At 44.3% G+C, this 46945-nt stretch carries 50 protein-coding genes and 1 tRNA gene; 40 read left to right on the forward strand and 11 right to left on the reverse strand.

Annotated elements, in window-relative coordinates:
- Positions 1-451 precede the first annotated feature (451 nt).
- The 31 genes from ACJ751_RS08600 to ACJ751_RS08750 all read left to right on the forward strand — a co-directional run bounded on the left by ACJ751_RS08600 (position 452) and on the right by ACJ751_RS08750 (position 24735).
- Entirely contained in the window at positions 452-1246 is a 795-nt protein-coding gene (locus ACJ751_RS08600; protein WP_407745083.1) for a M57 family metalloprotease, read from the forward strand.
- A gap of 192 nt (positions 1247-1438) precedes the next feature.
- Positions 1439-3589, forward strand: a complete 2151-nt coding sequence (fusA, locus tag ACJ751_RS08605; RefSeq protein WP_407745084.1) for an elongation factor G — start codon at positions 1439-1441, stop codon at positions 3587-3589.
- A 516-nt stretch (positions 3590-4105) separates the two neighbouring features.
- On the forward strand, positions 4106-5368 hold the full coding sequence (locus ACJ751_RS08610; RefSeq protein ID WP_407745085.1) for a T9SS type A sorting domain-containing protein: 1263 nt from the start codon (positions 4106-4108) through the stop codon (positions 5366-5368).
- A 200-nt stretch (positions 5369-5568) separates the two neighbouring features.
- Positions 5569-5865 carry a hypothetical protein gene (locus tag ACJ751_RS08615; RefSeq protein ID WP_407745086.1) on the forward strand — a complete coding sequence of 99 codons (297 nt, stop codon included), beginning with the start codon at positions 5569-5571 and terminating at the stop codon, positions 5863-5865.
- A 135-nt stretch (positions 5866-6000) separates the two neighbouring features.
- Positions 6001-8199: a S9 family peptidase gene (locus tag ACJ751_RS08620; protein ID WP_407745087.1), complete on the forward strand. Its 2199-nt coding sequence runs from the start codon at positions 6001-6003 to the stop codon at positions 8197-8199.
- An 83-nt stretch (positions 8200-8282) separates the two neighbouring features.
- Positions 8283-9011 (forward strand): hypothetical protein, encoded by a 729-nt coding sequence (locus ACJ751_RS08625; RefSeq protein WP_407745088.1) that lies wholly within the window; start codon positions 8283-8285, stop codon positions 9009-9011.
- Between the two features lie 10 nt (positions 9012-9021).
- Entirely contained in the window at positions 9022-9576 is a 555-nt protein-coding gene (locus tag ACJ751_RS08630) for a hypothetical protein (protein ID WP_407745089.1), read from the forward strand.
- Positions 9577-10262: 686 nt separating this feature from the next.
- Complete coding sequence (gene rpsJ, locus ACJ751_RS08635; RefSeq protein ID WP_014220852.1) at positions 10263-10568, forward strand: 30S ribosomal protein S10; 306 nt, start codon at positions 10263-10265, stop codon at positions 10566-10568.
- 464 nt (positions 10569-11032) lie between these two features.
- Complete coding sequence (rplC, locus tag ACJ751_RS08640) at positions 11033-11650, forward strand: 50S ribosomal protein L3 (protein ID WP_407745090.1); 618 nt, start codon at positions 11033-11035, stop codon at positions 11648-11650.
- Positions 11651-11711: 61 nt separating this feature from the next.
- Positions 11712-12344 carry a 50S ribosomal protein L4 gene (gene rplD / locus ACJ751_RS08645; protein WP_407745091.1) on the forward strand — a complete coding sequence of 211 codons (633 nt, stop codon included), beginning with the start codon at positions 11712-11714 and terminating at the stop codon, positions 12342-12344.
- 26 nt (positions 12345-12370) lie between these two features.
- Entirely contained in the window at positions 12371-12670 is a 300-nt protein-coding gene (gene rplW / locus ACJ751_RS08650) for a 50S ribosomal protein L23 (protein ID WP_014220849.1), read from the forward strand.
- 91 nt (positions 12671-12761) lie between these two features.
- Complete coding sequence (gene rplB, locus ACJ751_RS08655; protein WP_407745092.1) at positions 12762-13601, forward strand: 50S ribosomal protein L2; 840 nt, start codon at positions 12762-12764, stop codon at positions 13599-13601.
- Positions 13602-13646: 45 nt separating this feature from the next.
- Positions 13647-13919: a 30S ribosomal protein S19 gene (gene rpsS, locus ACJ751_RS08660; protein ID WP_081198358.1), complete on the forward strand. Its 273-nt coding sequence runs from the start codon at positions 13647-13649 to the stop codon at positions 13917-13919.
- A gap of 57 nt (positions 13920-13976) precedes the next feature.
- Positions 13977-14318 carry a 50S ribosomal protein L22 gene (gene rplV / locus ACJ751_RS08665; protein ID WP_014220846.1) on the forward strand — a complete coding sequence of 114 codons (342 nt, stop codon included), beginning with the start codon at positions 13977-13979 and terminating at the stop codon, positions 14316-14318.
- Between the two features lie 27 nt (positions 14319-14345).
- A complete protein-coding gene (gene rpsC / locus ACJ751_RS08670; protein ID WP_407745093.1) occupies positions 14346-15173 on the forward strand; it encodes a 30S ribosomal protein S3 in 828 nt (275 codons plus the stop codon).
- A 54-nt stretch (positions 15174-15227) separates the two neighbouring features.
- A complete protein-coding gene (gene rplP, locus ACJ751_RS08675; RefSeq protein ID WP_407745094.1) occupies positions 15228-15647 on the forward strand; it encodes a 50S ribosomal protein L16 in 420 nt (139 codons plus the stop codon).
- Positions 15648-15705: 58 nt separating this feature from the next.
- Positions 15706-15915 carry a 50S ribosomal protein L29 gene (gene rpmC, locus ACJ751_RS08680; protein ID WP_407745095.1) on the forward strand — a complete coding sequence of 70 codons (210 nt, stop codon included), beginning with the start codon at positions 15706-15708 and terminating at the stop codon, positions 15913-15915.
- A gap of 84 nt (positions 15916-15999) precedes the next feature.
- Positions 16000-16257 (forward strand): 30S ribosomal protein S17, encoded by a 258-nt coding sequence (gene rpsQ / locus ACJ751_RS08685; protein WP_014220842.1) that lies wholly within the window; start codon positions 16000-16002, stop codon positions 16255-16257.
- A gap of 119 nt (positions 16258-16376) precedes the next feature.
- Entirely contained in the window at positions 16377-16745 is a 369-nt protein-coding gene (gene rplN, locus ACJ751_RS08690; RefSeq protein WP_014220841.1) for a 50S ribosomal protein L14, read from the forward strand.
- Between the two features lie 108 nt (positions 16746-16853).
- Positions 16854-17192, forward strand: coding sequence for a 50S ribosomal protein L24 (gene rplX / locus ACJ751_RS08695; protein ID WP_014220840.1), 339 nt, complete (start codon positions 16854-16856; stop codon positions 17190-17192).
- Positions 17193-17280: 88 nt separating this feature from the next.
- Positions 17281-17823, forward strand: coding sequence for a 50S ribosomal protein L5 (gene rplE, locus ACJ751_RS08700; RefSeq protein WP_407745123.1), 543 nt, complete (start codon positions 17281-17283; stop codon positions 17821-17823).
- Between the two features lie 65 nt (positions 17824-17888).
- On the forward strand, positions 17889-18158 hold the full coding sequence (gene rpsN / locus ACJ751_RS08705; RefSeq protein ID WP_407745096.1) for a 30S ribosomal protein S14: 270 nt from the start codon (positions 17889-17891) through the stop codon (positions 18156-18158).
- Between the two features lie 107 nt (positions 18159-18265).
- The gene (gene rpsH / locus ACJ751_RS08710; protein ID WP_407745097.1) at positions 18266-18664 is read left to right on the forward strand and encodes a 30S ribosomal protein S8; all 399 of its coding nucleotides are present in this window, start codon (positions 18266-18268) and stop codon (positions 18662-18664) included.
- Positions 18665-18782: 118 nt separating this feature from the next.
- Entirely contained in the window at positions 18783-19337 is a 555-nt protein-coding gene (gene rplF / locus ACJ751_RS08715) for a 50S ribosomal protein L6 (protein ID WP_407745098.1), read from the forward strand.
- A gap of 95 nt (positions 19338-19432) precedes the next feature.
- Positions 19433-19795 (forward strand): 50S ribosomal protein L18, encoded by a 363-nt coding sequence (gene rplR / locus ACJ751_RS08720; RefSeq protein ID WP_407745124.1) that lies wholly within the window; start codon positions 19433-19435, stop codon positions 19793-19795.
- A 43-nt stretch (positions 19796-19838) separates the two neighbouring features.
- Positions 19839-20357: a 30S ribosomal protein S5 gene (gene rpsE, locus ACJ751_RS08725; RefSeq protein WP_407745099.1), complete on the forward strand. Its 519-nt coding sequence runs from the start codon at positions 19839-19841 to the stop codon at positions 20355-20357.
- 44 nt (positions 20358-20401) lie between these two features.
- On the forward strand, positions 20402-20584 hold the full coding sequence (rpmD, locus tag ACJ751_RS08730; protein WP_081198369.1) for a 50S ribosomal protein L30: 183 nt from the start codon (positions 20402-20404) through the stop codon (positions 20582-20584).
- A gap of 160 nt (positions 20585-20744) precedes the next feature.
- Entirely contained in the window at positions 20745-21194 is a 450-nt protein-coding gene (gene rplO, locus ACJ751_RS08735) for a 50S ribosomal protein L15 (protein ID WP_407745100.1), read from the forward strand.
- A 78-nt stretch (positions 21195-21272) separates the two neighbouring features.
- Positions 21273-22604, forward strand: coding sequence for a preprotein translocase subunit SecY (secY, locus tag ACJ751_RS08740; protein ID WP_407745101.1), 1332 nt, complete (start codon positions 21273-21275; stop codon positions 22602-22604).
- 78 nt (positions 22605-22682) lie between these two features.
- Positions 22683-23483, forward strand: coding sequence for a type I methionyl aminopeptidase (map, locus tag ACJ751_RS08745; protein WP_407745102.1), 801 nt, complete (start codon positions 22683-22685; stop codon positions 23481-23483).
- Positions 23484-23490: 7 nt separating this feature from the next.
- The gene (locus ACJ751_RS08750) at positions 23491-24735 is read left to right on the forward strand and encodes an NAD(P)/FAD-dependent oxidoreductase (RefSeq protein WP_407745103.1); all 1245 of its coding nucleotides are present in this window, start codon (positions 23491-23493) and stop codon (positions 24733-24735) included.
- A 46-nt stretch (positions 24736-24781) separates the two neighbouring features.
- On the opposite strand, the gene ACJ751_RS08755 is transcribed toward ACJ751_RS08750, so the two are convergent.
- On the reverse strand, positions 24782-25264 hold the full coding sequence (locus tag ACJ751_RS08755; RefSeq protein ID WP_407745104.1) for a DinB family protein: 483 nt from the start codon (positions 25262-25264) through the stop codon (positions 24782-24784).
- Positions 25265-25628: 364 nt separating this feature from the next.
- On the opposite strand from ACJ751_RS08755, the gene rpsA reads away from it, so the two are divergent.
- The gene (gene rpsA / locus ACJ751_RS08760) at positions 25629-27548 is read left to right on the forward strand and encodes a 30S ribosomal protein S1 (RefSeq protein WP_407745105.1); all 1920 of its coding nucleotides are present in this window, start codon (positions 25629-25631) and stop codon (positions 27546-27548) included.
- A gap of 955 nt (positions 27549-28503) precedes the next feature.
- On the opposite strand, the gene hxpB is transcribed toward rpsA, so the two are convergent.
- Positions 28504-29160, reverse strand: a complete 657-nt coding sequence (gene hxpB, locus ACJ751_RS08765; protein ID WP_407745106.1) for a hexitol phosphatase HxpB — start codon at positions 29158-29160, stop codon at positions 28504-28506.
- A gap of 40 nt (positions 29161-29200) precedes the next feature.
- Entirely contained in the window at positions 29201-29917 is a 717-nt protein-coding gene (locus ACJ751_RS08770) for an SIMPL domain-containing protein (RefSeq protein WP_407745107.1), read from the reverse strand.
- A 133-nt stretch (positions 29918-30050) separates the two neighbouring features.
- On the opposite strand from ACJ751_RS08770, the gene ACJ751_RS08775 reads away from it, so the two are divergent.
- Positions 30051-30833, forward strand: a complete 783-nt coding sequence (locus ACJ751_RS08775) for a lysophospholipid acyltransferase family protein (protein WP_407745108.1) — start codon at positions 30051-30053, stop codon at positions 30831-30833.
- Positions 30834-30848: 15 nt separating this feature from the next.
- On the opposite strand, the gene ACJ751_RS08780 is transcribed toward ACJ751_RS08775, so the two are convergent.
- Positions 30849-31367, reverse strand: a complete 519-nt coding sequence (locus ACJ751_RS08780; protein ID WP_407745109.1) for an acyl-CoA thioesterase — start codon at positions 31365-31367, stop codon at positions 30849-30851.
- Positions 31368-31436: 69 nt separating this feature from the next.
- Positions 31437-32537 carry a mandelate racemase/muconate lactonizing enzyme family protein gene (locus ACJ751_RS08785; protein WP_407745110.1) on the reverse strand — a complete coding sequence of 367 codons (1101 nt, stop codon included), beginning with the start codon at positions 32535-32537 and terminating at the stop codon, positions 31437-31439.
- A 260-nt stretch (positions 32538-32797) separates the two neighbouring features.
- Between ACJ751_RS08785 and ACJ751_RS08790 the strand changes: the two genes are divergently transcribed.
- Positions 32798-34021, forward strand: coding sequence for a proline dehydrogenase family protein (locus ACJ751_RS08790; RefSeq protein WP_407745111.1), 1224 nt, complete (start codon positions 32798-32800; stop codon positions 34019-34021).
- Between the two features lie 106 nt (positions 34022-34127).
- On the opposite strand, the gene ACJ751_RS08795 is transcribed toward ACJ751_RS08790, so the two are convergent.
- Positions 34128-34985, reverse strand: a complete 858-nt coding sequence (locus ACJ751_RS08795) for a dienelactone hydrolase family protein (protein ID WP_407745112.1) — start codon at positions 34983-34985, stop codon at positions 34128-34130.
- Positions 34986-35067: 82 nt separating this feature from the next.
- Between ACJ751_RS08795 and ACJ751_RS08800 the strand changes: the two genes are divergently transcribed.
- A tRNA-Val gene (locus tag ACJ751_RS08800) sits at positions 35068-35142 on the forward strand.
- A gap of 106 nt (positions 35143-35248) precedes the next feature.
- Entirely contained in the window at positions 35249-35818 is a 570-nt protein-coding gene (locus ACJ751_RS08805; RefSeq protein ID WP_407745113.1) for a DUF4337 domain-containing protein, read from the forward strand.
- Between the two features lie 88 nt (positions 35819-35906).
- Here ACJ751_RS08805 and ACJ751_RS08810 read toward each other — a convergent pair whose 3' ends face one another.
- The 3 genes from ACJ751_RS08810 to ACJ751_RS08820 all read right to left on the reverse strand — a co-directional run bounded on the left by ACJ751_RS08810 (position 35907) and on the right by ACJ751_RS08820 (position 41490).
- The gene (locus ACJ751_RS08810; RefSeq protein ID WP_407745114.1) at positions 35907-37076 is read right to left on the reverse strand and encodes a hypothetical protein; all 1170 of its coding nucleotides are present in this window, start codon (positions 37074-37076) and stop codon (positions 35907-35909) included.
- Between the two features lies 1 nt (position 37077).
- Positions 37078-38049, reverse strand: coding sequence for a DUF2157 domain-containing protein (locus tag ACJ751_RS08815; RefSeq protein ID WP_407745115.1), 972 nt, complete (start codon positions 38047-38049; stop codon positions 37078-37080).
- Positions 38050-38148: 99 nt separating this feature from the next.
- Complete coding sequence (locus ACJ751_RS08820; RefSeq protein WP_407745116.1) at positions 38149-41490, reverse strand: reprolysin-like metallopeptidase; 3342 nt, start codon at positions 41488-41490, stop codon at positions 38149-38151.
- 305 nt (positions 41491-41795) lie between these two features.
- On the opposite strand from ACJ751_RS08820, the gene ACJ751_RS08825 reads away from it, so the two are divergent.
- The 4 genes from ACJ751_RS08825 to ACJ751_RS08840 all read left to right on the forward strand — a co-directional run bounded on the left by ACJ751_RS08825 (position 41796) and on the right by ACJ751_RS08840 (position 44629).
- The gene (locus ACJ751_RS08825; protein ID WP_407745117.1) at positions 41796-42896 is read left to right on the forward strand and encodes a nickel-binding protein; all 1101 of its coding nucleotides are present in this window, start codon (positions 41796-41798) and stop codon (positions 42894-42896) included.
- Between the two features lie 154 nt (positions 42897-43050).
- A complete protein-coding gene (locus ACJ751_RS08830) occupies positions 43051-43431 on the forward strand; it encodes a DUF4242 domain-containing protein (protein ID WP_407745118.1) in 381 nt (126 codons plus the stop codon).
- A gap of 105 nt (positions 43432-43536) precedes the next feature.
- Complete coding sequence (locus ACJ751_RS08835) at positions 43537-44118, forward strand: Crp/Fnr family transcriptional regulator (protein ID WP_407745119.1); 582 nt, start codon at positions 43537-43539, stop codon at positions 44116-44118.
- Positions 44119-44185: 67 nt separating this feature from the next.
- A complete protein-coding gene (locus tag ACJ751_RS08840) occupies positions 44186-44629 on the forward strand; it encodes a DoxX family protein (protein ID WP_407745120.1) in 444 nt (147 codons plus the stop codon).
- 343 nt (positions 44630-44972) lie between these two features.
- On the opposite strand, the gene ACJ751_RS08845 is transcribed toward ACJ751_RS08840, so the two are convergent.
- Both ACJ751_RS08845 and ACJ751_RS08850 read right to left on the reverse strand, forming a co-directional pair.
- Positions 44973-46064, reverse strand: a complete 1092-nt coding sequence (locus ACJ751_RS08845) for a hypothetical protein (protein WP_407745121.1) — start codon at positions 46062-46064, stop codon at positions 44973-44975.
- A gap of 16 nt (positions 46065-46080) precedes the next feature.
- A partial coding sequence (locus tag ACJ751_RS08850) for an SPFH domain-containing protein (RefSeq protein ID WP_407745122.1) occupies positions 46081-46945 on the reverse strand: 865 nt, incomplete at its 5' end.

Here is a 46945-nt window from a genome sequence, read left to right on the forward strand (position 1 = left end):
GAAGGCAGAAGGCAGAAGGCAGAAGGCAGAAGGCAGAAGGCAGAAGGCAGAAGGCAGAAGGCAGAAGGCAGAGAATTTTCCGCGGTGCAAGATCACTTATTAATTGCAAATAATCGCGAGCTATTCACCTGTAACCTGAAACTTGAAGCCTGTAACCGGAAACCGGTGACTGGCCAGTTACCAGCTAAAATGCTAATTCGTTGTACTAACCCTCTTGTATAAATGATTTTAGTAATCCCTGAAAAAACTTTTCCACAATAACGGTGACCTATACCGTGAATTGGGTAAAAAAGCGGTGTTATAATGGTGCTTCTGCAACGCCGTTGCCATTTTGCGCGGGTGTGTCTCTGGATAATTTCGGTAAATTGATAGGGTATCACGTGCAGTAACCTTACCACTAACCGACAGTGGTGATTTACTTTCAAATACCAACTATTAAATCTACAGACACATGAGAAAGACTATTTTCACTTTAACTGCAGTCGTGGCAGTCTGCATGCTCACGTTATTTGCCTGCCGCAAAAATGCAAAAACCGATTCTACTACCGTTGTTTCAGACGAAGCGCTTACTAAAATTTACAACCTGGGTTTCAGCAATAAGGATGTAATTCCTGATGGCAAGGGAAATTACATTGTTGAGGGCGACATCCTGCTTAGTGAGGACGATCTGAATGCAAAAGCCGATGTTTCCCTTTTACGGGTGGCCGGCGAAGAGCAATACAGAACCACCAACCTGGTAAGAAATCTGCCCAGAACGATCACTGTAAGCCTGGCTTCTAACCTAAGTACCTGGTCTACAGCCCTGAATACGGCCATTAGCCGCTACAATGCGCTGGGATTGCAGATTACTTTCACCCGGGTTAGTTCCGGTGGAAATATTTCCATTGTGAACGGTTCGGGCAGTTTCCTGGCCTCCTCAGGATTCCCCACTTCTTCAGGAAATCCATATAACCAGGTGATCCTCAATTCAAGTCAGGTGGCAGGTCAACCCAATAACACGGTTGCTTCCATTCTGGCGCATGAGATCGGTCACTGTATCGGTTTCCGCCATACCGACTATTTTAACAGGTCGTACAGTTGCGGCGGATCCGCTGTAAATGAAGGATCTGCAGGGGTTGGCGCCATCAATATTCCTGGTACGCCTACCGGTGCGGATCCCAACAGCTGGATGTTGTCCTGTATTGGTTCAGGCCAGGATCGACCCTTTAATGCAAATGACAGAACCGCATTGAATTATCTGTATTAATTTACTATTACCAGTTTGGTTACTGCATGGGGAAAAGTCCTGCCGATCAAGGCAGGACTTTCCTTTTAGGGCGCCCGGCCGCTTTATTTTTACCCTATGTTACACCGAATTCGGGATAATTTTTCATACCTTTGCCCGCTCATTTTCAGGGCATTTTACCCTGAAACATTAAAAAGAAAATTTAACAAAGTCATGGCAGACTTACGATTACAAAGAAATTTTGGAATTGCGGCACACATCGATGCCGGTAAAACAACTACTACGGAGCGTATCTTGCGCTATACCGGTATGATCCATAAAATTGGAGAGGTGCATGATGGGGCGGCTACAACCGACTGGATGGAACAGGAGAAAGAAAGAGGTATCACCATTACTTCTGCTGCTGTTAGCTGCCAGTGGAACTTCCCTACTGTAAAGGGTAAGGCTGACGCCAATACAAAAAGTTATTATTTTAATATCATCGATACTCCGGGCCACGTTGACTTTACCATTGAGGTAGAGCGTTCAATGCGTGTGCTGGATGGGTTGATCGCCCTGTTTTCTGCCGTTGACGGGGTAGAACCTCAGTCTGAAACCGTTTGGCGCCAGGCTAACCGTTACAAAGTTCCCCGTATCGGTTTTGTTAACAAAATGGACCGTTCAGGTGCTGACTTCCTGATGGTGGTTAAACAGATAAAAGAAATGCTGGGTGCAAAAGCTGTTCCCCTGCAATTACCCATCGGCGCTGAAGATGATTTCAAAGGCGTGGTTGACCTCATCAAAATGAAAGGGATCATCTGGCACATGGAAACAGAAGGTATGACCTTTGACGAAATTCCTGTACCTGCTGATATGGTAGCAGAAGCAGAAGAGTGGAGACAAAACCTCATCGAAGCTGTTGCCGAGTACGACGACAAGCTGATGGAGAAATTCTTCGACGATCCAAACACGATCAGTGAAGATGAAGTACACGAAGCAATCCGCAAAGCAACGATCGATCTGAGCATCGTTCCTATGATGTGCGGTTCTTCATTCAAAAATAAAGGAGTACAAACTGCCCTCGATGCTGTTTGCCGCTACCTGCCTTCACCAGCTGATATCGATGATATCGTAGGTACCAATCCTGATACATTAGAACCAGAAATTCGTAAGGCTGATCCAAAAGCGCCTTTCGCAGCCCTGGCCTTCAAGATCATGACCGATCCATTCGTAGGTCGTTTGGCCTTCTTCCGTTGTTACAGCGGCCACCTCGATGCCGGTTCGTATGTGAGGAACATGCGTAGTGGCAAGAACGAGCGTATCAGCCGTATCATGAAGATGTTCGCCAACAAACAAAACCCCATCGATTTCATCGAAGCCGGTGATATCGCTGCTGCGGTAGGTTTCAAGGAAATCAAGACTGGTGATACCCTCTGCCATGAAGATCACCCGATTGTTCTGGAAAACATGTTCATTCCGGAGCCGGTTATCGCTATCGCCGTTGAACCTAAAACACAGGCCGACGTTGATAAAATGGGTATGGCTATCGCCAAACTGGTGGAAGAAGATCCTACATTACGTGTAAATACCGACGAAGATACCGGTCAAACCATCCTGCGTGGTATGGGTGAGTTGCACCTGGAGATCATCATCGATCGTATGAGACGCGAATTTAAAGTTGAAGTAAACCAGGGTGCGCCCCAGGTTGCTTATAAAGAAGCCTTCAAGAAGAAAGTTGAGCATCGCGAAACCCTGAAAAAACAAACCGGTGGTCGCGGTAAATTCGCTGATATCGTGTTTGAAATGGGACCTGCCGATGAAGAGTGGCTGAAAGAAAATCCTGACAAAGGTTTCCAGTTCGTAAATGATATCTTCGGTGGATCTATTCCCCGTGAGTTCATTCAACCCATTCAAAAAGGTTTTGAGTCTGCCATGGGTACCGGCGTTCTCGCCAGCTATCCTGTAGAGAACGTGAAGATCCGCATCTTCGATGGTAGCTACCACCAGGTTGACTCTGACGGTATGTCGTTCGAGTTGTGTGCAAGAGCTGGTTTCCGTGAGGCTGGCCGTAAAGCACAACCCGTATTACTGGAGCCAATCATGAAAGTGGAAGTAATCACTCCAGATCAATACATGGGTGATGTTACCGGTGACCTGAACCGTCGTCGTGGTATGCTGGAAGGTATGGACACCCGCGGTAATGCACAGGTTATTAAAGCCAAAGTGCCATTGAGCGAAATGTTCGGATACGTAACACAGTTGCGTAGCTTGTCATCAGGCCGCGCTACCAGCACCATGGAGTTCAGTCACTATTCTCCTGCACCTAACAACATCGCTGAAGAAGTGATAGCCAAGTCAAAAGGCAAGGCGAAAGTAGGTGAGTAATTGAGTTCTCATATCTCTTAAATATAGGCCCTGACGGTAAACGTTGGGGCTTTTTTTATGTGCCGGCCTGCACGGTTACACGCCTAAAATGCACGGTTATTGGCCTAAACGACACAGTAATTGGATCTTAATGTTCCGGTAAGAAGATTTTATTAGATTTGCGCTCCTCCTTTTTAACGTCATCCAATATCCTGAGAAAAGTGCTTGTGCTTACTGATATATTCCACAAAGAACTTAACATTTAAATACAAACAGGCCCAACCTTAACATCTTATCTATGCGAAAAATTGGTTATTTATTGGTGTTTCTATTGGTTAGTTCAATTTATTATTGCCATGCCCAGGGAAGAGCGCCGGGGATGAAATGGGAAAAAATAATTGGGAGCAATGGTACTGATATTGTGACGGAATCCCGAAAAATTTCTTTGGTTGACACCTGGATGCAAGCATTAGCCTGCTGCCGCTTACCCCAGCCCGTCCTGGTTTTCCTACTCAGTACAAGCTCGTTTATAAGAATGTGGGAACAACGCCCATTGCGAACGGCACTATAACGCTGGTAAAAGATCAACACCTGACATTGACCAGCGCTATACCAGTCGCCAGTACTACAAATGGCAATACCATTACATGGAATTTCAGTAATCTCGATCCAAATAAGGAAGCATTCATAACGCTCAATTTTGTAGTAGATGCGCCGCCAGCGGTAAATTGGGGCGATACGGTAAAATCAAAAGCCTGGTTAACATTGGGCGCCAGAGATATAACACCCCATGATGATACCACTATTTTGAAACAGATTGCAGCAGGCTCTTTTGACCCCAACGACAAAACCGAAGCAAATGCAGGCGTTATTACACCTGAGCAGGTAAGCAATGGTGAATACCTGAATTATACCATCCGGTTCCAGAACATGGGTAGTGATACTGCATTCAATATAACAGTAAGAGATACCCTGGAAAGCCGGCTCGACTGGAGTACATTACAAATGGTTTCAGCGAGCCATGCTTACCAGTTATCTATTGAAAATGGCAACAAACTGACCTGGCAGTTCGACAATATCAAACTGCCTTATTCCGGCATCGATGAGCCGAACAGCCATGGTTACATAGCGTATCGTATTAAACCCAAACCAACCGTAATAGCAGGTGAGACTATAATAAATACAGCCGGCATTTATTTCGATTATAACCTGCCTGTTGCCACCAATGCTGCCAGAACGGTGGTGATGGTCTTAAGCCCGTTACCGGTAACACTCATTTCGTTCAAGGCTGCATTAAATGGCGAGGTTGTTAATGTAACCTGGAAAACAAGCCTGGAAGAAAATATAAAACAGTTTGAAGTAGAGCGCAGCGCAAATGGTATTGATTTTACCACCATCGGCATGGTAAAACCCGGGCAAACCACTTACCTGTTTACTGATAAGCAGCCGTTGACCGGCTACAATTATTACCGGTTGAAGTCAATAGATATAGATGGCGGTTACAAATATTCATTCGTTGTAATGGTGAATGTGAAAAACGATGCCAATATTATTTCCTCGCTGTATCCAAATCCGGGTAATGGCAATATTCAATTGAAATTACAAGGCGTTATTGAAGGCAACGTACAGGTGCAGGTGATTGATCAGCAGGGCAGACCTATTGTTACCAAACAATATGGCGTGCAACATGCTGCTGAGTTTAAAACCCCTATTGTGCTGAGCGGGTTAGGAAAAGGGACTTATATATTGCGAATAACAGTTAATGATAAAACCTGTTTACAGAAGTTATTGATACAGTAATTAATAAATGATTACTGATAAAAAATCCTCCCGGCCGGGAGGATTTTTTATGTTTATATACCCCCCTTTAACATTATGTCTATCAGTTTGTGGTTTAAGTGTTAATGAAATGACAACAAACAACCAGGCTTTAAACTTACTTTCTTACTGTGCCTCTAATAAACAGGAAACACATTGTAGAACAACTAAAAATTCATTGTATGAAAAAATATGTTAACCGCATCATTTTAGCAGCAGTACTGGTAGTTGGATTTTCTGTTGCAGCGTCTGCACAAGTAGTAGTAAGAGCCCGGTTGAATGCACCGGTTGTAGTACGACCGATGGCCCCTTCGCCCCATCATGTATGGGTAGACGGTAACTGGCGCCCTCGTCATGGCCACTATGAATATTCACAGGGCTATTGGGCTGAACCCCGTCGTGGCCGTCACTATATACCCGGCTATTGGGCGCCCCGCCGTCATGGATATGTGTGGATCGAAGGTCATTGGGGACGCTAAAGTTCCTGAAATAAGATATTACGGATCAGGAGTACATATACCAAAACCCCGTTCATTAAATTGGACGGGGTTTTTATTGGCGGTAATGTTAGTTTGCAATCAATGTCTTAATTTCCTGCCTCAAATTGTATCAGCATGCACTCTTCGAATACGCTCAGGAGATCTTTATTAGTTATACTTACCGCATTTGTACCCATTCTACTGTTTGCCCAGGGAGGCATTAAATGGAACAGGACCGGTAATGGGTATTACCAGTTTGAAAAAGGCGAACTGGGGCTATATACCCTGCCGCAGCAAACCAAAACGGTGATTATTTCAAAAACGCAATTGACCCCCACCGGAACAACGGCGCCACTGAATATTCAGAGTTTCAGTTTTACTGCCGATGATAAAAAGGTGTTGCTGTTTACCAATACCAAAAAGGTTTGGCGTTTAAGGACCCGGGGCGATTACTATGTATTTGATACTAATACCGGGGCGCTGACTAAGCTGGGTAAGAACCGTCCCGCCTCGTCCCTGATGTTTGCCAAATTTTCGCCCGATGGCGCCAGGGTGGCCTATGTAAGCGAGTATAATTTGTATGTGGAAGACCTGGCCAGCGGCAATATACAGCAGCTTACGATGGATGGTAACCGTAAATTCATAAACGGGACCTTCGACTGGGTATATGAAGAAGAGTTCTCCTGCCGGGATGGTTTTCGTTGGAGTCCCGATAGCAAACACATTGCTTACTGGCAAATAGATGCCCGCAAGACAAAGGATTACCTGATGATCGATAATACCGATTCTGTTTATCCCTTTGCCGTGCCGGTTGAATATCCCATTGCCGGCGAACCCCCTTCGCCCTTTAAGATCGGCGTAGTGGACATCACTTCCGCCAAAACCCAATGGATGGATATTCCCACCGATCCTGTATTACAAAGCTATGTACCCTGCATGGAATGGGCTGCTAATAACAATGAGTTGATCGTTCAGCATTTGAACCGCTATCAAAACCAAAGCGATCTGCTACTGTGCAATGCCCAAACCGGCGCGTCGCAGGTTATTTATACAGAGAAAGATTCAGCCTGGATCGACATTCTATCTCAATGGGATAATGAATATATCTGGGGTGGCTGGGACTGGCTCAGCGGCGGCAAGGAATTTCTCTGGGCTTCTGAAAAAGACGGCTGGCGCCACTTATACCGCGTTACCCGCGATGGAAAGAAAGAAGTAAAGATCACCAACGGTAATTACGATGTGATCGATATCTCCGCCATCGATGAAAAGAACGGGTATGTGTATTTTCTGGCCTCGCCCAGCAATGCCACCCAGAAGTATTTGTACCGTACCAAACTGAATGGCAAAGGTCCGGCAGAAAGAGTATCACCAGCCAACCAGGAAGGTACGCATGATTATGACCTGTCGCCTACGGCTACCTATGCGCGACATGTTTTTTCAAACATGAATACACCCTATACCGATGAGCTGATTAGCCTGCCCGATCATAAAGGGTTGAATGGGGAGCATAAAGTGAATGATGCCATTGCCGGGGCCGATAAAAACACCGGCATTGAATTCTTCAAGGTAAAAACAGAAGAAGGCGTTGAAATGGACGGGTGGATGGTGAAACCCCAAAATTTCGATCCCAACAAAAAATACCCGGTTGTATTTTATGTATACACCGAACCCGCAGGTCAAAATGTAAGAGATCAGTATGGGGCTGCAAACCCCTGGTTATACCGGGGCGATATGGCGGCTGACGGTTATATCTACATCTCCATCGACAATCGCGGCACACCCGTTCCAAAAGGACGTAACTGGCGCAAGGTGATCTATCGCAATATCGGCAGGGTAAACATCCGCGATCAGGCAATGGCCGCCAAAGAGGTTTGCAAATGGCCTTTTATCGATACTTCCCGTACAGCGGTATGGGGATGGAGTGGGGGCGGTTCCGCTACCCTTAACCTGATGTTCCAGTTCCCTGAGATCTACAAAACCGGGATCGCTATAGCGGCGGTGGGCAGCATCTTTACTTACGATAATATTTACCAGGAACGTTACATGGGTTTGCCGCAGGAGAGCGCGGCTGATTATGTAGCCGGCTCACCCATCACCCATGCAAAGAATTTAAAGGGTAACCTGTTATATATCCATGGTTCCGGGGATGATAATGTGCATTATCAAAATGCGGAGTTGTTATTGAATGAGCTGATCAAATACAATAAGCAATTCCAGTTTATGAGTTACCCTAACCGTACGCACAGCATTTCAGAAGGCCCCGGTACATTTGAGCATTTGAGCACTTTATATACTACTTACCTGCGGGCGCACTGCCAGCCAGGTGGCAGATAATACATTCTTTAGGAATTGCTAATTCAGCATTCCTTAACAGAACCAGTTTTTGATTTCGGCTAACTTGTCTCGAAAAGAAAGTTATGCCGAAATCTTTACCCCTTGCCGTTATTCCCTTACTCTTTTGTGTTTCCTGCGCCAGTACCACCTTTCAGTATTCCACCCTTAGTAGTTCTGATGTTAAAAAAAATGACAGGAATGAGTTTATGGTGGAGAACGATAGCCTGAGGCTGGTGTATAATTTTTCCGGTAAAAGCGGGCCGATCCATATTTCCATTGAAAACAAGATGGGCGTTCCCGTTTATATCGACTGGAAACGGTCAGCCATGATCGTAAATAACAAAGCCATTCCTTATGTAGTGGAAGAAATGAAGATCGAGGGTAACTTCCAGGGCAGTTCCTACAATTACCGAAACAGCGGGTATGGAGTAAATAGCGGGCAGTTGCAGGCCACGGCCGTTTTGCCACCGACCTTAGATTTTATTCCTCCCAGGGCTATCATCAACAAAAATCAGATGTATGTTACGAATGGGTTTAATGGCCGCATCCCGGATACTGCCTTTCATAAATTAAAATACCCGGTAGCGGAAGGAGTGACTGTCAAAGTTAAAAAAGCCACGTTTACAGAGGCAACCTCACCGTTCCGGTTCAGAAGCTATATTACTTATATGATTGGGGAGCCCGGTACCAAGCCGTTTGCTTTTGAGCACAGTTTCTTTGTTTCGGAAATAATGAATACCGGCAGCGGACCCAAAGAAATGTCAATAAACACCAGCAACCGGGGCGATCAGTATTATACCATAAGATATTAAAAAAGAAGTTATGCTGAAATTTTTACCCCTGATCTTATTACTCTTTCCTTTTTTCATTGCCTGTAACAAATATCAGTACTCTACTATCAGCAGTTCCCAACTGGAAAAAAATGAAATAAACGAGCTTGTTTTTGAAAACGACAGCCTGAAACTAGTGTATAATTTCATGGGTTCCGATCTGGGACCGAACATCTTTATTGAAAACAAGTTGCAGGAACCTGTTTATATCGACTGGCGGGAGTCGGCCCTGATCGTTAATGGCCATACATATAGTTATGCGCCTATTGAAGTGAACCTACATGGTAATGTTGCAGGCAGCGCTTTTGCCGGTAAGCCATCGACCATTGATTATATTTCGCCCCGCGGTACATTAAACAAAACCCCGATGGTGCTTTCGCAGTATTATTCCAATACTATTCCTCGGGCCAGGCTTCTCAAGACCCGGTACACAGCTGGCGGGATTAGTTATCCGGTAAAAACGGCCATTTTTACAGAGGCCACCTCTCCGCTTCGGTTAAGGAGCTTTATTCCTATATGGTGGGCTCCTCAAACGGTGATCCGCTGAGTTTTGAAAATAGTTTTTATGTTTCCAGTATGATGAATGCCAGGGCCAGCCCGCCAACTATAATGCAGAATGGGAACCATGGTAACCAGTTTTATACCTCCAGGCACACCGGTGGTGGAGCGGCCGCATTGGTGCTTTTAACCGGGGCAATTGTTGAGGGTGCCATTCAAGCGGTTGGGGTACTTATTGAGGGACAATAGGCGCAGGAAACTTTCGTACACATTGAGTATCATTATGTTATAATATAAAAATAACCTCTTAAGGCTATAATCAATTGAATGTCTGTAATTTAATGCGTTAACCATGTGTCAACCATGTGTGAAACATGTGTCATCCATTGGTAAAGGGTACCATTTGACACATGGATCACACATGGATGAGGCCAGGTTCACACATGGTTTAGTGTAGGCTTACTGCCTTATGTTGACCAGACCTCAAAAAATACAGAAGGGTAGTGAACCGGAGGGTGAGGGGAAGCGTTAATAGGTACTTCCACCCGGTAACGTTGAACCTGTAACTTGCAACCTGGCAACCGGAAACTGACCAAATTGGTCCCCTGAAACCGGTGAAAAAGCAGTTATTTCCAACTTTTTCGGCCTTTTGGTAAAAATAGTTGAGAAATCTTTTGCTCAATACCTAACAACCCCTACCTTTGCATCCCCATTGGAAAAATTGGGTTTTGCAATATGTCTCAGCGAATCAGAATAAAATTACAGTCTTACGATCACAATCTGGTAGATAAATCTGCCGAGAAAATCGTAAAAACCGTGCGCAGCACAGGTGCTGTGGTAACAGGTCCTATTCCTTTACCTACACGTAAAAAGATATTCACCGTATTGCGTTCACCCCACGTGAATAAGAAGAGCCGTGAGCAGTTCCAGTTGTGCACCCACAAACGGTTATTAGATATCTATACTTCCAGCAGCCGTACAGTAGATGCACTGAGTAAGCTTGACTTACCTAGTGGTGTTGAAGTAGAGATCAAAGCCTGATAGCATTGTATGAACCCTGTCAGGGTTCTAAAAATCCTGACAGGGTTTTTTCATAAAGTTCTTTCTATCCCATCTGTAAACTTTATTCTTAACAGGATAGATAAAACAGCGCTGGGTTAACGAATTAGGGGTAAAAAAGCAAATGCTGCTTTACAACTAAACAGATTAGATTAATAACGTTTTAAAATATGAACTAGCCCTTCGAGGTTAGTTTACTACCGGTACTTCTATCATCCCGGCGTTTCGTTGGGACATCAGAAAAGATGACGAAGTTTAAGTAGTGGCACAAGGCCACTTTCGCTAAAGCTTCGGTGGCTAAAAGAAAAGGTCGGTAGCAAACGGAGATTGAAGTTGCTTATGATTGTGCCTGTCTGCCGCCTGGCGGATAAGTGTATCAGAACACCCTGTTCTACAATCATTAACGCAATTGTCTCTTTAACCACGAGGGCACAAACCGAACAACGATGAAAGGAATCATTGGTAAAAAGATCGGGATGACCAGCATCTTCAGTCAGGATGGCAAGCAAACTGCCTGCACTATTATTGAAGCTGGTCCCTGTATTGTGACCCAGGTAAAAACTACCGAAACAGACGGATACAGCGCTATCCAGTTAGCTTACGGTGACAAGAATGAAAAGCACACTATCGCTGCTGAAAAGAATCACTTCGCTAAGGCCAATACAGCCGCAAAGAAATTTGTAAAAGAATTCCGCAATTATTTTACTGAAAAGAGTTTAGGTGATGCTATCACTGTTGACATTTTCGCTGAAGGCGAAAAAGTTGACGTTGTAGGTACTACTAAGGGTAAAGGTTTTCAGGGTGTTGTTAAACGTCACGGATTTAGTGGTGTGGGCGAACAAAGCCACGGCCAACACGACCGTCAACGTGCTCCTGGTTCAATCGGTAACTCATCAGATGCCTCCCGCGTATTCAAAGGTATGCGCATGGCCGGCCGTATGGGTCAGGATCGTGTGAAAGTAAAGAGCCTGAAGATCCTGAAAGTATTCCCTGACAAGAACTACATCCTGGTTAACGGATCAGTTCCTGGCCACAATGGTGCGATAGTATACATTCAAAAATAATTTTGTTATTGCAGATTTAATCCGGACAAAGGTCGGGAGGTAATCTTAAATATAAAGTACGATGCAAGTAGATGTTTTAAGTATAAAGGGTGCGAAAACCGGTCGTTCTGTTGATTTAGCCGATGATATCTTCGGAACAGAGCCGAACAACCACGTGGTTTACCTGGCTGTAAAGCAATATTTAGCTGCACAACGTCAAGGTACGCACAAAGTAAAAACCCGTTTGGAAGTTAAAGGTTCCAGCAAAAAATTGCACCGTCAGAAGGGTACTGGTGGTAGCCGTAAAGGTAACCTGCGTAGCCCGTTGCACAAAGGTGGTGGTACCATCTTCGGGCCTAAACCCCGCGATTACGATTTCAAGCTGAACCGTAAAGTAAAAGACCTCGCCAAGATCAGCGCGCTGTCTGATAAAGCAAAAGAAAACGCGATCGTGATAGTTGAAGATATCAACCTGGCTGCTCCTAAAACAAAGCAGTTTGTTGAGATCATGAGCGCTCTGAAGATCGACAATAAAAAAGCATTGGTGATTTTACCTGAGTATAACGAGAACCTGCAGAAGAGTGTTCGTAACATTCCAAATGCATTGGGTATTCAGTTCGCTGATATCAACACATACGATATCGTGAATGCCGATGTATTGTTATTTACCGAAACCACTGCAAAGTTGTTCAGTGAAGAAGGTGTTGAAGCGTAATTCATCAAATTTTCAAAAACGTTATTATGAAACTCACAGAAGTATTAATAAAACCAATCGTTACCGAAAAAAGCAACAAGCTGTCTGATGCTAAAAGAACTTTTGCTTTTCGTGTAAACCGCAAAGCCAACAAGCTTGAAATTAAGAAAGCAGTTGAAAGCTTTTACGGTGTAAACGTAACTGAGGTAAATACGGTGGTTGTGCCTGGTAAATCAAAGAACCGGTTCACTAAATCGGGCTTTATCTCCGGGGTAAAACCAGCATACAAAAAAGCGTATGTGAAAGTAGCAGAGGGAGAGAGCATCGATCTGTACGCTAACATTTAATCCTGACCGTTAGCGTTAGGATAAAGAATGGCGAGTCAATCGCCGCAAAGAATTGACAAAAGATTTTATAACGATATTATAAGAAGAAAACATGGCACTGAAAAAATACAAACCGATTACAGCAGGTACACGTTGGAGAATTGGAAACGCGTACGCTGAAATCACTACTAACGAACCGGAAAAGAGTTTGCTGGAGAGCACAAAATCAACCGGTGGCCGTAACGTACAGGGTAGAAGATCTATGCGTTATATGGGTGGCGGAAACAAAAAGATGTTCCGTATCATCGACTTCAAACGTAACAAAAAAGATATTCCTGGTACTGTTGCTTCTATTGAATACGATCCAAACCGTACTGCATTCATCGCTTTGATCAATTACAAAGACGGTGAAAAAAGATATATCCTGGCTCCCCAGGGCTTGCAGGTTGGCGCTACTATCCTGAGTGGCGACGCTGTAGCTCCTGAAGTTGGTAATGCACTTCTAATGAAGAACATGCCACTGGGTACCAACGTTCACAACATTGAAATGCAGCCTGGTCAGGGTGGTAAGCTGGTACGCAGTGCCGGTACATCAGCCCAACTGGCCAACAAGGAAGAAAGATACGCTGTGCTGAAAATGCCTTCTGGTGAACTGAGAAAGATCCTCATCAACTGCTACGCTACTGTAGGTGTAGTAAGTAACGGTGACCACAACCTTGAAATGATGGGTAAAGCTGGTCGTAACCGTTGGAGAGGTATCCGCCCCCGCACCCGTGGTGTAGCGATGAACCCTGTAGATCACCCAATGGGTGGTGGTGAAGGTAAATCTTCAGGTGGTCACCCACGTTCAAGAACCGGTAAATACGCCAAAGGTCTGAAAACACGTCAAAGAGGTAAAGGAAGCGATAAGTTGATCATTCAACGTAAGAACGGTAAAAAATTAGCCAAGTAATTGTTGAATATCAAATTTTCAAACTAACAGAATCAAATCTTAGATATGGCTCGTTCAATTAAAAAAGGTCCTTACGTAGCCTCCAATTTGGAGAATAAAGTTCTTGGTATCAATGATGGCAAAGCGAAGAAAGGTGTGATCAAAACCTGGAGCCGTCGTTCTACCATTACTCCGGATTTTGTAGGCCACACTTTTGCTGTGCACAATGGCAACAAATTCATTCCAGTATATGTAACCGAGTTCATGGTTGGTCATAAGCTGGGCGAGTTTGCTCCCACACGCCAGTTCAAAGGACACTCTAGTAAAAAAGTTGGTTAATAATTTCAAATATTCCGGGTTGAAGGACCCGGGGTTCAGAAATCAGAAATAATAAAAATGGAAGCTGTAGCAAAACTTAGAAACTATCCCACATCACCCCGCAGAATGCGTTTGCTGGCTGATGAAATACGTGGTGTTGACGTGGAAAAAGCATTAGCGTTGCTGGAATTTCATCCTCAACACTCTGCCACTCCGCTGCTTAAATTATTAAAGAGCGCCATTAATAACTGGGAGCAAAAGAACGAAGGACAAAGCGCTGCTGATGCCGGGTTAAAAGTGAAAACGATCTTTGTTGACGGCGCCCGTACTTTGAAGAGAATGTTACCCGCTCCGCAAGGCCGTGCTTATCGCCTTCGCAAGCGCAGTAACCACGTAACTATAATCGTTGATGTTAAATAATTAGCTCAAATTTTCAAATTATAATAAATGGGTCAGAAAACGAATCCTATTGGTGCCAGGTTAGGGATTATCCGCGGTTGGGAATCTAACTGGTATGGTAACAAAAAAGATTTTTCTACCAAGTTGATCGAGGATAACAAGATCAGAACTTATCTGAATGCCCGTATCAACAAAGGTGGTATCTCTAAAATAGTTATTGAGCGTACGCTGAATAAACTGATTGTTACCATTCACACTTCCAAGCCTGGTATTATCATAGGTAAAGGTGGGAATGAGGTTGATCGCATTAAAGAAGAGTTGAAGAAACTGACTGGTAAAGAAGATGTGCAGATCAACATTCTTGAAATTCGTCGCCCCGAGCTGGACGCTATGATCGTAGGTGATACCATCGCCCGTCAGATCGAGAACCGTATCAACTACAAACGCGCCATTAAAATGGCTATCGCTTCTGCACTGCGCATGGGTGCTGAAGGTATCAAAATAAAGATCAGCGGACGTTTGGGTGGTGCTGAAATCGCCCGTACCGAAGAGATCAAACAAGGTCGCACACCATTGCATACCCTGCGTATGGATATCGATTACGCGAACGTATTTGCGTTGACCGTTTACGGTAAGATCGGTATCAAAGTATGGATCTGTAAAGGTGAAGTACTGGGTAAAAGAGATCTGAACCCGAACCTCGTTGGTGGTAAGAGCGATGTGAACGACAGAAGAGACAGAAGAGAAGGTGAAGGTGGCGACAACCGCGGTCATCGTGGTGGTGGTAATGACAGAAGAGGTGGTGGTGACAGAAGACATCACGGTGGTGGTGGTGGAGATCGCAGAGGTGGCGACAGAAACAGACAACAGGACTAATTTGAAAGCCTGTTTTCAAATTAACCAATTTACAAATTTTCAAATTTTAGATAAATGTTACAGCCAAAAAGGACGAAACACCGGAAAGCGCAGAAGGGCCGCATCCGCGAAGTAGCAAAACGCGGTACTACTATCGCTTTTGGTTCTTTCGCTCTGAAATCCCAGGAAGCTATCTGGTTAACAAATCGTCAGATCGAAGCTGCCCGCCAGGCGTTGACCCGCGCTATGAAACGTGAAGGTAATGTTTGGATCCGCATATTTCCTGACAAACCAATTACCCGCAAGCCGCTTGAAGTGCGTATGGGTAAAGGTAAAGGTAACCCTGAATTCTGGGCTGCAGTAGTTGAACCAGGTCGTATCATCTTCGAATGCGATGGTGTACCTGAACAGGTAGCAAAAGAAGCGCTGGAACTGGCGGCACAAAAACTGCCCGTTAAAACCAAGTTCATCGTAAGACGTGATTATAGTGCATAATATGCTAATTAGCTCATTGCTAATCTGCTAATTATCAAATTATCAAACTGAATTTACTATGTCAAAGAAAATAGATTTCAATAAGAGCGTGAAGGAAATGAGTGAGGCTGATCTGAAAGCCCGCATTCAGGAAGATGAACTGCGCCTGAAAAAGCTGGAGTTCGCTCATGCAATTTCTCCCCTGGAGAACCCAATGAGCATCCGCGACCTGCGCAAAGATGTGGCTCGTTTAAAAACAGAATTAAGAAACAAAGAACTGGCTAAGTAATATGCTAGTTAGCCAATGTGCTAATAAGGCTAATTGGTTTTAATTATCACATTAGCTAATTATCAACTTATCAAATTTATTATAATGGTTGACAGAAATTTGCGTAAAACAAGAACCGGGGTTGTTACCAGCAACAAAATGGAAAAGACCATTACTGTTTCTGTAGAAAGAAGAGTAAAACACCCTATCTATGGTAAGTTCGTAAAAAAGACTACCAAATTCCATGCTCATGATGAAAAGAATGAGTGCACCATAGGCGATACTGTACGCATTATGGAAACACGCCCCCTGAGCAAAACAAAGCGGTGGAGACTGGTAGAAGTAGTAGAAAAGGCGAAGTAATAAGCTGTTGGCTGTAAGCGGTTAGCTGTAAGCCAACGACGATTTCAAATAAATTTTTAATCATCGCTGGTGGTCCCGATGATCTCGGGACTAAAGGCTGAGAGCTAAAAGCTAAAACAATGATTCAGCAAGAGTCTAGATTAAATGTAGCTGATAACAGTGGCGCCAAGGAAGTACTGTGTATCCGTGTACTTGGAAACAGCGGCCAGGATTACGCCAAAATAGGCGATAAAATTGTAGTAACCGTAAAGGATGCTATTCCTGCCGGTGGTATTAAAAAAGGTACTGTTACCAAAGCGGTAATTGTTCGTACCAAGAACAAATTACGCCGTAAAGACGGATCTTATATCCGTTTTGATGACAATGCCGTAGTGTTGTTGAATCAGTCTGATGAGCCTCGTGGTACCCGTATTTTCGGACCCGTTGCCAGAGAATTGCGTGATAAAGGATACATGAAGATTATCTCTTTGGCACCCGAAGTACTTTAAGAGCAAATCGCCAAAGGCTGCGTTGAATGCCTTTGGACAATAATATAACTTGTAAACAGCGTTGCGTTTCCCTTAATTGGTTTTCGTTCCGCGTTAAGCTTAAATAAAATGAGCAACAGATTCAAACCTAAGTTTAATATTAAAAAAGGCGACACCGTAGTAGTTATTGCCGGTGATGATAAAGACGCTAAAAAGCCCCGCAAAGTTTTGGAAGTATTTCCAGAAAAAAGCCGCGTGCTGGTTGAAGGCGTTAATATCGTTACCCGCCATACCAAACCTTCGGCTCGTAACACCCGTGGCGGTATCGTAAAGAAAGAAGCTGCTATTCACATTTCAAATGTGATGTTGTGGGATGCCAAAGCCGGTTCTGGTGTAAAAGTAAAACGCAGCCGTGAGAACGGTAAACTGGTGCGTATTTCCAAAGAAACTGGTGAAGCAATAAAATAATTATCAATTGTGTTATGCTGAGTGCCCCGCGCATGAAACATAATACGCTAAGCTAAATAAGACGTCTACAACAAAATATAGTCCCAGGCTGGCAGATAAGTACAAAAAAGAAGTTGTACCTGCTTTAATGAAACGTTTTAATTATGGAACGGTGATGCAGTGCCCCAAATTGCAGAAGATCTGTATCAACCGTGGTGTGAACGGAGCCGTTTCTGACAAAAAGCTCGTGGATGTGGCTATTGATGAGCTGACAAATATCTCTGGTCAGAAAGCAATTCCCACCATGTCTAAAAAAGACATTTCAAATTTTAAACTGCGTAAGAACATGCCTATTGGCGCCCGCGTAACTTTGCGTGGTACCAAAATGTATGAGTTCCTCGACAGGCTGATCGCTACTTCATTACCCCGCGTACGTGACTTCAAAGGGATCAATGAAAAAGCTTTCGATGGCCGTGGTAACTATACTTTAGGTGTTACCGAGCAGATCATCTTCCCTGAGATCGACATCGACAAGGTGAACAAGATCACCGGTATGGATATTACGTTTGTAACGTCTGCCCAAACCAATGAAGAAGCATATGAGCTGTTGAAAGAGTTGGGTATGCCGTTCAAAGGAGCTAAAAAAGATTAAGAAATATCCCGATAATGATCGGGATTCATCTATACATTTAGAAATCTCAAAACGTAAAATAAATTATGGCTAAAGAGTCAGTTAAAGCCAGACAAAGAAAAAGAGAACGTATGGTAGCGCAACATGCTGAAAAGCGTGAGGCTCTGAAAGCTGCCGGTGATTGGAAAGCGCTGGATGAAATGCCGAAGAATTCTTCGAAAGTTCGTCTGAAGAACCGTTGCCAGATAACCGGTCGTCCCAAAGGATACATCCGTTACTTTGGCTTAAGCCGTGTTATGTTCCGTGAAATGGCGCTGAATGGCAAAATCCCAGGTGTAAGAAAAGCATCCTGGTAAGGCAAGTCCCGATACTATCGGGAAAGCCTCACAAGACATGAGAGTAAGCCTGTACTCAGGAACTACTCTTGAATAAAATTGTAAAACTGAATTAACTTAAAATACACATGGTTACTGATCCCATAGCAGATTACCTGACAAGAGTTCGTAATGCTCAGATGGCTGGCCACCGGATCGTTGAGATCCCGGCTTCTAATCTGAAAAAACGTATTACCGAAATATTGTACGATCAGGGATACATTCTGAAATACAAATTTGAGGATGATAACAAACAAGGTCTTATCAAAATAGCCTTGAAGTACGATCCTCAAAGTAAAGAGCCTGCTATCAAATCTCTGGAAAGAGTTAGCCGTCCTGGTTTACGTCAGTATGCCAGCCCTGCTGAATTCAAAAGAGTGAAAAACGGTTTGGGCGTTGCAATCGTAAGTACATCTCAGGGTGTAATGACCGACAAACAAGCCAAAACCCAGAATGTAGGCGGCGAAGTTCTTTGCTACATTTACTAGGCTGATCCGCCAGCTGGCGGATGGCGGGTTCTCCGATACATTAAGCCCTTAACCTATAGGGGCTGACCGGTTGGAAGAACTGTAAACTAAAAACTTGAAACTTTAAATTAATTAAGTTATGTCTCGTATAGGTAAAAAGCCTGTAACAGTATTAAGCGGAGTGAACATCACTGTAAGTGCTGACAATGTGATCACTGTTAAAGGTCCTAAAGGTGAATTGAAACAAGCGATCGATCGCGATATTAAAGTAACAGTAGAGGGCAGTGAAGTATTATTCAACCGTCCTACCGACCAGATCCGTCACCGTGCCATGCACGGTTTGTACCGCGCGCTGGTTGCCAACATGGTAAAAGGTGTTACTGAAGGTTACACGAAGAAACTGGAGTTGGTGGGTGTAGGTTATAAAGCTAGCAATCAGGGTAACCTGCTCGACTTGTCGCTGGGTTACTCTCACAATATTTTGTTCGAAATTCCCAAAGAATTGAAAGTAGCTACTCAACAGGAAAAAGGGGAGAACCCAAAAATTACCCTGGAAGGTATCGACAAACAATTAATTGGACAGGTTGCCGCTAAATTACGCAGCTTACGTAAGCCTGAGCCTTACAAAGGAAAAGGTGTTAAATACGTTGGCGAAGTTATTCGTCGTAAAGCTGGTAAAGCAGCCGGTAAATAATCAATGGGTTAATGTGCTAATGAGGCAACTCATTAGCACATTGACCAATTTTCAAATTTTCAAATTAGCTCTCCGGCAGTATCGGAGAACACAAAATAAAAGCAATGAATACCAAATTAGTACAAAGGCAGAAGATCCGCTACCGCATCCGTAAAAAGGTTGCCGGTACTGCCGAGAAACCAAGACTGGCTATTTTTCGCAGCAACAGCGACATCTATGCTCAGTTGATCGATGACACAAAAGGGTTTACTCTGGCTGCTGCCTCTTCACGTGATAAGGATATCAGTGCGCAGAAAGGAACCAAAGTTGAAAAAAGCAAACTGGTTGGCCAGGCTGTTGCCCGTAAAGCAAAAGAACTGGGTGTTGCCAAGATCGTTTTCGATCGCGGTGGTAACCTGTACCATGGCCGGGTAAAAGCAGTTGCTGATGGTGCACGTGAAGGCGGATTAGAATTTTAAGACAGTTCACATTTTACAATTCCGATAATTTCAAATAGAAATAATGGCAAAAGTTAATTTAAACAGGGTTAAAGCCGGTGATATTGAACTGAAAGAGAAGGTGGTGGCTATTAACCGCGTGGTAAAAACAACCAAAGGTGGTCGCGCTTTCAGTTTCTCTGCCCTGGTAGTGGTAGGTAACGGAAATGGTGTTGTAGGTCATGGACTTGGAAAAGCAAAAGAAGTACAGGAAGCAATTACCAAAGGTATCGAAGACGCCAAAAAGAACCTGATTAAAGTGCCTATCATGCACGGAACCATTCCCCATGACCAATGGGCGAAAGAAGGTGCTGCCAAAGTATTGATTAAACCAGCTGCTCATGGTACTGGTGTGATCGCCGGAGGTAGCATGCGTGCAGTGCTGGAAAGCGCCGGTATCACCGACGTTCTGGCAAAATCACTGGGTTCTGCTAATCCTCACAACGTGGTAAAAGCTACATTCAAATCATTAGCTTTATTGCGTGAGCCGATTACTGTTGCCCGTCAGCGTAAACTGAACCTGAAGAAAGTATTTAACGGATAATGTCGTGCGCGTAAGCGATCGGCAAATCATAACTGAGTTGAATCATGAAAAAAATAAAGATCACTTTAGTAAAAAGTCCTATTGACAGACCTGAGCGCCAGAAACTGACTTTACAGGCTTTAGGTTTGAATAAGACGAATGCTTCAAAAGAAGTAGAAGCTACTCCGCAAATTCTGGGTATGGTTCGCAAAGTAACCCACCTGATAACAGTTGAGGAGCTGGCTTAAAAACCTGAATTAGCCAAAATTTCTAATAAAAAGCAGTCATTTCTAACAGATTTGATTGCTTTTGATGTTAGTAAATCATTATTTTCGCGGCGTTTTGTAGCGAATTATTATTTTTTTAAAAATGCGAGGGGCGATTCCCCGTAAGTAAAAATCAATTACAATGAAATTACATGAATTAAGGCCTGCAAAAGGCGCAACGCACAAAGAGAAACGTTTAGGTCGTGGTGAAGCTTCCGGTAAAGGTGGAACTTCTACAAAAGGTAACAAGGGTGGTCAGAGCCGTGCTGGTTATCAACGTAAAAACGCCCATGAAGGTGGTCAGATGCCTATTCAGCGTCGTTTGCCAAAACGTGGCTTTAAGAACCCATTCCGTGTTGAATACAAAGTGTTTAACCTGGGTCAAATCGATCATTTGATAGAAAAATATGAACTGACAGAAATTTCTCATGATTCACTGAGAGAGTGGGGTCTGGCGGGTCAAACAGATAAAATAAAAATATTAGGTAACGGTGAACTGAAGGGCAAAGTCGCTTTCAAAGTAAGTGCAATCAGCGAAAAAGCTAAACAAGCGGTAGAAGCAGCTGGCGGTTCCGTGGAGATTGTAAAGTAATTTTGTGTAACTTGCATAGACGCATTTGACCAATGCGTCTTTTTTCTTTGAGGGAAATCTAAAAATCTTGGTAAATCCGTGAAAAAGTTTATACAAACACTTAAGAATATCTGGGGGATTGAGGAACTGAGGAGTAAAATTCTGGTGACAATTACCCTGATAGCCATTTACCGTTTAGGAACACACATTGTACTACCCGGTATTGACCCCGACAAAATCACCGTTAACCAGGCAGGTGGCGGTATTCTTGGATTGATCGATGCCTTTGCCGGCGGCGCCTTTCACCAGGCATCTATCCTGGCACTGGGTATCATGCCATACATTTCTGCCTCTATCTTCATTCAGTTAATGACCATCCTGTATCCACCTTTTCAGAAACTGCAAAAGGAAGGAGACAGCGGTCGTAAGAAGATAAATCAATACACCCGTTACCTCACCGTGCTGGTAACCATTTTACAAGCCAGCGCTTACGTAGCTTTCCTGAATACAACAAACGCCCAGGCAATGGTAGAATCGTACAAACCCTTCTTCTGGGTTTCTACCACTATCATTCTTACAGCAGGCACCCTGTTTGTAATGTGGCTGAGTGAAAAGATCACCGACAAAGGTTTGGGTAATGGCAGCTCCGTGATTATCATGGTGGGTATCCTGGCCCGCTTCCCTCAGTCAATCTGGCAAGAGTGGAGCGCCCGCTCAAACAGAGGCGGTGGCGGTTTGTTGATCTTTGTAATTGAAATTGCTATCCTGGTTGCTATTATCATGGGCCTCATCATCCTGATCCAGGGTGTTCGTAAAGTGCCTGTTCAATATGCTAAACAAATTGTAGGTAACCGCCAGTTTGGTGGCGCCCGCCAGTTCCTGCCTTTAAAGGTGAACAGCGCCGGTGTAATGCCTATCATCTTTGCCCAGGCCATCATGTTCCTGCCAACCCTGTTGAGCAATTTCGACTCAACAAAAGGTCTGGCTGCCGTGTTTGGTAATCATAGCAACTTCTGGTACATGATCATTTATGCAGTAATGGTAATTGGTTTTACCTTCCTGTATACAGCTTTGATCTTTAATCCGAAGCAAATTGCTGACGACCTGAAACGTAATAACGGATTTATCCCAGGGGTAAAACCCGGTCAGCCTACAGCCGATTATATCGGTGCTGTAATGGATAAGATCACTTTCCCAGGTGCGGTATTGCTTGCCCTGGTAGGTATATTACCAGGTTTTGCTCAAAGAATGAGCGTACAACAATCGTTCTCTTCTTTCTTTGGAGGTACCTCCCTGCTGATCATGGTAGGTGTAATTCTGGATACCCTTCAACAGATAGAAACTCAGTTGTTGATGCGTCAGTACGATGGCTTGATGAAGAGTGGAAGAATTCAGGGACGCCAGCAGGTTACCCCGGCTTCCTCTATCTAATAAAATATTTCTCAGCAAACCAAACCTGACAACTTATTGTAATAGTTGTCAGGTTTTGCTTTAATATAAATCAGTGAGATGATCTACTATAAAACGGAAGCAGAAATTGCATTGATGCGGGAAAGCGCTTTACTGGTAAGTAAAACGCTGGCCCATATTGCCGGATTATTAAAACCGGGTATCACTACACTTTCTCTGGATAAAGTAATTGGCGAGTTTATTCGTGACCATCAGGCAGAGCCTGCTTTTTTGAACTATAAGGGCTATCCATTCAACTCCTGCATCTCGGTGAACGATGTGGTAGTGCATGGTTTTCCCGACAAGAATGAACTGAAGGAAGGCGATATTATTTCGGTTGACATTGGTACCCTTAAAAACGGGTATTATGGCGATCATGCCTATACGTTTGCGATCGGTGATCCCGGTGATGAAACGATGAAGCTGATAAAGATCACCAAAGAATCTTTATACAAAGGCATTGAAAAAGCAGTGGCCGGCAACCGCATTGGCGATATTGCTTATGCCATTCAGGAACATACCGAGAAAAAGCACGGCTATGGCGTAGTACGCGAACTGGTAGGGCATGGCCTGGGAAGATCGATGCACGAAGATCCGCAAGTGCCTAACTATGGCCGGAAGGGAATTGGTACGGTGTTGCGCGAAGGGCTTGTGCTGGCCATTGAGCCTATGATAAACATGGGTAAAAAAGATGTGTACACGGAAGAAGATGGCTGGACGGTTCGCACCGTTGACCACAAACCTTCTGTTCACTTTGAACATGATGTATGTGTGCGTAAGGGAAAGGCTGATATCCTGAGCGATTACAGCATTATTGAAAAAGTAGAGAAAGCCAATCCCAATTTATATACTAAGGATTAAAGATTAAGTGAGCGAAGCAACAAAACGACTGGTAGTTATAGGAGGCGGGGCAGCTGGATTTTTTTGTGCGGTGAATGCTGCCCGTATGCATCCTTCGCTCAATGTGCTCCTGCTCGAAAAAACAGGTAAACTACTTTCAAAAGTAAAAGTTTCCGGCGGTGGTCGCTGTAACGTCACCCATTCCTGTTTTTCCATTAGTGATATGGTGCGCCATTACCCGCGGGGCGCCAACTTTCTGAAGAAAACATTTCATCAATTCTTTACAACCGATACTATTCAGTGGTATGCCGACAGAGGTGTGCCGCTGAAAACGGAAGATGACGGGCGCATGTTTCCCGTGACTAATTCATCGCAATCGATTATTGATTGTTTGATGAAGGAGGCAAATAAGTATGGGGTTGAGATCAGAATGATGGCCGATGTAAAAAGCCTGAAGCAGGAAGCAGAACAATTTACACTTGAATTATCAGAATCCCGGTTCATAACTGCGGATTTCGTGGCCATTGCCTGCGGAGGCTATAACAAATTGTCACAATTCAGCTGGTTGCAGCAATTAGGCCATTCCATTGCAGAACCGGTTCCATCCCTGTTCACTTTTAATATGCCCGGGAACGCCATTACACAGTTAATGGGCGTATCGGTGCCGGAAGCGGCCGTAAAGATCACAGGCTGCAATTTATCGGCTAAAGGGCCTTTGTTAATCACTCATTGGGGATTGAGCGGTCCGGCCATATTGCGGCTCTCGGCCTGGGGAGCACGTCAATTGGCAATGGACAATTGGCAATTTGCAATTACAGTAAACTGGTTGCCTCAGTTCAATGAGCAAACTTTGCGAGCGCATTTGCAGCAACTTCGGTTCGAAATGGCAGCACAGAAAATAATTAATCGCAATCCATTCGATCTTCCACAACGGTTATGGCAATATTTTCTGCAGCAATCGGGCATCGATGAAGATAAACGCTGGGCCGATCTGCCGGCGAAGGAACAGAATAAACTGATTGCAAATTGTTGCGCACAGGAGTTTAATATACAGGGGAAAACAACTTTTAAAGAAGAGTTTGTAACTGCGGGTGGTATACAGTTATCGGAGGTGGATGCGAACACCATGCAAAGCAAACTGGTACCCCATTTATATTTCGCTGGTGAAATACTGGACGTAGATGGTATTACAGGCGGGTTCAACTTTCAACATGCCTGGACAAGTGGCTACATTGCTGCAAAAGCAATTGCCGCAGTATTGGAAGGGAAGTAAGTCCGGAAAAATATCCCGGACCTCCACGCTTCCTGGTTTCTTTAATTTATTTCGCCTGCTCCTGCGGCTGTTCCTGTTCCTGCGGAAAACCCAATAATCTTCTGTGATAAGTGATCTGCCCGATGTGGTAGTTCAAATGGGTGAGCATGTGCAACAATAAATACTCAGTTGTTACTGTTTCGCCATTAATAGGCAGTGGATAATTTTTTTCCAGTTCTTTTTTACTGGTTTGTTCCAATGCATCCTTCACGGCTACTTTAGCATTTTCTATTTCATTTAACAGCTTGTGTTTGCTGATATTTTTCAAATTGAATTCTGCCTCCCGGTTCCGGATGTAACCCGAATCACCCAGCACAGCGCCAATAAAATGCTGCAGGCTGCCAGTGCAATGTAAACACAGGTTGCCGCCGCTGTTCTTAATACCCTCTTTTACTACCCAAAGGCTGCTGTCGTCAGGGTATTGGGAAATTTCTTCAGTCAGTTTATTCAGGTCCCGCTCAACTAAAGTGATCAAAACTGGTGTAATCATAACAAATAGTCAGTTGAAATAATTTTCGATAAAAGTAAATAGAATTATTGCCTGTCTGAATAGGAGCACAAAAAAATAATTTTCATTCGTTAAATCCAATCTTATTTATGCACGTTTTCCCAAATTCACCAAACAATTTCGTGCAATATATACTGTTGGGTCGGCTAATCGTTTTTGCTATGTGAATTATACTACCTCAACCGGCAACCAACAGTTGCATGGCCGGAAAAGTTCATGGGAAAGGGCTGTTTAACATTGTGAAAATCAGGTAATTGCTAAATGAAAAAAAACAAATAAACCGGCTGTAATTCAGCATTTTAAATTATCTTTGCAGCCCCGAATTAAAATCATCGGGTTTTTTATCATGTTTCAATTTGTTAAACAATTAAACGCTGATGCACAGGAGTCTTCTGCAGCCGGTCAGGATGCTGAAGCTACAGCGACACCAAAAGCACCTGCAGCTCCTGAAGTTGTGGACAACAGTGCACACGACGATTTCGACTGGAGCATTGACAAACGTAACGTGGCTACGTACAGCAAAGAAGAGAAATTAAAGTACGATGCTGTATACGAAGGCACTTTCAAAGCGGTTACCGACGGTGAATTAGTAAAAGGTCTTGTTGTGGCCCTTACTAAAACTGATGTGGTGATCAACATTGGTTTCAAGAGCGATGGTCTGGTTTCTTTAAACGAATTCCGTGATCTGCCAAACCTGAAAACCGGTGACGAAGTGGAAGTTATGGTTGTTGAGAAAGAAGACCGGGAAGGTCACCTGAACCTCAGCCGTAAGCAAGCCCGCATTACCCGCGCCTGGGAAAAAATCGTTGAAGTTCACAAAACCGGTGAAGTTATCACTGGTACTGTTACTTCAAAAACCAAAGGCGGCCTGATCGTGGATGTATTTGGTATGGAAACATTCTTACCAGGTTCACAGATCGACGTTAAACCTGTAACTGATTACGATCAGTTTGTAGGTAAGACCATGGAGTTCAAAGTAGTGAAGATCAACGAAGCTATTAAGAACGCTGTAGTATCTCATAAAGCTCTTATCGAAAGCGATATCGAAGCACAACGTGCTGAGATCATGAGCAAACTCGAAAGAGGTCAGGTTCTGGAAGGAACTATCAAGAATATCACCGATTTCGGCGCCTTCATGGATCTGGGCGGCTTAGACGGTCTGTTGTATATCACTGATATCAGCTGGGGCCGCATCAGCCATCCGGGCGAAGTGCTGAAACTGGATCAGAAACTGAAAGTGGTTGTATTAGACTTCGATGATGAGAAAAAACGCATCAGCTTGGGTCTGAAACAACTGACTCCACATCCTTGGGATATTCTGCCAGAAAACATTCACGAAGGTTCTGTAGTGAAAGGTAAAGTGGTGAATATTGAAGATTACGGCGCATTCCTGGAGATCATGCCAGGTGTTGAAGGTCTGGTACACGTAAGTGAAATTACCTGGGCTAACACACCGATCAATGCGAAAGAATTCTTCAAACTGGGTGATGAGTACGAAGCTAAGATCGTAACGCTCGATAAAGATAATCGCAAAATGAGCTTGTCTATCAAGCAAATGAGCGAAGATCCATGGAGCACTATCGAAACCAAATTCCCGGAAAGCAGCCGTCATACAGGTTTGGTGAAAAACATCACTCCTTATGGTGTGTTCGTTGAACTGGCTCCTGGTATCGGTGGTATGATCCACATCAGCGATCTGAGCTGGCTGAAACGCTTTAATCATCCTTCTGAGTACACTAAAGTTGGTGAGAACATCGACGTAGTGATCCTCGGAATTGATAAAGACAATCGCAAACTGCAACTCGGACACAAACAACTGGAAGAAGATCCCTGGAATGCATTACAGGGCACATTCGCAGTTGGCTCTGTACATGAGGGAACAGTTATCCGCAGAGATGACAAAGGTGGTATCGTTCAATTACCGTACGGTTTGGAAGGATTTGCACCTAACCGTCACCTTATGCGTGAAGATGGCAAAGCAATCGGCGCTGACGAAACAACTCAGTTCATGGTTATCGAATTCGATCGCAATGAAAAACGCATCGTAGTTTCGCATACCCGTATCTGGGAACAATCCAAGCAGGAAGAAAAACAAGCTGCTCAGAAAGAAGCCCGTGCTGAAGCTGACAAAACCAAGAAATCAGTGAAGGCCATTCAGGGTAAAGTAGAAAAAGCTACTTTAGGCGACCTGGGTGCACTGGCTGAGATCAAAGAAAAATTAAAGCAGGAAGAACAACAAGGCGGTACTCCTGAAACAAAAGAGTAACCTTTGTTACGCTGAACGCATAATGCACAACGTTTAACGCAGCATTTGCTGAAAGCAGTTCCTGAATGATATAAGGAGTCCTCCCGGTTTAACCGGGAGGACTCTTTTTTTATGTATTTAAGAAGCGTTCATGCAAAACCGAGATAGCCTGTATAACTAGCACATTATCATTACATGGCCCATTACTGCCTGATTGACTGGCATCATTAGTTTATAACAAAAACGTATACAAGCTTGCATAAGAAAAATCAGTGTTATATCTTTATATCAGGAACTAAAACGGATACAATCTTAGTTCAGACCACCTAGTAATTAGCGAGCAACTTCCCACTTATCCGATTCATATACAACCAGATCCCATCGTAGGGATAAATCAGCAAGCGTAGTTCACCCAGTAAATTCGTGCCATATGAAGAAGCCAATCCCTTCTTTATAATTCGTTAGTATTTTCCTGTTATTTACGCGCTTCATAGCAGTGCTTAATGCCGCTGTTTGTTTCCACCATTAATCAAGATCAGTAATACTTTACGTACAATGATGTCTGTTACCGATGTATTCGGTTCAGTCTTCCTGTACTCAACTTCATACATACAGGTTCATTTGGGTAGTAACATTCAGCGGGGTGTTCCGGTCGCTACCGGGGCGTCCCGTTTGAGTTTTGTGTGTAGTTGATCAGTTAATTAGTTGACCAGTTAACCAGGTAGAAAAAAGTTAGGAGAAATAAAGAAGTAGGTTGATAGGGTTGATGGAGTTGATATGGTTGATAAAGGGTTTTAGTTTAATGTTATGCTTTGGGGGTCTAAGTAGAGGTTATTAGGTTTGTAGGTTATTGAGTTTTTGGGATCAATGTTGAAAGTTTTAAGTTCAAAGTTTTGTCAATTGCTCTGGGCTTAGCCTGGATGGTTTTCATCTTTGCCCTTTGCCTTCTGCCCTCTGCCTTTAATGCCATTCACGATTACAGCGTCTCTAATATAGTCCTATTAAATTTTAATAACGAAGAAAGTTTCCGATCCGCAGCATTCCAGCGGCCTTCGTGATGTACGTGTGGGGCGGGTATTACCATACATTTCATGCGGGCTGCTTTGGCGGCGATCATGCCATTGAATGAATCTTCAAAACAAATACAGGTGGTGGGTGGAACCTTCAGTAATTCGGCGCAATTCAAAAATACCTGGGGGTGTGGTTTGCCATAGGGGAGATGTTCGGCAGAAGTAACGGCGTTCAAATAGGGCTGAATATTCAGTTTTTCAATTACCGCTTCAATCAACCGCATGGGTGAGGAGGAGGCCAGTCCGATAAGGAAACCATTGGTTTTAAAAAACTCCATGATGTATGGCACACCTTCCATGGCCTCACCATGCGCTTTTATTTTGTCGAGCGCGGCCTGTTCAATGGTTTTGGCAGCTTCTTTTGCCCGTTCTTTATTTATGGCGAAATGAGTGAACCAGTAGTCGATCCATTCGGGCGTACGCAAACCGGTGGTAAGGTTATATTGCTCGTCGGTTAGCGTTACACCAAATTCCTGTAAGGTTTCAGCGCCTGCCTGTTGCCACAAGGGTTCAGAATCGATAAGCAGGCCATCCATGTCAAATATTGCTGCGGAAAATTTCATGCCCGCAAAGATAAGAAAGAAGGATAAGGTTTATGGCTGACTATTTTAAAGCAAACACTACATTCATTTCCATTCTGAGACTGATCTTTTTGAAATCGACTCCTCCTCCTTTTTCGTTCCAATCTCCATTAACAGAGGCTTTGTTGGCCCATGCCAACTGGTTCGTGTTATAAAGCGGCACTACAGGCGCATCATTCTGGTTTTCGGTAATGGTCACCGCTACGCTTAATTGTTCTCCAACCGCTTCAGCAAGGTATTCTGCTTTTGCTTTAGCGGCTTTTATTGCCTGGATCTTCACCTGCTTGCGGTACTCCTGAATTTTACTATGCGATACGCGCACCACTTCAAAATTCTGAGTGGCGTTATCGTCGAGCTGGCGTACCAATTCATCAATTTTTTTACTGCTGGTAAATTTTAGCTGGTAAGCAATGGTTGCATACAATTCATCTTTTGCTTTTTTGTTCCACCAGCTTCTGGGACTTGAACCTTCATACGATGCAATGGAGATAACAGAATCGGGCATACCGGCATTGTGGCAGGTGCTTAGAAAATCATTCTTTACTTTCTCGAGCTCTATTTTGCCGCTTCCCTTCTTTTCATATTCTTTCAGGGTGACCACTACATAAATTTCATCAGGAATAATTTCCAGTTCGGCACTACCGGTTACATTGATGGTTTTGGGGAATGGGTTAGGAGCCTGGGCAAAGATGCCTGTAGTAAGAAAGCACAAAACAACAATGGTGATAAATCTGTTCATGGTAATTATTTAATACCTGTATGATTGGGGAAACTTATAAATTACATAAACAGGTAAGCGCAGTAAATGAGAGATAGCAGTTTATTAACATTTCCTTAATTTCGGTGTCAATTGACTTTCAAAATACTGATGAATGAGCTCGTTTAGTGAAAGGTTAAGACATTTTAAACTGGTTCGAAAAATATTATACCCCATCGTAGGCATTATAACCTGGCCGGGCCTGGTTATATTTAATAAACTACAGATCAGGGGCACCGAGCATATTGCCAAACTGCCCCGGAAGAACGTGCTTTTTGTAAGCAATCACCAAACCTACTTTGCCGACGTTATTACCTTTCTGCATATATTTTGTGCCGTGAAATGGCGCAAAAAAAATAAACTGGGCGTACCGTATTATTTATTGAACCCCTTCACCAATGTATACTATGTGGCTGCCGAAGAAACCATGCGCGGCAGTTTTATCAGCCGGTTATTTACCCTCGGCGGCGCATTAACGGTTAAAAGAACCTGGCGTTCGGCCGGTAATGAAGTGCGCAAAGGGCTTGATCCTTCAGACACCCGTAAAATAACCCGGGCGCTTGAAAGCAATTGGGTGATCACTTTTCCGCAGGGAACCACCACGCCTTTTGCGCCGGGAAGAAAAGGCACGGCGCACATCATAAAACTGTGTAAGCCTGTTGTTGTTCCGGTAGTGATCAACGGTTTCTGGCGCGCTTTTAATAAAAAGGGATTGAAGTTTAAAAAGAAAGGCACATTACTTACCGTAACTTTTAAGGAACCGCTGCCAATTGATTATGAAGCGCCAACAGAGGTGATACTGGCGCAGGTGATGGATGCCATTGAGCAAAGCAGATCGTTTATGTTGAAGGGCGCACACCACCGAAAGGCAGCTAATGATAAAACAAATCCCGCCTGAGAAGCGGGATCATATTTATAGTTTGAATAAAGCTTTTAACTCTGTAGCGTCATCGGGTTTCATTTTTCCACCCAGTATCAGGCGAACCTGTCGTCTGCGCAAAGCACCATCGAACAACTTTACTTCATCCTCTGATTCAGGGACCAGGTTAGGCACCTTGCGAGGTTTGCCATTGGGGTCCAGTGCAACAAAAGTAAAATAGGCCTCATTGCTTTTATATTTATACTGATGCAGGGCATCTTCTCCCCAAACACTCATAAAGATCTCCATAGACGTATTAAAAGCCCGGGAAACCCTGGCCTGAATATGTACCGCGTTGCCCAGTTTTATGGGATTCTCGAAGCTGATATTATCAACGGAAGCTGTTACCACCGGTGTGCCGCAATGCTTCATAGCTGCCAGGGCAGCTGCAATATCCATCCAGTACATTAAACGTCCACCCATTAAATTGCCAAACATATTGGTATCGTTTGGCAACACCAATTCAGTCATCGTGACCTGTGACTCTTTGGCCGTTTTAGTAAACTGGTCCATGTAGTTTTTTGCGCAAAGATAATAGGTAGAAACTCAGAAAACGAGTATAGGCCGAAAAGTCTGGAATTTCTAAACAGTCACTTTTTCAAGGGTTTGTAAAAATGCTTCGTCGGCATCAGCGCCAATGCCGGGTATTTCGGGCACTTCCAGCAAAAAGCCTTTGTATTGTACGCCACCGGTAACGGGATCGGTTTTATGCCCCAGCATGCAGGTATCCATATCGTAAAAAACGACATTATCGTGGGCCAGCGCAAAATGCGCAAAAGCCGTCAGCGCCACGCGGCTTTCCAGCATGCCACCCATCATACAGGGAATGTTATGTTCTTTGCATACTGCATGTATTTTTTGCGCTTCCCATATGCCACCCGATTTCGCAAACTTGATGTTTACATAGTCGCAGGCATTGGCCGCAATAATGCGTTTAGCATCATGGTGGTCAAACATGCTTTCGTCGGCCATGAGTTTTATAGGAGATTGTTTAACCAGCGCCGGTAACTTATCATCGTCCCAATACCGCATGGGTTGCTCGCAAAACTGAACGTTAAAAGCCCCCATGTTGGTCAATGCAAAAAGCGCCTCCTCGTAGTTCCAGCCCTGGTTGGCATCGATGCGCAAGCCAATGGCCGGGCCTACCGCTGCCCGGATCTTGCGTACCCGCTCCACATCTTCTTTGGCGTTCTTCCCCAGTTTTATTTTAATGATGCGTACGCCCCGTTTTACAAAATCAATGGCTTTGGCAGCCATTTGTTCAGGGGTATCGATACCAATGGTGAGATCGGTTTCCAGTTCCTTTTTGCCGGTTGCGCCTAAAAACTGATACAAAGGTTTTCCCGCTGCTTTTGCGGCCAGATCATACAGCGCCATATCGAACGCACTTTTAACGGTGGCGTTGAAGGCAGTGAAACTATGTAACTCCTGTAACCGTTCTTCAATAGCCGCAGCATCCTTGTTTTTCCAAAGGGCGGCAAAATCTTTCGCCATTTCAAAACAGGTAGCCTGGGTTTCGCCCACGATCATGGGGAAAGCCGAGCATTCGCCCACGCCATATATGCCGGCATCTGTATGCATCCTGATGAAAATATTCTGGGCATAGTGCATGGTGCCGGTGGCAATGGTAAAAGGGTGCATGGGGATGCTGAACTTGTAGATATCGGTGTGGAGGATGGTCATATGAGACACAAGATACAAGGTTTAAGGTACTGGAATATCGGCAAAAACCGGCAATAGACAGTCGTGAAACGTGAAACGTGAAACGGCAAACGTCTCCAGTTCGAACAGTCCAAGTAATGGCTGTATTTCCGTATTACCTGGTAACTGGCAACCGGTAACCGGTAACTATTAGGGGGTGTTAAAAAATGGGCAACTATGAGCCTAAACAGCAGAAATTTATCGCTAAAGAATTATCTTCGCGCCTAACATTCGTTAGTTCTATGTCAAAAACCGCCGTAGCTGTATCTTTTGATAATACTGAAAACGCATTCGCTTATAAATCAGACAAGGAGTTAAAAAAAGCCCACTTCCTATTTTCGAGCATGGGGTACCAGGCACTGGTAAAAATGGGCACCAGGTTGACTCCCTGGGCCATTAAGGCCGGACTTCCCATCAAAAATCTGATCCGCAATACCATTTTTGAGCAGTTTGTAGGAGGCGAAACCCTTGAGGAAACCGCCCGTGTGGCCGCCAAAATGAAACAATTCAATGTGCAGGTGATCCTGGATTATGGGGTAGAAGGGATGGAAGGGGAGGAGAATTTCGATCATGGCACCAACGAGTTCATCAAGGTGATCGAGTATGCCGCCACGCAGCCCAATATTCCCTTAATGAGTGTAAAGATAACCGGGCTGGCAAGGTTTGCCCTGTTGGAGAAACTGGATGCAGCCGCGGCCACCAAAAGCGGGTTCGAAGGAAAAGTGCATACCGAAGTATTGACCGCCGCCGAAAAAGCAGAATGGCTACGCGTTGAACAACGCATCATTCGCATTTGTGACGCGGCTGCTGCCAAAGGAATAGGTGTATTGATAGATGCGGAAGAAAGCTGGATACAGGACCCCGTGGACGCCCTCACGATGCAGATGATGGAGAAATTCAACCGGAAGAGAACGGTGATCTACAATACCATTCAATTATACCGGCATGACCGCCTGCAATTCCTGAAAGACAGTTTTGCTTCGGCGCAACAAAAAGGTTTTATCCTGGGTGCTAAACTGGTACGCGGCGCGTATATGGAAAAAGAACGCAAGCGGGCTGCCGCCATGAACTATGCATCGCCCATTCAACCCAATAAAAAGGCTACCGACCGCGACTATAATGCAGCGCTTGAGTTTTGTGTTGATTACCTGGAACATATTGCGCTGATCGTTGCTTCGCACAATGAATTCAGCAATTTATATACGACCGAGCTGCTCGATAAAAAAGGAATCCCGCACAATCATCCACACGTGCATTTTTCGCAACTGTATGGGATGAGCGATAATATTACTTTCAACCTGGCAAAAAGTTCTTTCCGTGTAAGCAAGTATTTGCCCTTTGGTCCCATTAAAGATGTGATCCCATACCTCATGCGCCGGGCGCAGGAGAATTCATCGGTATCGGGGCAAACGGGACGGGAGTTGGGGTTAATTAAGAAGGAAATGGAAAGGAGAAAGGAATTGTAGATTTAATATGCCGAAGTAAGAAGTAGGAGGTAAGAAGTTCGCGTATTTCGTGTTTTCTTACTTCTTACCTCTTACTTCGTTTACCTATATTAACGGGTCATCTAATTTATCTAAGTGTTTCACCAAAGAGCTTCAGTGTACGCTCCCACGCTAATTTAGCAGCAGCTGCATTATAACGGGTAGGGGCTGTATCGTTATTGAAAGCATGATTGGCGCCTTCGTAGATGTACAGTTCATATTGGGTGCCTGCTTTTTTCAGCGCTTCTTCATAAGCGGGTATACCGGCATTGATGCGTTCATCCAGAGCGCCATAATGTAATTGCACGGCAGCTTTTATTTTAGGCACATCTGCCGCATCGGGCTGACGGCCATAGTAAGCAACAGCTGCTTTCAGGTCAGGCACATGAACGGCTAACTGGTTGGCCATACCGCCGCCCCAGCAAAAACCAACACAACCGGTTTTACCATTGCAATCTTCCCTTGTTTTCAGATAATCAAAAGCCTTAATATAGTTGTTGAGATTTTTTTGTGCATCCAGTTTACCGATCTTGTCGCGTGCTTCATCTTCATTGGTGGGTGTACCGCCAACAGGCGATAACGCATCAGGAGCCAGGGCCAGGTAACCGGCCAATGCCACGCGGCGGGTAATATCTTCAATATGCGGGTTCAGTCCCCGGTTTTCGTGAATCACTACTACCGCGCCATACTTCCCTTTTTCTTTTGGTTTGGCCACATAGCCCTTCATGGTACAATCATCCCCTGGGTAAGTAATATGTTCCGTAGCAATGCGGTCATCCTGCGGCGGCACCGTTTGCGCATGGGCATAATTTACTTCCAGCATGGGCAATACAGTCATCGCTGCAGCCAGGCTGCCGGTGAATTTGGTAAGCCGGCGAATGAATTCATCGCGCGAAAGTGGGACATGGGTATATTCGTCGAAAAGGTTGATTATTTCCTGGTTCATAAAATGGCTTGAATGAGTAAAGTGCTTTCTAAAGGTAATAAATTTGGGGAAGGCGGTTGACTGTTTTACCTTCGGCCTTCCCGGACTGCTAGCTCAGTTGGTTTAGAGCATTACTTTGACAGAGTAGGGGTCACTGGTTCGAGTCCAGTGCAGTCCACAGAATAGAGCGGAAGTGAAAGATAAGTTTTACTTCCGTTTTTTATTTTTAGTATAAGCCGCACCAGGCATGAATAAAAGCATTCTCTGGCAAATAAACATTCAACATGAGCGATATATCAGAAACAATTCAGGAGCCTGTTGAGCAGGCGAATAAAAGTAAGATCAATTCAAGAGTGGCGCTTTTTGTAGCAATAACTGCAACTTTTATGGCTCTGTGCAATGTGAAAGATGGAAATGTGGTTCAGGCAATGTCGCAGGCCCAGGCACACAGTATTGATGCATGGTCATATTTTCAGGCAAAGAGTACCAAACAAGCTATTGCAGAAAATACGCTGGAGATGATTAAAGTACAAAACCCCGCCGGTAACGAAACATTGATCAAGAAGTATTCAGAACAAATAGACAAATATGAAAAAGAAAAGGCTGAAATAAAAGCACAGGCGGAGGGCTTTCAAAAGGAATATGATGACATTAACCTTTTTGATGACCAATTTGACATGACTGATGCATTGTTAACCATATCAATTGCTATGTTTGGAATTACTGCTTTAACACAAAAAAAGTGGCTGCTTTATTTCTCAAGTATTGTAAGCATAGCTGGCATCGTTTTGGGATTGGCTGCTTTTCTGAAAATTAGTTTGCATTCAGATCTTATTTCAAAAATTCTAGGCTAGATAATCCGTTCGGCAACCTGCCGGCGGACTCCACAATAAAAAAGGCCCCGACGACCATCGGGGCCTTTTTTCATATCAATAATTCATATTAGAAACTATCTGTAGCGCCCGCTCCGCCGCCACTGCCACCGCCAAAATCAAAATGTTTACCAGTTCCATGGGTGGGTGTTTGATGGAAGGTTTGCGCCACTATTAACGATTCTACCTGAAGCAATCCGGCTAATGCGGGATCATTCGGTTCGGCATGTGTAAATCCATGTTTGGGTGGCGTAAGGTATTTGGTAATGAAGTAAGCTATAACGATCATTATAGTACCGCCAATGCTCATGGCTATTTCCAATGGAGCAAGGTGATAATAATAACGGAAAGTAAATATGATCGCCGCAACCAATATTAACCCGGCGCGTAATAAAATAACATCCTTTTTTTGAATACCCCGGAAAATATAGATAGCGGGGAGAAGAACGGTCGGGAACCAGAAAACCCAGCCGTATGGAACAGATTCTCCTTCTTTCAACTGCAGATCAAACAGGCTATTGCTTACCTCCCTTACTACAAAATAATTTCCGGCTGCATACAGTATGAGCAATGCTAATATCTTTATAAGGGTACAGCAATGCTGATAATATCTTAACCGATAGTTGTTACTGTAATTTTTTACCAGCCGGTAAACAATAAAGGAGAGGGCCATCAACAAAAAAGGCATAATAGTTTTGGCTATGTTACCCAGCGGCGTTACCCCATAAAATACGATGACAAGCAACGCCATAAAAGCAAGCGCACCCATGATCGCATTCCCGAACCGCAACAGGAAATAAAAAGCAGGGATAAAGATCAGTACCGCATGGCCTGCAACAGATACCGAAGAGAAGATTAAGTTGGCGGCGCCAACTATACCTCCTATGCACAACCATAATAAAGCATCATCTATACCCGACCGGTAACTTTTTTTATTGCGGATCATAAATTCCAACGCCCCATACAGTAATAATGAATACACAAAGGTCATAATGCCAATGCCTTTTTCTGAACCGGCAATTTCCAGCAACAAAAAGAAGGCATAACCCATAGACACAATTACTGTCGTTAACAGAAACAACCCTATGCGGATAAATATATTGGGCGAGTACAGGTCAACCGGGTATGCTTTTTCTATGGCATTGTACTCTTCTATTGAAATGAGCTGTTGATGGAAAGCATCGGCGGCTTCTTCCTTGATCAATAAATTATCGAGCGATGTACGGTTATATGCGATCATACTACTTCATTTTTTTGTTCATCCGGGAAAGGAATACAATTATTCCGGTGGCCGAACCAATAAAATACATTAATATAAGGAATATACCGTCTAATTCATGCGTGGCCCATAGCAGGAACCTTATGAGCACATAACTGAGGCCAATGTACCCGTAAAGGGTAATCAACAGAACAAAATAAAAGAGACGGGTGGAAAGCGCTTTTTTATAGAAATAAAATACGGCCCCTGCCAGTGGCAAGAGCCAAAGCGGATAAAAGCTATCGAAGTGGAACATGCCCGCCAGGCAGGCGATGAACAGGATGTTTATTCCGAAGTTGACATATGTAAATTCAAAATGCGCTTTTATATTCCGCCGTTCACTGGCCCAGGCTATTGCTGTAAGCGCTACGCCTAATAGTAACCCGGCAAATATGATCTCCGCATTGGCAAAATCGTTTGCCTTTAATATATTCAATGGAGTGATAGCGATGCCCATCCAGGCAGCGAGGTTGGTGATGGCCATGCTTAGTATACCTAAATGATCGAAGTAATAAGCGCAAAAGAACAATATGACCATCGGGATAAAGGTAGCCAGCCCGTACGCAGTGCCAAAAACGGTGTATTGCACCTGCAGATAGGTGATAAAAGTGATCAGGGTTAAACAGCCCAATAAAAGAATATAATCAAAAAAGGAATTGGGCGCCGGTACCCTCGTAGTAGCAAAGGGAAGCTTTTTACGTTCACAATAAACGAAACTGCTTATGCAGATCAATCCTATTACTGCCAGTATAACCTGGTGGCCGATGGTGTCGATGTTTTTATAGATCAGGATCCCTAATCCGCCGGTAAGCAGGAGGATGCCAAGGTACAGGATCGTTTTCAGTTCCCAGTGTACTGAAAAAAGTCTGGAACCTGCTCTTTGTTTTACTTTTTGAAGAGATGGATCTGCAATCAGGCCCTCCTGGTGTAATCGTTCAAATAAAGGTATGTTCACGTATAGGGGTTTGTTAACTATAAAGTAAATATAAATAATTTAAAACAGAAAGCCCCCCCGATGCGTCGGGAGGGCTTTCTATATTTTATTGCGTTGTTATTATTCTTTTACAAAGCGTGATATGTAACTTCCTGAATTACTAACCAACTGCACTATATAAACGCCTTTGGGCAGGGCGCCTGCAGGTATTTTATACTGGTTGGCGCCGTTTTGCGCTGTAAACACAGACTGGTAAACAAGGCTGCCCTTGCCATTTAGAACCCGAACGCCTACTGTTTCTACACTGGTAGCATTGTATGCCAGGATAAGTGATGATGTTGTTACAGGATTGGGGTACACTGTCAGGGTTGACGGCGTTGCTTTTTCCTGCATGTTAACGCGGGCAATATTACCCAGCGTTTCATTGTCATCCACATCAAATTGTTTTACCCGGTAATAGTTCCAGGCTGCCAGTGGGGAGTTATCGTTCAGCTCATAATCAATGCGTGAACTGGTGCTGTTTTGAGCAGGCACAGTACCGATCAGTTCATTAAACGTAGTGCCATCAGCAGAGCGCCAGATCTCAAAGTAGCTGGTTTTCTCTGATGAAGTAGCCGCCCATTTCAGGTTAACCGTATTGCCAACTTTAGTAGCCGTCAATGGCAGCATTTGTGCGGTCTTTGACAAAACTGCGGTAACGGTTACCAGCATATTGTTGGCGCTTGCGCTACCACACAAGGCAGATGGATTAAACAATAATACATTTTTGAATGATGAGAAGGAGGTGCCTACATAAGTGTTGAGTGTTGCCACAGAAACGGCATTGGAATACGAGAGCCCATATAAAGTATAGCTGGTACCTACCGGGTAGTTGGAGGCATTGCTCAAATTAGAACTGGCATCGAATGCTTTGATAAGCCCCGTGGCATTGTCAACGATCACATAGGTATAGTTGAAGCCGGCGCCGGGGCTGGGTGTGTTGGTGAACAATCCCCCACCTGCAGGAGGTGTAACACCAATAGTATAAGGAGATGGCAGGCCAGGGGTACCGCTTGCAAAAGTACCAACCGCCACTGTATAATACAGCCCGGCGGTTAATGTAACTGCATAGGGGTTTCCATTTGAAACACCACCAGAGCCGGGCCAACGGCCACTTGAATTTATAAAATTTGTACAGGGGGCACCAGGTACAAAAGCGTCTGAATACAGGTTAAAGACTAAATTGCCATTGCCTGCGGAGCGGAAAAAAGTATAAGAACCGGTAACGCTTGGTGTAAAACGGTAAGTATCGTACTGAAATAAGTTCGAGGCATCAACACACGTATTGGTAGATGTGTTCAAAAAGGTCAGATCGGTGGAAGGATCTGTGTTATCCAGTGAGCCGCTAATGGTAACAGCTGAACCATAAACAGGCGACAGGCTCAGATCGAGCGTTGAATTGCCCGCGGCGCCCGTTACAGCCGTACCTGGTGTAAAGCTTGTACCATTGGCCGAGCAACTGCTGGTGATAGTAATAAAAGCTGAGTTGATATTAAAAAAGATATTACCACGGGCTTTTACCATTATGCGGCCTATCGATGTAGGTAAATTAGGAATGGTAAAGGTTTCCGTCCCATCGTTGGCTGTATTTTTTACCAGGGTATCGATATAAGTAACACCGCCATCTTTGGAAAGTATGATATCTACATTTGAACAGTTAACTGGCGCTGCATTACTGCCGGCCACGTTCCAGGTAACAGTTGCTGTATTGCTGCCATTGGCTGCCCAGCTGGTAGCGCTGCTTTGTGAGGTAACTGTAAAAGGTCCTGCTGAAGCATCGGTGTTCACTGTTACAGAAGTTTGGGCGGTACAACCGCCACCGGTTGCTTCATCCCGAACCATTACCATAAAGTTCAGCGGGCGGGTTACGCTTGGCAGTACTTCAAAAGGCGTGGCAGCCCCACTCACCAGGTCTGCCATTCGTGGAAATACCCGGGTATTGGCCGTAGTGGGCGGAAAGGAACGGAAGAGCGGACCGTTGGTAGAACTGGCTACCGGTGTGCCAGAGGTGCCACTGGGATCGGTTCCAGCATCCAACTGCTCCCAGCAATAATAAAGTGTAGGGTTATTAGCATCTGTGCCGGTTGCCGTAAGCATAAATGGTGTGGAAACGGGTATGGTATAAGTTCCTGCAGGTACCGATACGGCAGGCGCTGCATTGCTCATTGGCGTAGCCGGTCTGCAGGTGGCCGAATTAACGGAATAGTTAGCGATCTGCAAAATGCTATAGCCATGGAAATACAGGTCAGAATTATTCTGGTAAGCATCGGGCGATCCGCAGGAGCCTGCATAAGCCATGATGGTGGAACCGCCTCCAGGTTCATAACCTGTAGGAGGGTTCACATTGCCGTTGCCGCAGGAGGCATGTCCGGAAGCCATCGTGTGTTGAGCGCTGAACTGGTGCGCCATTTCATGGGCCACTGTACCGGTAAAAATGGAGCCCTGAGGGCCTGCAGCAGGGTTGCTGCCTGTACCGAATGTAAGTCCGGCTGCGCCACCTCCCTTTAACCCATTATTACAAACGGCACTTAAGTATGCCAGGCCACCATTCCAGTCCTTACTTAATACAATCCCCTCATCGTAATTGCCGCTGCCCAAAGCAGCGTTAAGCGTGCTGGTGTTATTATTTAATGTAGTACCATCGGGAAAGTTTGTTATATGGGTGTCATAAGGATCGGTAGCTGCATTGGTAAAAATGATGCTGTTATTGCTTACCAGGGTAAATGTAATGCCCGCATCGCGTTCGTAGATGGCCGTTACGTCGTTTATCAGCGTACCTATATATATCAGGGCCTGGGTTTGCGATCCACCGGCCCAGGCGGTGTATTCGCCGGTTGCAGCAACCGCCAGCCGGTAATTACGCAGCTGGCAATCACTTGCCAGCACGGTTGCTACGCGGGCGCCGGCGCCATTCTTACCTTCTACCACTTCTTTGGCTGAACACAGTATAGGCTGCGTAACAGGTAAGTCCTTAACATAATACACCATATGCACATCGGGGTAATCAGGGCTTACCGGGTAAATGTAAGCGCTGCCTTTGTCGGTAAATATTAAACCGGTAACACCTTGCGAAGTAATGGTTAACCGGCCCTGCAGGGCATTGGTGCCCGGGTCTTTTAATTCGTAGGTTTTGAAACCGGTCAGTTGTTTGCTGAGTTCATTTGATAAAATGGGCGACTCGGTAAAAGCACTGGCCAAAGTTTGCCCCTTAGCAGGCAAAGGAAGGTTAAGGCGCACCGGCGATACTGATGAACGTTCGCCCAGCTTTACCAGGGGAGCCCGTTTTTGCAACAGTTGCAACTGGTTGCGGTTCAACTTCACCAGCTCATAATTAGTGGGCAGCGGTGCAGCTGTTGAACGGCCATTAACATAAGGCTGTATGGTATTTTTAGAAACGGAAGTCCAAAGGCCGTCTTGTGCCATAGCTTGCAAGATCGGTAGGCATGTGCCTAAAGTCAGCAGCAGTCTGCGGATCATAGAATATTGGGCTTTAAGGTGTTTATTGCAAAAATGTATAATACTTATATATCATACATTTGCATATCACCAACGCTTTTAGGGGTCTTTTATTTCATATTTATCTGACCTGATATCCACAATTTGCGTGTAGCTATATGCATACAACTTTAGTGGTATTGGTCCATTTGAGAGAAAATATTTGTTGGTATAAGGAATCTTAATTCTAATTTAGACCGTAACAGGAATTTAAGCATGCTACATGCAGCCTTATGGCGCTTTACATGGATATTCATATTATTCCGGGCATTAAGGCAAAGGATGTTGCCGAAGCACACCAAAAAGATATTCTTTTGCAGGAAGAGCATCAATGCAAATGCATGACCTATTGGATAGATGAGGAAAGGAATAATGTATTTTGCCTGATCGAAGCGCCGGATAAAGAATCTGTAGCGGCCCTGCACCAACATTCACACGGGCTTGTACCACATAAAGTCATTGAAGTAAACCCCGAACTGGTTGAGTCTTTTTTGGGCAGGTTACATGACCCGGTAAATGCACCTGCCACAGAAAATGGATTGAAGATCTTCAATGATCCTTCTTATCGGATCATTCTTTTTATTACTACCACCGACCCGGCATTATTGCGGCACCAGCTGGGTGCTGAAAAAGCAAACGAATTATTGAACGGCTGTACGAATGTAATAAGGCAGAACCTGGCTGTATTCGATGGTAGGGAAGTAGAACACCCCGGAACAGGTTTTATTGCTTCCTTTACAGCGGCGTCCAAAGCAGTTTCCTGCGCTTTATCAATACAGGAGGCGGCTGCACAACCAGCTATGCAGACAGCCGGGGTGAAGATCGGCATCAATGCCGGGGAACCTGTTTCAACCGGAAGCAGCCTGTTTGGCGATACCATACAGTTTGCCCGGCATTTGTGTTTCATTTCCTGCGCAACCCGTATAGCCATATCATCGGCTGTTAAAGAACTGGCTGCCAAAGACCATTTTCAAAAACCGGCAAATAATATCATTTGCCTGGCGCCCCCCGATGAAATTTTGCTTGAATTATTATTCAGCAAGCTGGAAGAACACTGGCAGAACCCCGACTTTACCATCAGCGAATTTTGCCAGGCAATGGCCATGAGCCAGTCACAACTATACCGGAAAACAGTTGAGCTTACAGGCATGTCGCCCAATATCTTTTTAAAAGAATACCGGTTGGAAAAAGCGAAAGAATTGTTGAACCAACAACGATACAGTATTTCGCAAATAACTTTCGATGCCGGGTTTACCAGCCCATCCTACTTCACCAAATGTTTTAAAAAGAACTATGGGCTGTTGCCTATGGATTATCTTGAGCTGCTGCATTGATTGATTTGTTCTATGTTTTGAATGAATTGTTACAGCCCTTCTTACACCACTTTTATTTTGATTCAGGATTGATATTCATTGAACGATTTGTTATACAGCTTTCGTGGTTGTTGAGCGTAGCTTTGGTTATACAAAAAACAAAAATCAAACAACCATGAAAAAGATCTCATTACTGTTTGCCATGCTGTTAATGATTGGCATTGCCGGTATGGCGCAGAGGGCGACTCTTTCCGACAAATCAAAAACTAAAAATCAATCGAACATGAAAATGTATGTTATCGAGCGGGAGATCCCGGGTTTGGGTCAATTTACCCCGGAGCAATTAAAAGGCGCTTCGCAAACTTCCTGCAACGTGTTGAAAGAACTGGGGCCAAAAATTGAATGGATACATAGTTATGTTACTGGCAACAAAATGTATTGTGTCTACAGGGCTGAAAATGTTGAGATCATTAAAGAGCATGCAAAGAAAGGCGGTTTCCCGGCCAACTCAATCAGTGAAGTGACTGAAATAATTAGTCCGGCCACGGCCAACTAACGGATACAATATAGCCATGAATACGGCCGCCCCCTCCTTGCCTCCCCCCATTGGGGGGAGGTTGGTGGGGGGCGTTCGTTTTTTATTTATATTCGATCCACATCCATGAACATCGACTTAATTCTCCAGCATGTTTCCCGGTACATTCAGCTCGATAAAAATGAAGCTGAGTTGTTTATTTCAATGCTGAAACAAAAAACTATTCCGAGAAAGGGTTTCCTGCTTCGGCAGGGCGATATATGCAAAACGGAGAGCTTTATAATCCGGGGCTGTTTGCGAACCTATTCAATTGACGAGAATGGCGTTGAACATATTGTTATGTTTGGTATAGAAGACTGGTGGGTGGGCGACCTGTACAGCTTTCTGAGCCAGTCACCAGCCAGTTACTTTATCGATGCTTTGGAAGAAACGGAGCTATTGCAGATCAGTAAACCCCATCTTGATGAGTTGTATGAGAAGGTCCCCAAATTTGAACGGTTTTTCCGCGTCCTTTTTCAAAATGCCTTTATAACCCAGCAAAACCGTATAAATCAAAATCTGTCGTTCACCGCAGAACAGCGTTATCTTGAATTCATACATAAATACCCGCAATTGGAACTGCGTATACCACAGAAGCAAATAGCTGCCTATTTGGGTATTACCCCCGTATTCTTAAGTATGCTTCGCAAAAAGTTTGCTTTGAAGTAATCATTAAAGTAGTTTAATTTTTTTCGTTGGCCCCTTTTGTTGTTTTGTTGCATCAAATGATTAAAATATGATGCAATTAATGTTCAGGACAAACAACGATTGGACAGGTGTTATTATCCGGCTTACAACAGGATTGATCTTGTTTCCACACGGCGCCCAAAAAATGCTGGGTATGTTTGGGGGATTTGGTTTTTCGGGCGAAATGGATTTCCTTACGGGCACGGTGCATTTATCGTGGCTGATAGCCTTTCTGGTCATTATTATTGAATTTGTAGGGTCACTATCGTTCATTGTTGGTTTTGCCAGCAGGGCATGGGCCGTTTTAACGATCATCCTGATGCTTGGTATTATATTCAGTTCGCATCTTGACAACGGCTTTTTTATGAACTGGTTTGGCAATCAAAAAGGGGAGGGGTTTGAGTACCATTTGCTGGTGATCGGGCTTTGTTTGGCTACACTTTATAACGGCAGCGGAAAGCTTTCTATCGACAGGGCATTGCAAGAGAACTGATCTGCATTTAGGATAAACAATACCGCATTTCCCAAGTTCGATGTTCGATTTCCCAGGTGCGAAGTCTAATTTCCCACCTGCGATACCAAATTTCGCATGAGAAATTCAGTATTTAGACTAACTATGCCGAATTTCCCATGTGCGAAGTTGCATTTCCCATGGGAAATTTTGTATTTTAACTAACAATGTCGTATAAGTTGCCAATTTGGTACAGCATGTTTTGAACATATGGGATAAAGTTGCTTATTTACGACGAAAAGTTGCTCCTTTACGACAAAAAGTTGCCTACTGATATGGCAAGAGTAGTATATGAACAGCAAATTATCGATCGTACAACCTGAGGTTACTGCTGTTGCGACAAAAAGTAAATAACTATTATAATTATTAGCACCACAATAACCGTAATCGCTACTTTGGCGGCAGATACTGGTTTTGAACCATAGATCTTACCTGTTTGTCCGTTTACCAGGAAATGATATTGTTTGCTCTTATACATATACGAGCAAATCCATAACGGCAACAGAATGTGTTTATAGGTTTGATTTTCGTAAGAGGTACTCACCTGAACATTTCGATAGGTATCTATGCGGCATTCATCAACACAGGCATCATAGATCTGCTGTTCCATGATTTTTTCAGCTTGCGCATAGCCATCACTTACTGAAACATCATACACATCAGCAGAGAAGCCGGATAAATAACAGGCATCGAAATTCACCAGTTCCTCCAGTTGAAAAGGAAAAATACTTTCGTATTCCTTTTGTGTTAACTCATCGGCCCCGCCAATGAGAATATCATCAAACGTAGTATTGAAGGAGCCTGAGCGGTAGATCCATTCTGTTCTTTGCTCCTGCCGGGTGGTTTTATTGCCATTTGCATCCGTATCTTCTACTGTTACGTAGTAGTGTCTGCCGCCTTCACCGGTCCATTCACTAAAGGTTTGGGCGTCGTAAGTCCAGAAGGGCAGGTAAATGCCATGCAATGCATCCTGGCGTGCAAACTCTTTTAAATCGCCGGGCGCCCACCAGCCTTTTCCCAACCAGGTTTTAAAAATGGTGATGGATTGTTGTTTATCAACCCTGAAAGGAATGATACCCGATGGTTGTATAAGCCGGGTTTTATAAGCTACCGGGTTTACCACCTCGAAGTTGCAAAAACTACAGGTAAACGTAGGCGTTTCTGAAATGAACACCGATTCGGAGCCGCAGCGTTCACATTTATGAACCAGTTGCTCAATGGCTGCATCAGGGTCGCCGGTAACAGATAATTGTTGCCGCAGGCTTTTTTCCCTGATCTGGTTGCTTGATTGATCGATGGCTACCTGGGTGCCGCAATACTTGCATTCCAGTTTTTGATGTTCAGGGTTGAAATATAATTGAGCATTGCATCCCGGGCATGGGAATAGCAATAGGGAATCTTTTTGTACGTTTTCCATGATTGTTCAACCGGCTTTAGAGCTTGCCTAAGATCTCAGCTTTCTTTTTATTGAATTCTTCTTCTGTAAGAACGCCTGCTGTTTTCAGATCGCCCAACTGTTTCAACAGATCGAGCATTTTTTGCTGGTCAGTGCCGGCAGCGGCGGCGCCTGTGCTTTGATGTGGTTGCGGTTGTTGCGCCTGTTGCATCATATTGGTGAGCACAATACCAGCACCTAATCCAGCTGTGTTGGCAGCGCCCGGGTTGTCGGCCATTTTTTCCATGGCAATGCCGGCCTGCATTTGGTTGAACTGGTTCAGTTTATCACCCATCATATTGAGAGAAGTGGTTTTGTCGAGCATTTTTTCCACTTCTTCGGGCAGGCTCACGTTCTCGATATAGAACTGACCCAACTCAATACCCCAGGCGTCGAAATCAGCCTGGAAGATTGGTTTTAACCGGGTGCCTATTTCTGTAAAATTCGCGGCCAGATCCAGCACAGAAACCCCGGCTTCGGCAAGGCCTTCAGACAATTTGCTGATGATGGTATTGCGTATTTGTTCACTTACAATATCGATCGTTATCCATGGATTGGTACCGGCAAATTCACTGATGAATTTTTTAGCATCAACTACCCGGATGGTGTATGTGCCAAAAGAACGGAGGCGTACCTGTTTGAACTCAGGGTCGCGCATAATAATGGGATTGGAGGTACCCCATTTTAAATTCGTGAATTGTTTGGTGCTTACAAAAAACACATCCACCTTAAAAGGTGAATCGAACAAATATTTCCATGACTTGAGCGTAGTGGTGATGGGCATATTCTGCGTCTTCAGTTCGTGCCGGCCGGGTTTGTACTCATCGCCAAACTCACCCTCGTTCATCAATACTGCAACCTGC

Source organism: Niastella sp. (assembly GCF_045805085.1).
GTDB lineage: Bacteria > Bacteroidota > Bacteroidia > Chitinophagales > Chitinophagaceae > Niastella.

What these genes read in the sequence shown, in the direction of transcription:
- ACJ751_RS08600 (WP_407745083.1), top strand. Translation starts at nt 452, where the DNA reads ATGAGAAAGACTATTTTCACTTTAACTGCAGTCGTGGCAGTCTGCATG.
- fusA (WP_407745084.1), top strand. Translation starts at nt 1,439, where the DNA reads ATGGCAGACTTACGATTACAAAGAAATTTTGGAATTGCGGCACACATC.
- ACJ751_RS08615 (WP_407745086.1), top strand. Translation starts at nt 5,569, where the DNA reads ATGAAAAAATATGTTAACCGCATCATTTTAGCAGCAGTACTGGTAGTT.
- ACJ751_RS08620 (WP_407745087.1), top strand. Translation starts at nt 6,001, where the DNA reads ATGCACTCTTCGAATACGCTCAGGAGATCTTTATTAGTTATACTTACC.
- ACJ751_RS08625 (WP_407745088.1), top strand. Translation starts at nt 8,283, where the DNA reads ATGCCGAAATCTTTACCCCTTGCCGTTATTCCCTTACTCTTTTGTGTT.
- ACJ751_RS08630 (WP_407745089.1), top strand. Translation starts at nt 9,022, where the DNA reads ATGCTGAAATTTTTACCCCTGATCTTATTACTCTTTCCTTTTTTCATT.
- rpsJ (WP_014220852.1), top strand. Translation starts at nt 10,263, where the DNA reads ATGTCTCAGCGAATCAGAATAAAATTACAGTCTTACGATCACAATCTG.
- rplC (WP_407745090.1), top strand. Translation starts at nt 11,033, where the DNA reads ATGAAAGGAATCATTGGTAAAAAGATCGGGATGACCAGCATCTTCAGT.
- rplD (WP_407745091.1), top strand. Translation starts at nt 11,712, where the DNA reads ATGCAAGTAGATGTTTTAAGTATAAAGGGTGCGAAAACCGGTCGTTCT.
- rplW (WP_014220849.1), top strand. Translation starts at nt 12,371, where the DNA reads ATGAAACTCACAGAAGTATTAATAAAACCAATCGTTACCGAAAAAAGC.
- rplB (WP_407745092.1), top strand. Translation starts at nt 12,762, where the DNA reads ATGGCACTGAAAAAATACAAACCGATTACAGCAGGTACACGTTGGAGA.
- rpsS (WP_081198358.1), top strand. Translation starts at nt 13,647, where the DNA reads ATGGCTCGTTCAATTAAAAAAGGTCCTTACGTAGCCTCCAATTTGGAG.
- rplV (WP_014220846.1), top strand. Translation starts at nt 13,977, where the DNA reads ATGGAAGCTGTAGCAAAACTTAGAAACTATCCCACATCACCCCGCAGA.
- rpsC (WP_407745093.1), top strand. Translation starts at nt 14,346, where the DNA reads ATGGGTCAGAAAACGAATCCTATTGGTGCCAGGTTAGGGATTATCCGC.
- rplP (WP_407745094.1), top strand. Translation starts at nt 15,228, where the DNA reads ATGTTACAGCCAAAAAGGACGAAACACCGGAAAGCGCAGAAGGGCCGC.
- rpmC (WP_407745095.1), top strand. Translation starts at nt 15,706, where the DNA reads ATGTCAAAGAAAATAGATTTCAATAAGAGCGTGAAGGAAATGAGTGAG.
- rpsQ (WP_014220842.1), top strand. Translation starts at nt 16,000, where the DNA reads ATGGTTGACAGAAATTTGCGTAAAACAAGAACCGGGGTTGTTACCAGC.
- rplN (WP_014220841.1), top strand. Translation starts at nt 16,377, where the DNA reads ATGATTCAGCAAGAGTCTAGATTAAATGTAGCTGATAACAGTGGCGCC.
- rplX (WP_014220840.1), top strand. Translation starts at nt 16,854, where the DNA reads ATGAGCAACAGATTCAAACCTAAGTTTAATATTAAAAAAGGCGACACC.
- rpsN (WP_407745096.1), top strand. Translation starts at nt 17,889, where the DNA reads ATGGCTAAAGAGTCAGTTAAAGCCAGACAAAGAAAAAGAGAACGTATG.
- rpsH (WP_407745097.1), top strand. Translation starts at nt 18,266, where the DNA reads ATGGTTACTGATCCCATAGCAGATTACCTGACAAGAGTTCGTAATGCT.
- rplF (WP_407745098.1), top strand. Translation starts at nt 18,783, where the DNA reads ATGTCTCGTATAGGTAAAAAGCCTGTAACAGTATTAAGCGGAGTGAAC.
- rpsE (WP_407745099.1), top strand. Translation starts at nt 19,839, where the DNA reads ATGGCAAAAGTTAATTTAAACAGGGTTAAAGCCGGTGATATTGAACTG.
- rpmD (WP_081198369.1), top strand. Translation starts at nt 20,402, where the DNA reads ATGAAAAAAATAAAGATCACTTTAGTAAAAAGTCCTATTGACAGACCT.
- rplO (WP_407745100.1), top strand. Translation starts at nt 20,745, where the DNA reads ATGAAATTACATGAATTAAGGCCTGCAAAAGGCGCAACGCACAAAGAG.
- map (WP_407745102.1), top strand. Translation starts at nt 22,683, where the DNA reads ATGATCTACTATAAAACGGAAGCAGAAATTGCATTGATGCGGGAAAGC.
- ACJ751_RS08755 (WP_407745104.1), bottom strand. Translation starts at nt 25,264, where the DNA reads ATGATTACACCAGTTTTGATCACTTTAGTTGAGCGGGACCTGAATAAA.
- rpsA (WP_407745105.1), top strand. Translation starts at nt 25,629, where the DNA reads ATGTTTCAATTTGTTAAACAATTAAACGCTGATGCACAGGAGTCTTCT.
- hxpB (WP_407745106.1), bottom strand. Translation starts at nt 29,160, where the DNA reads ATGAAATTTTCCGCAGCAATATTTGACATGGATGGCCTGCTTATCGAT.
- ACJ751_RS08770 (WP_407745107.1), bottom strand. Translation starts at nt 29,917, where the DNA reads ATGAACAGATTTATCACCATTGTTGTTTTGTGCTTTCTTACTACAGGC.
- ACJ751_RS08775 (WP_407745108.1), top strand. Translation starts at nt 30,051, where the DNA reads ATGAGCTCGTTTAGTGAAAGGTTAAGACATTTTAAACTGGTTCGAAAA.
- ACJ751_RS08780 (WP_407745109.1), bottom strand. Translation starts at nt 31,367, where the DNA reads ATGGACCAGTTTACTAAAACGGCCAAAGAGTCACAGGTCACGATGACT.
- ACJ751_RS08785 (WP_407745110.1), bottom strand. Translation starts at nt 32,537, where the DNA reads ATGACCATCCTCCACACCGATATCTACAAGTTCAGCATCCCCATGCAC.
- ACJ751_RS08790 (WP_407745111.1), top strand. Translation starts at nt 32,798, where the DNA reads ATGTCAAAAACCGCCGTAGCTGTATCTTTTGATAATACTGAAAACGCA.
- ACJ751_RS08795 (WP_407745112.1), bottom strand. Translation starts at nt 34,985, where the DNA reads ATGAACCAGGAAATAATCAACCTTTTCGACGAATATACCCATGTCCCA.
- ACJ751_RS08805 (WP_407745113.1), top strand. Translation starts at nt 35,249, where the DNA reads ATGAGCGATATATCAGAAACAATTCAGGAGCCTGTTGAGCAGGCGAAT.
- ACJ751_RS08810 (WP_407745114.1), bottom strand. Translation starts at nt 37,076, where the DNA reads ATGATCGCATATAACCGTACATCGCTCGATAATTTATTGATCAAGGAA.
- ACJ751_RS08820 (WP_407745116.1), bottom strand. Translation starts at nt 41,490, where the DNA reads ATGGCACAAGACGGCCTTTGGACTTCCGTTTCTAAAAATACCATACAG.
- ACJ751_RS08825 (WP_407745117.1), top strand. Translation starts at nt 41,796, where the DNA reads ATGGCGCTTTACATGGATATTCATATTATTCCGGGCATTAAGGCAAAG.
- ACJ751_RS08830 (WP_407745118.1), top strand. Translation starts at nt 43,051, where the DNA reads ATGAAAAAGATCTCATTACTGTTTGCCATGCTGTTAATGATTGGCATT.
- ACJ751_RS08835 (WP_407745119.1), top strand. Translation starts at nt 43,537, where the DNA reads ATGAACATCGACTTAATTCTCCAGCATGTTTCCCGGTACATTCAGCTC.
- ACJ751_RS08840 (WP_407745120.1), top strand. Translation starts at nt 44,186, where the DNA reads ATGATGCAATTAATGTTCAGGACAAACAACGATTGGACAGGTGTTATT.
- ACJ751_RS08845 (WP_407745121.1), bottom strand. Translation starts at nt 46,064, where the DNA reads ATGGAAAACGTACAAAAAGATTCCCTATTGCTATTCCCATGCCCGGGA.